Source organism: Citricoccus sp. SGAir0253 (assembly GCF_005877055.1).
In the GTDB taxonomy this organism is placed as follows: Bacteria; Actinomycetota; Actinomycetes; order Actinomycetales; family Micrococcaceae; genus Citricoccus.
In genome coordinates, this window is the sequence record NZ_CP039424.1 from 737,839 (window position 1) to 794,205 (window position 56,367).

General features: G+C 74.2%; 53 protein-coding genes and 1 pseudogene (2 of these 54 cut by a window edge). 36 read left to right on the forward strand and 18 right to left on the reverse strand.

What is annotated here, in order from left to right:
- The 6 genes from E7744_RS03315 to proC all read left to right on the forward strand — a co-directional run.
- Window positions 1-1,428, forward strand: partial view of a methyltransferase gene (locus E7744_RS03315; protein WP_137772897.1) — the 3' portion only. It extends 168 nt beyond the left edge of the window; only the last 1,428 of its 1,596 coding nucleotides appear in the window; its start codon lies off the left edge, out of view; the stop codon is at window positions 1,426-1,428.
- Window positions 1,429-1,482: 54 nt separating this feature from the next.
- Window positions 1,483-2,106 (forward strand): helix-turn-helix transcriptional regulator, encoded by a 624-nt coding sequence (locus E7744_RS03320; RefSeq protein WP_137772898.1) that lies wholly within the window; start codon window positions 1,483-1,485, stop codon window positions 2,104-2,106.
- A 111-nt stretch (window positions 2,107-2,217) separates the two neighbouring features.
- On the forward strand, window positions 2,218-4,992 hold the full coding sequence (gene topA, locus E7744_RS03325) for a type I DNA topoisomerase (protein ID WP_137772899.1): 2,775 nt from the start codon (window positions 2,218-2,220) through the stop codon (window positions 4,990-4,992).
- 2 nt (window positions 4,993-4,994) lie between these two features.
- Entirely contained in the window at window positions 4,995-6,023 is a 1,029-nt protein-coding gene (locus tag E7744_RS03330) for a Ppx/GppA family phosphatase (protein ID WP_137772900.1), read from the forward strand.
- Window positions 6,024-6,297: 274 nt separating this feature from the next.
- Window positions 6,298-7,113 (forward strand): sugar phosphate isomerase/epimerase family protein, encoded by an 816-nt coding sequence (locus E7744_RS03335; protein ID WP_371415390.1) that lies wholly within the window; start codon window positions 6,298-6,300, stop codon window positions 7,111-7,113.
- Entirely contained in the window at window positions 7,110-7,937 is an 828-nt protein-coding gene (gene proC / locus E7744_RS03340) for a pyrroline-5-carboxylate reductase (protein WP_137772901.1), read from the forward strand. Before E7744_RS03335 ends, proC begins: the two co-directional genes overlap by 4 nt.
- A gap of 63 nt (window positions 7,938-8,000) precedes the next feature.
- On the opposite strand, the gene E7744_RS03345 is transcribed toward proC, so the two are convergent.
- Together E7744_RS03345 and E7744_RS03350 are read right to left on the reverse strand one after the other, a co-directional pair.
- Window positions 8,001-8,672: a TrkA family potassium uptake protein gene (locus E7744_RS03345; protein ID WP_137772902.1), complete on the reverse strand. Its 672-nt coding sequence runs from the start codon at window positions 8,670-8,672 to the stop codon at window positions 8,001-8,003.
- Window positions 8,665-10,137, reverse strand: a complete 1,473-nt coding sequence (locus tag E7744_RS03350) for a TrkH family potassium uptake protein (protein ID WP_137772903.1) — start codon at window positions 10,135-10,137, stop codon at window positions 8,665-8,667. Before E7744_RS03350 ends, E7744_RS03345 begins: the two co-directional genes overlap by 8 nt.
- A 100-nt stretch (window positions 10,138-10,237) precedes the next feature.
- Here E7744_RS03350 and E7744_RS03355 point away from each other — a divergent pair, with 100 nt between their 5' ends.
- From E7744_RS03355 to E7744_RS03375, 5 genes are all read left to right on the forward strand, one after another.
- On the forward strand, window positions 10,238-11,452 hold the full coding sequence (locus E7744_RS03355) for an acetoin utilization protein AcuC (RefSeq protein WP_137772904.1): 1,215 nt from the start codon (window positions 10,238-10,240) through the stop codon (window positions 11,450-11,452).
- Window positions 11,453-11,626: 174 nt separating this feature from the next.
- Window positions 11,627-11,815 carry a helix-turn-helix domain-containing protein gene (locus tag E7744_RS03360; protein WP_137772905.1) on the forward strand — a complete coding sequence of 63 codons (189 nt, stop codon included), beginning with the start codon at window positions 11,627-11,629 and terminating at the stop codon, window positions 11,813-11,815.
- Between the two features lie 127 nt (window positions 11,816-11,942).
- Entirely contained in the window at window positions 11,943-12,041 is a 99-nt protein-coding gene (locus E7744_RS03365) for a 30S ribosomal protein bS22 (protein WP_005504750.1), read from the forward strand.
- Between the two features lie 82 nt (window positions 12,042-12,123).
- A complete protein-coding gene (locus E7744_RS03370; RefSeq protein WP_137772906.1) occupies window positions 12,124-12,399 on the forward strand; it encodes a glutaredoxin family protein in 276 nt (91 codons plus the stop codon).
- The gene (locus tag E7744_RS03375; protein WP_137772907.1) at window positions 12,396-13,082 is read left to right on the forward strand and encodes a redox-sensing transcriptional repressor Rex; all 687 of its coding nucleotides are present in this window, start codon (window positions 12,396-12,398) and stop codon (window positions 13,080-13,082) included. Before E7744_RS03370 ends, E7744_RS03375 begins: the two co-directional genes overlap by 4 nt.
- 43 nt (window positions 13,083-13,125) lie before the next feature.
- On the opposite strand, the gene E7744_RS03380 is transcribed toward E7744_RS03375, so the two are convergent.
- Window positions 13,126-14,025 (reverse strand): hypothetical protein, encoded by a 900-nt coding sequence (locus E7744_RS03380; protein WP_137772908.1) that lies wholly within the window; start codon window positions 14,023-14,025, stop codon window positions 13,126-13,128.
- Window positions 14,026-14,157: 132 nt separating this feature from the next.
- On the opposite strand from E7744_RS03380, the gene E7744_RS03385 reads away from it, so the two are divergent.
- The 5 genes from E7744_RS03385 to ccsB all read left to right on the forward strand — a co-directional run bounded on the left by E7744_RS03385 (window position 14,158) and on the right by ccsB (window position 19,011).
- Window positions 14,158-14,826, forward strand: a complete 669-nt coding sequence (locus E7744_RS03385) for a histidine phosphatase family protein (RefSeq protein WP_137772909.1) — start codon at window positions 14,158-14,160, stop codon at window positions 14,824-14,826.
- A gap of 95 nt (window positions 14,827-14,921) precedes the next feature.
- A complete protein-coding gene (locus tag E7744_RS03390) occupies window positions 14,922-15,551 on the forward strand; it encodes a TlpA disulfide reductase family protein (protein ID WP_137772910.1) in 630 nt (209 codons plus the stop codon).
- Window positions 15,552-15,559: 8 nt separating this feature from the next.
- Complete coding sequence (locus tag E7744_RS03395; protein WP_137772911.1) at window positions 15,560-16,330, forward strand: cytochrome c biogenesis CcdA family protein; 771 nt, start codon at window positions 15,560-15,562, stop codon at window positions 16,328-16,330.
- Window positions 16,327-17,958 carry a cytochrome c biogenesis protein ResB gene (locus E7744_RS03400; protein WP_137772912.1) on the forward strand — a complete coding sequence of 544 codons (1,632 nt, stop codon included), beginning with the start codon at window positions 16,327-16,329 and terminating at the stop codon, window positions 17,956-17,958. Before E7744_RS03395 ends, E7744_RS03400 begins: the two co-directional genes overlap by 4 nt.
- Before the next feature lie 3 nt (window positions 17,959-17,961).
- Entirely contained in the window at window positions 17,962-19,011 is a 1,050-nt protein-coding gene (gene ccsB / locus E7744_RS03405) for a c-type cytochrome biogenesis protein CcsB (protein ID WP_137772913.1), read from the forward strand.
- A gap of 3 nt (window positions 19,012-19,014) precedes the next feature.
- Here the strand turns inward: ccsB and E7744_RS03410 are convergent, their stop codons facing one another.
- From E7744_RS03410 to E7744_RS03425, 4 genes are all read right to left on the reverse strand, one after another.
- Entirely contained in the window at window positions 19,015-19,566 is a 552-nt protein-coding gene (locus E7744_RS03410) for a hypothetical protein (protein ID WP_137772914.1), read from the reverse strand.
- 147 nt (window positions 19,567-19,713) lie between these two features.
- On the reverse strand, window positions 19,714-21,684 hold the full coding sequence (locus E7744_RS03415; protein WP_137772915.1) for an alpha/beta hydrolase: 1,971 nt from the start codon (window positions 21,682-21,684) through the stop codon (window positions 19,714-19,716).
- On the reverse strand, window positions 21,681-21,992 hold the full coding sequence (locus E7744_RS03420) for a hypothetical protein (protein WP_137772916.1): 312 nt from the start codon (window positions 21,990-21,992) through the stop codon (window positions 21,681-21,683). Before E7744_RS03420 ends, E7744_RS03415 begins: the two co-directional genes overlap by 4 nt.
- A gap of 58 nt (window positions 21,993-22,050) precedes the next feature.
- On the reverse strand, window positions 22,051-22,443 hold the full coding sequence (locus E7744_RS03425) for a PLDc N-terminal domain-containing protein (RefSeq protein ID WP_137772917.1): 393 nt from the start codon (window positions 22,441-22,443) through the stop codon (window positions 22,051-22,053).
- 36 nt (window positions 22,444-22,479) lie between these two features.
- Here E7744_RS03425 and E7744_RS03430 point away from each other — a divergent pair, with 36 nt between their 5' ends.
- On the forward strand, window positions 22,480-22,773 hold the full coding sequence (locus E7744_RS03430; protein WP_137772918.1) for a DUF4229 domain-containing protein: 294 nt from the start codon (window positions 22,480-22,482) through the stop codon (window positions 22,771-22,773).
- Here E7744_RS03430 and E7744_RS03435 read toward each other — a convergent pair.
- The 4 genes from E7744_RS03435 to E7744_RS03450 all read right to left on the reverse strand — a co-directional run bounded on the left by E7744_RS03435 (window position 22,770) and on the right by E7744_RS03450 (window position 27,669).
- A complete protein-coding gene (locus E7744_RS03435) occupies window positions 22,770-23,639 on the reverse strand; it encodes a 1,4-dihydroxy-2-naphthoate polyprenyltransferase (protein WP_137772919.1) in 870 nt (289 codons plus the stop codon). The genes E7744_RS03430 and E7744_RS03435 overlap by 4 nt on opposite strands.
- Before the next feature lie 227 nt (window positions 23,640-23,866).
- Window positions 23,867-25,042 carry an AMP-binding protein gene (locus E7744_RS03440; protein WP_137772920.1) on the reverse strand — a complete coding sequence of 392 codons (1,176 nt, stop codon included), beginning with the start codon at window positions 25,040-25,042 and terminating at the stop codon, window positions 23,867-23,869.
- Complete coding sequence (locus tag E7744_RS03445) at window positions 25,042-26,004, reverse strand: 1,4-dihydroxy-2-naphthoyl-CoA synthase (protein ID WP_137772921.1); 963 nt, start codon at window positions 26,002-26,004, stop codon at window positions 25,042-25,044. Before E7744_RS03445 ends, E7744_RS03440 begins: the two co-directional genes overlap by 1 nt.
- A 111-nt stretch (window positions 26,005-26,115) precedes the next feature.
- A complete protein-coding gene (locus E7744_RS03450; RefSeq protein WP_137772922.1) occupies window positions 26,116-27,669 on the reverse strand; it encodes an MFS transporter in 1,554 nt (517 codons plus the stop codon).
- A gap of 168 nt (window positions 27,670-27,837) precedes the next feature.
- On the opposite strand from E7744_RS03450, the gene E7744_RS03455 reads away from it, so the two are divergent.
- On the forward strand, window positions 27,838-28,551 hold the full coding sequence (locus E7744_RS03455) for a tyrosine-protein phosphatase (protein ID WP_137772923.1): 714 nt from the start codon (window positions 27,838-27,840) through the stop codon (window positions 28,549-28,551).
- Window positions 28,548-29,501, forward strand: coding sequence for a DMT family transporter (locus E7744_RS03460; RefSeq protein WP_137772924.1), 954 nt, complete (start codon window positions 28,548-28,550; stop codon window positions 29,499-29,501). Before E7744_RS03455 ends, E7744_RS03460 begins: the two co-directional genes overlap by 4 nt.
- On the opposite strand, the gene E7744_RS03465 is transcribed toward E7744_RS03460, so the two are convergent.
- Together E7744_RS03465 and E7744_RS03470 are read right to left on the reverse strand one after the other, a co-directional pair.
- Entirely contained in the window at window positions 29,440-31,704 is a 2,265-nt protein-coding gene (locus E7744_RS03465) for a S9 family peptidase (protein ID WP_137772925.1), read from the reverse strand. The genes E7744_RS03460 and E7744_RS03465 overlap by 62 nt on opposite strands.
- A gap of 39 nt (window positions 31,705-31,743) precedes the next feature.
- Window positions 31,744-33,210: an NCS2 family permease gene (locus E7744_RS03470; RefSeq protein ID WP_137774818.1), complete on the reverse strand. Its 1,467-nt coding sequence runs from the start codon at window positions 33,208-33,210 to the stop codon at window positions 31,744-31,746.
- A gap of 210 nt (window positions 33,211-33,420) precedes the next feature.
- On the opposite strand from E7744_RS03470, the gene E7744_RS03475 reads away from it, so the two are divergent.
- The 8 genes from E7744_RS03475 to E7744_RS03510 all read left to right on the forward strand — a co-directional run bounded on the left by E7744_RS03475 (window position 33,421) and on the right by E7744_RS03510 (window position 42,122).
- Window positions 33,421-35,100: a CocE/NonD family hydrolase gene (locus tag E7744_RS03475; protein ID WP_168199742.1), complete on the forward strand. Its 1,680-nt coding sequence runs from the start codon at window positions 33,421-33,423 to the stop codon at window positions 35,098-35,100.
- Between the two features lie 118 nt (window positions 35,101-35,218).
- The gene (locus E7744_RS03480; protein ID WP_137772927.1) at window positions 35,219-36,001 is read left to right on the forward strand and encodes an ABC transporter ATP-binding protein; all 783 of its coding nucleotides are present in this window, start codon (window positions 35,219-35,221) and stop codon (window positions 35,999-36,001) included.
- On the forward strand, window positions 35,988-36,698 hold the full coding sequence (locus E7744_RS03485) for an ABC transporter ATP-binding protein (RefSeq protein WP_137772928.1): 711 nt from the start codon (window positions 35,988-35,990) through the stop codon (window positions 36,696-36,698). The genes E7744_RS03480 and E7744_RS03485 overlap by 14 nt, the downstream gene beginning before the upstream one ends.
- Complete coding sequence (locus E7744_RS03490) at window positions 36,698-37,582, forward strand: branched-chain amino acid ABC transporter permease (protein ID WP_246858531.1); 885 nt, start codon at window positions 36,698-36,700, stop codon at window positions 37,580-37,582. Before E7744_RS03485 ends, E7744_RS03490 begins: the two co-directional genes overlap by 1 nt.
- Before the next feature lie 29 nt (window positions 37,583-37,611).
- A complete protein-coding gene (locus E7744_RS03495; protein ID WP_246858532.1) occupies window positions 37,612-38,766 on the forward strand; it encodes a branched-chain amino acid ABC transporter permease in 1,155 nt (384 codons plus the stop codon).
- Window positions 38,763-40,025, forward strand: coding sequence for an ABC transporter substrate-binding protein (locus E7744_RS03500; protein WP_137772930.1), 1,263 nt, complete (start codon window positions 38,763-38,765; stop codon window positions 40,023-40,025). Before E7744_RS03495 ends, E7744_RS03500 begins: the two co-directional genes overlap by 4 nt.
- A 91-nt stretch (window positions 40,026-40,116) precedes the next feature.
- Window positions 40,117-40,881 carry an MBL fold metallo-hydrolase gene (locus E7744_RS03505; protein ID WP_137772931.1) on the forward strand — a complete coding sequence of 255 codons (765 nt, stop codon included), beginning with the start codon at window positions 40,117-40,119 and terminating at the stop codon, window positions 40,879-40,881.
- Window positions 40,878-42,122: an MFS transporter gene (locus tag E7744_RS03510; protein WP_137772932.1), complete on the forward strand. Its 1,245-nt coding sequence runs from the start codon at window positions 40,878-40,880 to the stop codon at window positions 42,120-42,122. The genes E7744_RS03505 and E7744_RS03510 overlap by 4 nt, the downstream gene beginning before the upstream one ends.
- 35 nt (window positions 42,123-42,157) lie before the next feature.
- On the opposite strand, the pseudogene E7744_RS03515 reads toward E7744_RS03510, so the two are convergent.
- From E7744_RS03515 to E7744_RS03525, 3 genes and pseudogenes are all read right to left on the reverse strand, one after another.
- Window positions 42,158-42,364 (reverse strand): annotated as a pseudogene (locus E7744_RS03515) (MerR family transcriptional regulator); the annotation flags it as partial.
- A gap of 89 nt (window positions 42,365-42,453) precedes the next feature.
- On the reverse strand, window positions 42,454-43,599 hold the full coding sequence (locus tag E7744_RS03520) for an ArsO family NAD(P)H-dependent flavin-containing monooxygenase (RefSeq protein WP_137772933.1): 1,146 nt from the start codon (window positions 43,597-43,599) through the stop codon (window positions 42,454-42,456).
- A 38-nt stretch (window positions 43,600-43,637) separates the two neighbouring features.
- Window positions 43,638-44,003, reverse strand: a complete 366-nt coding sequence (locus E7744_RS03525; RefSeq protein WP_137772934.1) for a helix-turn-helix transcriptional regulator — start codon at window positions 44,001-44,003, stop codon at window positions 43,638-43,640.
- Between the two features lie 81 nt (window positions 44,004-44,084).
- Between E7744_RS03525 and arsB the strand changes: the two genes are divergently transcribed.
- From arsB to E7744_RS15930, 5 genes are all read left to right on the forward strand, one after another.
- Complete coding sequence (gene arsB / locus E7744_RS03530) at window positions 44,085-45,206, forward strand: ACR3 family arsenite efflux transporter (RefSeq protein WP_137772935.1); 1,122 nt, start codon at window positions 44,085-44,087, stop codon at window positions 45,204-45,206.
- A 107-nt stretch (window positions 45,207-45,313) separates the two neighbouring features.
- The gene (locus E7744_RS03535; protein ID WP_137772936.1) at window positions 45,314-45,769 is read left to right on the forward strand and encodes an arsenate reductase ArsC; all 456 of its coding nucleotides are present in this window, start codon (window positions 45,314-45,316) and stop codon (window positions 45,767-45,769) included.
- Between the two features lie 14 nt (window positions 45,770-45,783).
- Window positions 45,784-46,794 carry a thioredoxin-disulfide reductase gene (gene trxB / locus E7744_RS03540; RefSeq protein WP_137772937.1) on the forward strand — a complete coding sequence of 337 codons (1,011 nt, stop codon included), beginning with the start codon at window positions 45,784-45,786 and terminating at the stop codon, window positions 46,792-46,794.
- Entirely contained in the window at window positions 46,787-48,271 is a 1,485-nt protein-coding gene (locus E7744_RS03545; protein WP_137772938.1) for an FAD-dependent oxidoreductase, read from the forward strand. Before trxB ends, E7744_RS03545 begins: the two co-directional genes overlap by 8 nt.
- A 39-nt stretch (window positions 48,272-48,310) precedes the next feature.
- Window positions 48,311-48,469, forward strand: a complete 159-nt coding sequence (locus tag E7744_RS15930; RefSeq protein WP_210417151.1) for a hypothetical protein — start codon at window positions 48,311-48,313, stop codon at window positions 48,467-48,469.
- A 51-nt stretch (window positions 48,470-48,520) separates the two neighbouring features.
- On the opposite strand, the gene E7744_RS03555 is transcribed toward E7744_RS15930, so the two are convergent.
- A complete protein-coding gene (locus E7744_RS03555) occupies window positions 48,521-49,444 on the reverse strand; it encodes a phosphatase PAP2 family protein (protein WP_137772939.1) in 924 nt (307 codons plus the stop codon).
- Window positions 49,445-49,556: 112 nt separating this feature from the next.
- Here E7744_RS03555 and E7744_RS03560 point away from each other — a divergent pair, with 112 nt between their 5' ends.
- From E7744_RS03560 to menD, 4 genes are all read left to right on the forward strand, one after another.
- Window positions 49,557-50,159, forward strand: a complete 603-nt coding sequence (locus E7744_RS03560) for a hypothetical protein (protein ID WP_137772940.1) — start codon at window positions 49,557-49,559, stop codon at window positions 50,157-50,159.
- Window positions 50,160-50,173: 14 nt separating this feature from the next.
- The gene (locus E7744_RS03565) at window positions 50,174-51,208 is read left to right on the forward strand and encodes an o-succinylbenzoate synthase (protein ID WP_137772941.1); all 1,035 of its coding nucleotides are present in this window, start codon (window positions 50,174-50,176) and stop codon (window positions 51,206-51,208) included.
- A 147-nt stretch (window positions 51,209-51,355) separates the two neighbouring features.
- Complete coding sequence (locus E7744_RS03570) at window positions 51,356-53,437, forward strand: PhoX family phosphatase (protein ID WP_137772942.1); 2,082 nt, start codon at window positions 51,356-51,358, stop codon at window positions 53,435-53,437.
- A 125-nt stretch (window positions 53,438-53,562) separates the two neighbouring features.
- Window positions 53,563-55,503: a 2-succinyl-5-enolpyruvyl-6-hydroxy-3-cyclohexene-1-carboxylate synthase gene (menD, locus tag E7744_RS03575; protein ID WP_137772943.1), complete on the forward strand. Its 1,941-nt coding sequence runs from the start codon at window positions 53,563-53,565 to the stop codon at window positions 55,501-55,503.
- A gap of 18 nt (window positions 55,504-55,521) precedes the next feature.
- On the opposite strand, the gene E7744_RS03580 is transcribed toward menD, so the two are convergent.
- Window positions 55,522-56,367, reverse strand: partial view of an FAD-binding oxidoreductase gene (locus E7744_RS03580; protein ID WP_210417152.1) — the 3' portion only. It continues 390 nt past the right edge of the window; 846 of the gene's 1,236 nt are visible here — the last part of the coding sequence; the start codon falls outside the window, past its right edge; the stop codon is at window positions 55,522-55,524.

The window sequence follows — 56,367 nt, forward strand, 5'->3', positions numbered from 1 at the left end:
GGGATGGTGCTGGACGACGACGGCGCCCCCGGCCCGCGGCGCGCGCTCGCCGCCGTCGTGTCCGCCTGGATGCTGGGCGACCCCGTGCCGGCGGCGCTGCTGGACGCGGCCCTGCCGCGCACCGGCGCCGCGGGCGCCGCGGCGGCCGGGCTCGGGTGGGTGCGGGACGGGGCGTTCCACCCGGCGGTCGACCTCTCGCCCTATGCCACCGACGTGCTCGGGGACCTGTGGGTCGCGAGCGACCAGACCGCCCTGCAGCGCCGGGCGGCCCTGCCGGACTGGCACGTGCTGGGCATCGGCCGGGCCTCGCTGACCCTCGCCGGCACCGTGGTGCGCCGTCCCGTGGACACCGCCCTGGACCTCGGCACCGGCTGCGGGATCCAGGCGCTGCACCTGCTGGCCCACGCCGGGCACGTCACGGCCACCGACCTGTCCGGTCGGGCGCTCGCCTTCACCGCCTTCAACCTCGTGCTCAACGCCGGGGCGCTCGGCCTGGCCGCAGACGAGGACCCCTGGGCCGAGGGCGGCCGGGTCACCCTCCGGGAGGGCGACCTGCTCGAGCCCGTGGCCGGGCGCCGCTTCGACCTGGTCGTGTCCAACCCGCCCTTCGTCATCACCCCGCGCGCCGGGGACGGGCCGGGGACGGCGGACCCCGCGGTGCTGACCTACCGCGACGGCGGGCGGCCCGGCGACGAGCTGCTGGCCGGGCTCGTCGCCGCCCTGCCCGGGCACCTCACCGCGGGCGGCACCGCCCAGCTGCTGGGCAACTGGGAGGTCCACGGCGACGACGCCTGGGACGACCGGCTGCGCGCGTGGGTCCCGGCGGGCACGGACGCGTGGATCGTCCAGCGGGACCTGCTGGACGCGGCCGGCTACGCCGAGACGTGGCTGCGGGACTCCTCCGAGCAGCACGACCCGCGCGCCTACGCGGCCGGGTACCGGCGCTACCTGGAGGACTTCGCGGCCCGGGGGGTGGCCGCCGTCGGGTTCGGCTACCTCTGGCTGCGCCGGCCCGCGACGGACCGCCCCGGGCGCGTCCGCACCGAGGAGCTCGCCGGAGACCTGCAGCAGCCGCTCGGCCCGGCCTGGGGCGAGGCGGTCGAGCGCTGGGACCTCGTGGCCGGGGGCCTCGAGGCCGTGCGCGGGCTGCACGTGCGGGTCCCGGGGGACGTCACCGAGGAGCGGCACCAGCGCTTCGGCGCCGACCACCCCGAGGTCATCCTCGCCCGGCAGGGGGGCGGGTTCCGGCGCACCGCGACCCTGGACACCGCCACGGCCGGGTTCCTGTCCGCCGCGGACGGGGAGTTCACCGCCGGGCAGCTCGCCGGCGCCGTGGCCGGGCTGCTGGGGCTGGACGAGGACGGCCAGCGGGCCCTGCTGGAGGCGGTGGGCCGGCTGCTCGAGGACGGCTTCCTCGTCCCGCGGTGAGCGGTGTGAACCAGGCCACCCGGAACGTGAAGCGACTGCCTAGAATGTCTGTCCATGACAGAGAGTGAGAGCCCGCGCCTGCCGGTGGTCATCTCCGACCCCCAGGCGATCCGGGCCCTGGCCCACGAGGCCCGGCTGGAGGCGCTCGAGGAGCTCTACGCCTCCCAGTCGACCCGCACGGCCACGGAGCTGGCCTCCCGCTGCGGGCTCTCGCCCTCGGCCATGAGCTACCACCTGCGCGCGCTGGAGAAGTACGGGTTCGTGGAGCGATCCCCGTCCGAGGGCGACGGGCGCGAGCGGCGCTGGAAGGCCGCGGGCCACTCGCTGCTGGTGGACTCGCTGGACCACACCCCCGCCTCCAAGCTGGCGTTCATCGACGTCCAGCTCACCACCTTCCGCGACCGCATCATGAAGGAGGTCGCCCGGCGCGAGGCGGAGGACCAGGCCCACCCGGTCCCCGAGGGGGACCCGGCCCCGCCCGGCCGGCGCCGGCCGCCCGTGCTGTCCACCGGGATGATCTTCCTCGACGCCGGCCAGCGCGCCGAGTTCCAGTCCCGCCTGGCGGCGCTGATCGACGAGTTCGAGCAGCTCAACCCGGCCGCCGAGCGCTCGGTGGACGCCGAGCGCGTCTACTACCTCGTGTCGGTGCTGGCGGACGCCCCGGGCGCCGGGGACTGACCCGCCCTGGCCGGGCCCCCCGGCGGGTGCCGTTACATTAGTAGGGCACCGGGCGGTCCGCCTGGCAGTCATCGGCGGACGCGACCCGCCCGGCGACCCGAAGGAGCCTGAGTGTCCGAGAAGACGTCCGAGAAGACCACGCCCCCCGGTGACGGGACCAAGCTGGTCATCGTGGAGTCCCCCGCCAAGAGCAAGTCCATCGCCAAGTACCTCGGCGAGGGATGGGTGGTGGACGCCTCGGCCGGCCACATCAGGGACCTGCCCCAGCCCCGGGACCTGCCCACGGAGATGAAGAAGGGCCCGTACGGCAAGTTCGCCGTGGACGTGGCCAACGGCTTCCAGCCCTACTACGTCGTCTACCCGGACAAGAAGAAGCGCGTCGCGGAGCTCAAGCGAGCCCTCAAGGACGCCTCCGCGCTCTACCTGGCCACCGACGCCGACCGCGAGGGCGAGGCCATCGCGTGGCACCTGTACCAGGAACTCAAGCCCAAGGTCCCCGTCTACCGGATGACCTTCACCGAGATCACCCGCGAGGGCATCCAGCGCGGGCTGGAGTCCGTCCGCGAGATCGACGCCGACCTCGTGGACGCCCAGGAGACCCGGCGCATCCTCGACCGGCTGTTCGGCTACGAGATCTCCCCGGTGCTCTGGCGCAAGGTGGCCAGCGGGCTGTCCGCGGGCCGCGTCCAGTCGGTCGCCACCCGCCTCGTCGTCGAGCGCGAGCGCGAGCGCATGGCGTTCGTGCCGGCGTCGTACTGGGACCTGGACGGGACGTTCACGGCCCAGGAGGGCCCCGGGGCGGGGGAGTCCTTCGCCGCCCGCCTGGCGACCGTGGACGGCGCCCGGGTCGCGACCGGCCGGGACTTCACGGACCGCGGCGAGCTCAAGGACTCCGCGCGCGGCAAGGTGGCCACGCTCACCGAGGCCACCGCGACCGCGCTCGCCGAGGGCCTGCAGGGCGCCGCCTTCACCGTGGACTCGGTCGAGGACAAGCCGTACACGCGCCGGCCCGCCGCCCCGTTCACCACCTCCACGCTGCAGCAGGAGGCCTCCCGCAAGCTGCGGTTCTCCTCGCGCGTGACCATGCAGGTGGCCCAGCGGCTGTACGAGAACGGCTACATCACCTACATGCGTACCGACTCGGTCATGCTCTCGGACGAGGCCATCACGGCGGCCCGCCGGCAGGCCACCGAGCTCTACGGCCCCGAGTCGATCCCGCAGGCCAAGCGCGTGTACAAGGCCAAGAACGACTCGGCGCAGGAGGCCCACGAGGCCATCCGCCCCGCCGGTGACTCCTTCCGCACCCCCGGGCAGGTCGCCGGGTCCCTGCGCGGGGACGAGTTCCGCCTCTACGAGCTGATCTGGAAGCGCACGATCGCCTCCCAGATGGCGGACGCCAAGGGGTACACGGCCACCGTGCGCCTCTCCGGCGCGGCGAGCACCGGCCAGCGGGCCGGCTTCGCGGCCTCCGGCACCGTCATCACCTTCCCCGGCTTCCTCGCCGCCTACGAGGAGGGCCGGGACGCGGACGCCGAGAAGCAGGAGGCCAAGGAGGGCCGCGAGGCCAAGGACAAGCGCCTGCCGGACCTGGCCGCGGGCCAGTCCCTGTCCGGCCGGGACATCGTGGCCTCCGGCCACGAGACCAGCCCGCCCCCGCGCTACACCGAGGCCTCGATCGTGGCCGAGCTGGAGAAGCGCGAGATCGGCCGCCCCTCCACCTACGCGCCCACGATCTCCACGATCATGGACCGCGGCTACGTCACCAAGCGCGGCAACGCCCTCGTCCCGTCCTGGACGGCCTTCAGCGTCATCCGCCTGCTGGAGGAGCACTTCGGCCGGTACGTCGACTACGACTTCACCGCCCGCATGGAGGACGACCTGGACCGCATCGCCGCCGGCGAGCTGCAGCGGGAGGCCTGGCTGCAGGCGTTCTACTTCGGCGCCCCCTCCGGGGAGGAGGGGCTCAAGGCCGTCGTGGACAACCTGGGGGACATCGACGCCCGGGCGGTCAACTCCATCCCGGTGGCGGACGGCATCACGCTGCGCGTCGGCAAGTTCGGCCCCTACCTGGAGAAGGACGTCCCGGCCGGCTCGCCGGAGGGCACCGATCCCGAGCGGGCCAACGTGCCCGAGGACCTGGCCCCGGACGAGCTGACCCCGGAGAAGGCCGAGGAGCTGTTCGCCACGGCCGGCCCGTCCGAGCGCGTCCTCGGCGTGGACCCGGAGACGGGCCGGACCATCGTGGCCAAGGACGGGCGCTACGGCCCCTACGTCACCGAGGTGATCCACGAGATGACCGAGGAGGAGCTGCAGGCGTGGCTGGAGGCCCAGCCCACCGAGTACTACAAGAACGGCAAGCCCAAGCCGAAGAAGAAGCCCGCCAAGGAGAAGCCGCGGACCGGCTCGCTGTTCAAGTCCATGTCCGTGGACACGGTCACCCTCGAGGACGCCCTGCGGCTGATGAGCCTGCCGCGCGTGCTGGGCCAGGACGCCGAGGGCACCGAGATCACCGTGCAGAACGGCCGGTTCGGGCCCTACCTGAAGAAGGGCACCGACTCCCGGTCGCTCGAGTCCGAGGAGCAGATCTTCACGATCACCCTGGAGGAGGCCCTGGCCATCTACGCCCAGCCCAAGCAGCGCGGCCGCGGCGCGGCCAAGCCGCCGCTGGCCGAGTTCGCCGAGGACCCCGTGTCCGGCAAGAGGGTCGTGGTCAAGGAGGGGCGCTTCGGCCCCTACGTCACGGACGGCCAGACCAACATCACGGTGCCCCGGTCCATGGACCCCGAGGGGCTGACCGCGGAGCAGGCGTACCAGCTGCTCGCCGAGAAGCGGGCGAAGGGTCCGGCCAAGAAGCCGGCCCGGTCGAAGACGGCGGCGAAGAGGTAACCATGCGCCTCGGCGTGCTGGACATCGGCTCGAACACCGTCCACCTGCTGCTGGTGGACGCGCACCCGGGCGCGCGCCCGTCCGCGTACGCCGACCACAAGCGCTCGCTGTCCCTGCTGCAGCACCAGGACGAGGCCGGGCGCATCCTGGCCTCGGGGCAGGACGCGCTGGTCTCCTTCATCCAGGAGGCGGTGCGCTTCGCGGTGGCCAACGGGGCCGAGGACCTGATCGCGTTCTGCACCTCGGCCATCCGGGAGTCCGCCAACGGCGCCGAGGTGCTGGACCGGGTCACGCGCGAGACCTCGGTGCACCTCACCGAGCTCTCCGGGGACCAGGAGGCGGCGATGACCTACTTCGCCGTCCGCCGCTGGCAGGGCTGGGACGTCGGCTCCATCCTCAACTTCGACATCGGCGGCGGCTCGTTCGAGATCGCCTACGGCACCGACGAGCTGCCCAGCTACGCGGCCTCGATCCCGCTCGGGGCGGGCCGCCTGACCCGTGACTGGCTGCCGGACGACCCGCCGACGCCCAAGTCCGTCAAGAAGCTGCGCAAGTACGTCCGTGCCACCATGGCCGAGGCCGCGGACGGCTTCCCCGCACTGACGGCCCCGGTGCTGGTGACCGGCACGTCCAAGACCTTCCGCTCGCTCGCCCGGATCACGGGGGCCGCGCCGCTGGCCGCCGGCCCGTTCGTCAAGAGGCACCTGCGGATCGAGGACCTCAAGCTGTGGGTCAACCGGATGGCGGCCATGACGGCGGCCGAGCGGGCGGGGCTGCCCGGGGTCTCCGAGGTCCGCGCGGCCCAGATGCTCGCGGGCGGGATCGCCGCCGAGGCCGCGATGGAGCGGTTCGGGATCGCCCAGCTGGAGATCTGCCCGTGGGCGCTGCGGGAGGGACTGATCATGCGTAGGCTGGATGCCCTGGTGCAGGAGGGCATCCTGGGCCAGGAGAACGTCCGGGGCGTCGGGAACGTCCGGCTCAACCCGGACCCGATGCTGCCGGGCTTCTCGGTGGGGGTGACCAGTGACTGACCAGGACGACGGCGAGGCCCTCGCCCACCGGGCCGAGGACGCCGCGGAGGAGGCGGCGCGGCGGTCCGGTCCCTGGGGCGGCGCGCTCGCCGAGCGCGAGTCCCGCCCCGCCCGCGTCCGGGAGGGCGCGACGGCGACCCTCGGCGGCTCCGCCCGGCCCGCCCTCGGCCCGGGCCGGCTGACGTCCGCCCTCGCCCCGGCCACGCTGCTCCCGCCGCCCGCGAGGGAGGCCGCCGGGGCCGCCGTCGGGCCCGCGGCGCCCCGGGAGGTCCCGGTGACGCTGTCCTCCTCCTCGGTGTTCCCGCTGGGCACCCAGGACGTCTTCGCCATGGCCGAGGACCTCGGCTACGACGGCGTGGAGGTCATGGTGACCCACAACTCGTGGTCCCAGGACGGCGCCCAGCTGAACCGGCTGGCGCAGCGGCACTCCATGCCGATCCACTCCATCCACGCCCCCACGCTGCTGTTCACCCAGCAGGTGTGGGGCTCGGCGTGGAACAAGCTCGCCAAGAGCGCGGACCTGGCCCGCGAGGTGGGCGCCGAGGTGGTCGTGGCCCACCCGCCGTTCCGCTGGCAGGGCAACTACGCCTCGGGCTTCGCCGAGGGCATCCAGGAGCTCATGGAGGCCACGGGCGTGCTGATCTGCGTGGAGAACATGTACCCGTGGCGCGCCGGTGGACGCGAGGCCAAGATGTACCTGCCGCACTGGGACCCCGTGTCCCAGGGCTACGAGCACGTGACGTGGGACTTCTCCCACGCGGCGATCGCCCAGGAGGACTCCCTGGACGCGTTCCGCGCGCTCGGGTCCCGGCTGCGGCACGTCCACCTGACGGACGGCACCGCCAACGGCAAGGACGAGCACATGCTCCCGGGCGAGGGCGACCAGCCCGTGGCCGAGGCGCTGCGGTTCCTGGGCGAGTCCGGCTGGGACGGCGCCGTGTGCGTCGAGGTGGGCACCCGCCGGGCCAAGTACGCCGGGGAGCGCGAGGAGATGCTCGCCTACTGCCTCGACTTCGCCCGCACCAGCCTCGCCGCCGGGGCCGCGACCGCGGCCGGCGGCACCGAACCGACCGAGAGGACCACCGCGTGAAGATCGCCCTGCTGGGACTGGGGAACATGAACGGCGCCATCCTGGCCGGGATGCTCGCCGCGGGCACGGAGCCGTCCTCCGTGTGCGCGACCGTGCACTCCGAGGACAGCGCCCGCGCCGCCGAGGAGCGCCACGGGATCGCCGTGCACTCCACGGAGCGCAACCCGGAGGCCAACCGGAACTCGGCCTCGGGGGCGGACGTGGTGGTGCTGGGCGTGAAGCCCCGGTACATCCTCACCCTGTGCCGGGAGATCGCCGGCTCGCTGTCCCCGGACGCCGTGGTGGTCTCCGTGGCGGCGGGCATCCCCCTCGGCGCGATGGCCGCGCAGCTGCCCGAGGGCCAGCCGGTGGTGCGCACCATGCCGAACACCCCGCTCACCGTGGGCCTGGGCACCGTGGGCCTGGCCGCCGGGCCGTCCGTGACCGAGGCGCAGGCGGACCGGGCCGCCGCCCTGTTCGAGGGCTCGGGGACCGTGCACCGCGTGCCCGAGGACCAGCTCGACGCCGTGGCCGCCGTCTCCGGCTCGGGCCCGGCCTACGCGTTCCTGCTGGCCGAGCTGATGGCCGCCGGGGGAGAGGAACTCGGCCTGGACGCGGGGCTGGCGCGGGAGCTGGCCCGCTCCACGGTGGCCGGCGCCGGCCGGATGCTGGCCGAGCCCGGGGTGGACCCGGCGGCCCTGCGGCGCGCGGTGACGAGCCCGAACGGGACCACCGAGGCCGCGGTGACCTCGTTCCTGGACGCGGGGCTGGCGCGGCTGCTCGCGGACGGCATGCGCGCCTCCGCCGCGCGCAGCGCCGAGATCAGCCGCGAGTTCGCCGGCTGACCCGGCGGGGGAGCCGGCGCGGTCCTGCCCCCGTGGGCCGGCACCGGGGCCGGCCCGGCCGGCTCAGGGCCGGGCCGCGAACCGCTCCAGCAGGTCGGTGTGGCCCGAGACGATGAGCGTGTCCCGCGGCCCGACCTTCGTGTCCGGCTGGGCGTAGGTGAAGTCCTCGCCCGGGGTCTTCACGCCCACGATCGTCACCCCGTACTTGGCGCGGATGTTGGACTCCGCGAGGGTGAAGCCGACCGCCTCCATGGGCGGGTACATCTTGACGATCGCGAAGTCGTCGTCGAACTCGATGAAGTCCAGCATGCGCCCGCCCACGAGGTGCGCGGCGCGCACGCCGGCGTCGTGCTCGGGGAAGATCACGTGGTGGGCGCCGATGCGCCGCAGGATCTTGCCGTGGGCCGGGGTGATCGCCTTGACCCAGATGTTGTCCACGCCGAGGTCCACGAGGTTCACGGTGATCAGCACCGAGGACTCGATCGAGGTGCCCACGCCGACCACGGCGGTGGCGAACTCCTGGGCGCCGAGCTGGCGCAGGGCCTCCATGTCCGTGGCGTCCGCCTCCACCACGTGGGTGAGCACCCCGGAGAAGCGCTGGACGAGCCCGGGGTCGCGCTCGATGGCCATGACCTCCCGGCCCTGGGCCACCAGCTGCTCGGCCACGGCGGCGCCGAAGCGGCCGAGGCCGACCACGAGCACGGGGGCGTGCGGGTCCGGACGGTTCTCAGCCAATGACGGGCCTCTCCTCGGGGTAGCGGAACAGGATCCGCCGCTGGCGCAGCGCCAGGGCGGACGCGAAGGTGATCGTACCAACACGGCCGGAGAACATCAGGGCCGAGAGCACGTACTTCCCGGACGGCGGCAGGTCCTCGCTCAGCCCCGAGGTCAGCCCGCAGGTGCCGAAGGCGGACAGCACCTCGAACAGCGGCCGCTGCAGGGACTCGTCGGCGATCGCCACGAGCGCCATGGTGCCCACCAGCACGAGGGTGGCGCCGAGCGCGAGGACGGCGATGGCCACGCGCAGCGACTCGGGGGCGATCGTGCGGCCGTGCGCGGTGACCTCCCGGTCGCCGCGGGCCTCGGCCACGATGGCCAGGAACATCACGGCGATCGTGCTGACCTTGATGCCGCCGGCCGTGGAGGCCGAGCCGCCGCCGGCGAACATCAGGGCGTCCGTGAGCAGGATGGTCTCGGGCGTCTGGTCGTTCATGTCGAACACGGAGAAGCCGCCCGAGCGCGGCATCACGGAGGTGAAGACGGCGTACTGCACGCGCCCGGCCGGCCCGAACCGGCCCAGCGTCTCGGGGTTGTTCCATTCGAACAGCCCGATCAGCACGGCCCCGGCCACGAGCAGGACCACCGTGGTGGTGACGGTGAGCTTGGCGTGCAGGTTCCAGCGCGACCAGTGCCAGCGGTGCTGCATCAGCACCATGACCACGGGGAAGCCCAGGGCGCCGGCGAAGACGCCGACCGTGATCGTCCAGATGATCCACGGGTCGCCCACGAAGGACTCGAGCCCGTCCACGTGGATCACGAAGCCGGCGTTGTTGAAGGAGGACACGGCGTAGAACACGCCGTTCCACAGTCCCTCCCACAGCGAGCCGGTGTGCGCGATGAACCGCGGCACGAGCACGAGGGCGAGGATGCCCTCGAGGGTCACCGAGGTGAGGACCACCACGCGCAGCAGCGAGCCGACCTCCCCGATCCGGCCGGTCGTCATGCCCTCCTGCGTGATGAGCTTGGAGCGCACGCCCAGCCGCTTGGACACCACCAGGGACAGCAGCGCGGCCATGGACAGGATGCCCAGGCCGCCGACCTGGATGGCCACCAGGATGATCAGCTGGCCCAGGAAGCTCCAGTGCTCGGCCGTGTTGACGGTGGTCAGCCCGGTCACCGACACCGCCGAGGTGGCCACGAACAGCGCGTCGTGCAGGGGCGTCACCCGGCCGGACTGGGAGGCCGCCGGCAGCGAGAGCAGGGCGGTGAAGAGCAGGGTCACCAGGGCGAAGGCGAGCAGGGCCGCGCGCGCGGGCGAGGCCCCGGCGACGGCGGCCACGAACTGCCGCAGGCGGGCGGCGGCGCCGCGCAGGCCGGTGGGACCCCCGGGGCCCGGACGGACCAGGGGGCCGGGGGACGGCGTCGAGGCCCGCGCCGCGGCGCGGGGCCGCGGGAAGGTCTCGGGCTTCGGCCGGGTCATGCGCACCTTCCGACGTCGGGACGCCACCATCATCCTCCATCGGGACCGCAATGTGTCATCCCGCCCCGGAACGACCCCGGGGAGCCTAGGCTGGTCGGTGATGACCACCACATCCCGCGCCGCCGTGCCGACCGCCATCGTCTGGGACGAGGCGCTGCTGCAGTACGAGTTCAGCCGGGCGCACCCGATGGCGCCCGTCCGGCTCGACCTGACCCACCGCCTGTGCCGGGACCTCGGCCTGCTCGACCGGCCCGGGGTGCGGATCCTCGCCCCCGAGGTGGCCGACGACGCCCTGCTGGCCACCGTGCACGACCCCGAGTACGTCCGGGCCGTGCGCTCGGTGAGCGGCGGGGAGGTGGCGGACCGGCGGGACCTGGGCCTCGGCAGCGAGGACAACCCCGTGTTCCCCCACCTGCACGAGGCCGCCGCCCGCATCGTCGGCGGCTCCGTGGCGGCGGCCGAGGAGGTCTGGTCCGGCCGGGTGCGGCACGCGGTGAACGTCGCCGGCGGGCTGCACCACGCCGCGCGGGGCCACGCGAGCGGGTTCTGCATCTACAACGACTGCGCCGCGGCCATCCGCCGGCTGCTGGACCTCGGCGCCGAGCGCGTGGCCTACGTGGACCTGGACGCCCACCACGGGGACGGCGTCGAGTCCATCTTCTGGGACGACCCGCGCGTGCTGACGATCTCGGTCCACGAGACGGGCATCTCGCTGTTCCCGGGCAGCGGCTTCGCCAACGACGTCGGCGGCCCGGAGGCCCTGGGTTCCGCCGTCAACGTGGCGCTGCCGCCGGGCACGGGGGACTCCGGGTTCCTGCGCGCGGTGCACGCGGTGGTGCCGCAGCTGCTGGGCGCCTTCGCGCCGGACGCCCTGGTCACCCAGCACGGCTGCGACGGCCACCGGGACGACCCGCTGACCAACCTCACCATGTCCGTGGAGGGCCAGCGCCAGCTCGCCCTGGACGCCGCCGACTGGGCGCGGGACCACGCGCACGACCGGTGGCTGGCCACGGGCGGCGGGGGCTACAGCCCCTACTCCGTGGTGCCGCGGACGTGGAGCCACCTGGTGGCCGTGGCCACGGGCCGGCCCCTGGCCCCGGAGACACCGGTGCCGGCCGAGTGGCGCCGGTACGCCGAGCAGTGCGCGGGGGAGGGCGCCCACGAGCGGATCCCTGCGCTGATGTCCGACGGGGTCGATGTCTGGTGGCGGTCCTGGGAGGTCGGGTACGACCCGTCCGACGCGATCGACCAGACCATCATGGCCACCCGGAAGTCGGTCTTCCCCTACCACGGTCTCGACCCGTGGTTCGACTGACACGCCGGGTTATATGCTGGGGACACATGCGCACCGTGACGCGCGTGCGCCGGGTGTTCGCTACGTTATCCCCCAGGCCTCCGGTCTGGCGCGGCGGACTCCGCCCGGTGCCAGGCCAATGGGAATGAGGATGTCAACGTGGGAGACGACGGTAGCCTTGCCGACACGCGTTTCATGACCGTCACCGAGGTCGCCGAGATGATGCGCGTCTCGCGCATGACGGTGTACCGGATGATCCACGCCGGGGAGGTCCCGGCCGTGCGGTTCGGGCGGTCCTACCGCGTCCCCGAGAGCGCGGTGCAGCAGATCCTGAGGGCCGGCGGCACGGAGCCGCGGGCCACCGGGACCGACGACCGGCACTGACGACGGCGTTCCCGGTTCGTCGCCCGCCCGCGCGCAGGGTAAGGTGTTAGGGAACGTTTTGACCTAGGACGACGGACCGCCAGCAGGCGTCCGTCGTCAGTTCACCAACCAAGCAAGAGGTTTCCCTATGGGTTCTGTGATCAAGAAGCGCCGTAAGCGTATGTCGAAGAAGAAGCACCGCAAGCTGCTTCGCAAGACCCGCCACCAGCGCCGCAACAAGAAGTAAGCGCAGCCGACCGCTCGCGCCGACACGGGGCCGTCCCGCCGCCAGGCGGGACGGCCCCGTGCGCTCTGCCCCGGAGGACCACATGACGACGACTCCCGATCCCGCGGCCGCGGTGCCCGACGTGGCCCTGCTCGTCAAGGACGGCTGCCACCTGTGCGCCGACGCGATCGCGGTGGTGGACGAGGTCTGCACCCGGCTCGGCGTGCCCTGGCGGGCGGTGGACGTGGCCCGGGACCCGGTGCTGGCCGAGCGCCACGCCGAGGAGATCCCGGTGCTGATGGTCGACGGCGTGCAGCGCGACTTCTGGCGCATCGACCCTCTCCGGCTGGAGCGGCTGCTCGCCGCGGGACGGCCGTGAGCGCCGGTCCGCCGCCCGGATCCGGGTTGTCCCGCCGCACGGTGGCCCGACTGCCCGTGTACCTGCGCGCCCTGGCGGCGCTGGCCGCGGACGGGATCACGCGCGTGTCCTCCACCGGGCTGGCCGAGCGCACCGGCGTCGGCCCCCCGCTGGTGCGGCGCGACCTGGCGGGCCTGGGACAGCTGGGCCGCCGCGGCGTCGGCTACCCCGTGGCCGCGCTCCAGCAGGCGATCAGCCGGGCGCTGGGGCTGGCCGAGGACCAGCCCGTCGTGCTCGTCGGCGCCGGCCACCTGGGCTCCGCGCTGGCCGGCTACGACGGCTTCGCCGGCCGGGGGCTGCGCATCTGCGCCGTGCTCGACGCCGACCGGCGGGTCATCGGGGAGCGCCGTGGCCCGATCGCGGTCCGCGCGGTCGACGACCTCGAGGACGTGGTGGCCGAGACCGGGGCGCGCCTGGCCATCCTCGCCGTCCCGGCCGCGACGGCCCAGGCCATGGCGGACCGGCTCGTGGCCGCCGGCATCCAGGGGCTGCTGAACTTCGCGCCCGTGGAGCTCGCCGTGCCCGCCCGGGTGGCCGTGCGCGCCGTGGACCTGTCCACCGAGCTGCAGATCCTCGCCTTCCACCAGGCCGAGCTGTCCTCCGACCGGCCGGGCCGGGGGCCGGCCCCGGCGGCACGTCCGTAGCCGGGCCGCAGGCGCGGGCGGCCCGGACCGGCCGCCGTCGGGCTCAGCGGCGCAGCGCCTTCTCCCAGGCCCGGCCGCGGAAGTACTCGTTCGCCCGGGGCAGGTAGGCGAACACGATGCCCGCCACCCCCAGGGCCACGTAGACGAAGCCCAGGCCGAGCACGGCCGGCAGGGACAGGGCGGCGAAGATGGTGCCGAAGATCCGCGCGACGTTCGAGCCCCGGCGGATGCCCGTCGCGACCAGCACGTACAGGCCGGCGACGACGACCGTGAAGACCACCGCCGTGACGCGCACCGACTCGAGCAGCGACGGCAGGTCCACGGCCACGCCGGCGTCGTCGAGCTGGGCCTGGAGCTGCTGGCGCATGTCCGGGGTGAGCCCCATGGACGGCGAGAGCACGTTGAGCAGCTCGATGACCAGGAACGCCACGCCGGCCGCGAGGATGAGCCAGTACGAGCGGTCGACCTCCTTCGGCCGCACCACGGGGCCCATCGACGCAGGCCCCGCGGCGGGGTACCCGGCGCCCGGCTGTCCGTAGGGCTGCTGTGCGTACGGCGCCTGGCCGTAGGGGGCCTGGCCGTACGGCTGCTGTGCGTACGGCGCCTGGCCGTAGGGGGACGACGCCGGCTGGCCGGGGACCGCGGGACCGCCCGCCTGGGGCGCGCGGCCGTAGGCCGGCGGCGGATAGGCGCCCGGCTGCTGGGACTGCTGGGGGGCCTGCGGCTGGGCCTGCTGCTGCGCCTGGTGCTCGGCCATCTGCTCGGGGGTCAGGCGCACGCCGTAGCGCGGCTGTCCCTCGGCGTCCTCGAGCGGCCGGCCCGCGCCCGGCCTGCCGGGCCGGCCCGGCTGCTCGCCCGGATGTCCGGGCTGCTGGCCTGGCTGGCCCGTGGGCTCGCCCGGCTGCTCGGCGCTCGGCTGGTCGGGGTGGTTCTGGTCCGTCATGGCAGGGGCCTTCCTGGTGGGCGGTGACGTGGGCGGGGACGCGGGCCGGGGGTGCGCGGCGCCCGGACACCACGGTATCCCCACCGGCCGCGCGATGGCGGGCGGACTCCCGGGGTCTGCGAGACTGGGACCATGCCAGTCGCCACCGTCCACCTCGTCCGCCACGGAGAAGTCCACAACCCGGACCGCGTGCTCTACGGCCGCATCCCCGGCTACGGCCTCTCCGAGCTGGGGCGGCGCATGGCCGAGGACGTGGCCGACTGGTTCGCCGCCGAGGCGGAGGCCACCGGGCGCCGTCCCGTGCTGCTGGTCGCCTCGTCGCTGCAGCGGGCCCAGGAGACGGCCGCCCCGATCGGCCGCGCGCTGGAGCTGGACGTCGGCACGGACGACCGCGTCCTGGAGGCCACCAACCGCTTCGAGGGGCTGGCGCAGGTGTCCCGCCGGCTGCGCGACCCGCGGCTGTGGCCCCTGCTGGTCAACCCCTTCCGCCCCTCGTGGGGCGAGCCCTACCGGGCGCAGGTCGCCCGCATGGCCGAGGCCGTGCAGGACCTGCGGGACCGGGCCATCGCCCTGGACGGGGAGGGCGCCGAGGCGATCGTGGTGTCCCACCAGCTGCCGATCTGGGTCACCCGGCTCTCCGTCGAGGGCCGTCCGCTGTGGCACGACCCGCGCCGCCGCGAGTGCACGCTCACCTCGGTCACCTCGCTGCACTTCGAGGCCGGACGGGCCGTGCCGCGCGTCGAGTACCGGGAGCCGAACGCGGCGCTGCTGGGGCAGGCGAGCAGCCTGCCCGGCGCCTGAGCGCACGGCCGGACCACAGGATTCCACCAGCTTCTACTACGAGCGGTAGAATCCATGGGACGCCCCCGCCCCCGATGGAAGTGCCCCGAGCCGACATGACAGCCCCCCTCTCGTCCCGATCCGACCACGGCCTCCACCGCCGGCGCGTGCTGGCGGGACTGGCCGGGATCGCGGCGCTGCCGCTCCTGGCGGCCTGCTCCGGCGACGACCCGCTGGCCGCCCAGGCCGGGAACGCCGACGGCAAGAACTACATCGCCGGGGACGGCTCGGTCCTGGAGGTCGCCGAGAGCGAGCGCGGGGAGCCCGTGCAGTTCACCTCCACCCTGTTCTCCGGCCAGGAGCTGGAGGCCGCGGACCTCGCCGGGGCGCCGGCCGTGCTGAACTTCTGGTACGCCGCGTGCGCGCCCTGCCGCATCGAGGCCCCGGACCTGCAGTCCCTGCACGAGGAGTTCGAGCCCGAGGGCGTGCGGTTCGTGGGCGTGAACGTCCGGGACACCGCCGGCACCGCCGAGGCGTTCGAGCGCAACTTCGGCATCACCTACCCCTCCCTGGAGGACCGCGGCGGCCAGGTGCTGCTGGCGATGACGGACTACGTGCCGCCGCAGGCCGTGCCGACCACGATCGTGCTGGACCGCCGGGGCCGGGTGTCCGCCCGCGTGCTGGGCGTCGCCGAGCGCTCCACGCTCAAGAGCCTCATCACCACCGTGGTCGACGAGCAGGCCTGATCCCCTCCATGCTGCAGGCCGCCCCCGCCAACAACGCCTTCGCCGAGATCGTCATGGACGGCTCGCTGCTGCTGGCCGTGCCCATCGCGCTGCTCGCCGGGCTCGTCTCCTTCCTCTCGCCCTGCGTGCTGCCCCTCGTGCCCGGGTACCTCGGCTACGTCACCGGGCTGACCGGGGCCGACCTGCAGCGCGAGCGGCGCGGCCGGATGCTCGCGGGCATCGGGCTGTTCGTGCTGGGCTTCTCGGTCGTCTTCGTCCTCGTCGGCATCGTGTTCTCGCAGGTGACCATCTGGCTCCAGGGCGACGGCGAGTGGCTGACGCGCGTGCTCGGCGTCGTCGTGATGGTCCTCGGCGTCGTGTTCATGGGCGGGCTCTCCTTCTTCCAGCGGGACCGCCGCATCCACGCCCAGCCGCGCGCCGGCCTGTGGGGCGCCCCCGTGCTGGGGATGACGTTCGGCCTGGGCTGGGCCCCGTGCATCGGGCCGACCATGGGCGCCGTGCTGGCCATGTCCACCGCCGGGTCCACCACCCCGGGCAAGGGCGCGTTCCTCGCGTTCGTGTACTGCCTCGGCCTGGGCGTGCCGTTCCTGCTCATCGCGCTCGGGATGCGCCGCGGGATGGGCGCGCTCGCGTTCTTCCGCACGCACCGCCTGGCCGTCATGCGCTTCGGGGGCGGGCTGCTGCTCGTGCTCGGCGCCCTGATGGTGAGCGGGCTGTGGAACCACTGGGTCGTGCAGCTGCAGACCTGGTTCGCCAACGACGTGAGGCTGCCGATTTGAGCCAGGACGTACACCTCCCCGCCCTCGGTCTCGTGGGCACGCTGCGGTTCGCCTGGACCCAGCTGACCTCCATGCGCACGGCGCTGATGCTGCTGCTGCTGCTCGCCGTGGCCGCCGTGCCCGGCTCCCTGTTCCCGCAGCGCCCGGCCGGCCCAGAGATCGTCAACCAGTACCTCGAGGACAACCCCCGGCTGGGTCCGTGGCTCGACCGGCTGCAGCTGTTCGACGTGTACTCCTCCGTCTGGTTCTCGGCCATCTACCTGCTGCTGTTCATCTCCCTCATCGGCTGCGTGCTGCCGCGCGCGGTCAAGCACGCCAAGGCCCTGCGCTCGGCACCGCCGCGTACCCCGCGCCGGCTGTCCCGGCTGCCGGAGTACGGCTCCGTGCTGCTCGAGCCCTCCGGCCCCGCCCCGGCCGAGGCCGTGGAGCAGGCGGCCCGGTACCTCAAGCGGCGCGGGTACCGCACGGAGGTCCGCCCCGAGGGCGACGGCGGCGCCTCCGTGGGCGCCGAGCGCGGCTACGTGCGGGAGATCGGCAACATCGTCTTCCACCTGTCCCTGATCGGCGTGCTCGTCTTCATGGCCGTCGGCTCCCTGCTGAGCTACCGCGGGCAGAAGATCCTCGTGGAGGGGGAGGGCTTCGCCAACACCCTCGTGGCCTACGACTCCTTCACCCCCGGCAGCGCCTTCTCGGAGGAGCGGCTCGCGCCGTTCTCCATGTCCCTGGAGAGCTTCGAGGCGGTCTTCGACCGGGAGTCCCAGACGCACTACGGCCAGCCGCTGGACTTCACCGCCGTCCTGGAGGTCCAGGAGGGCACCGGGGGACAGCCCCGCGAGGAGGTCCTCAAGGTCAACCACCCGCTGGACCTGCAGGGCAACCGCGTCTACCTGGTGGGCAACGGCTACGCCCCGGAGGTCACGGTGCGGGACGGCAACGGGGACATCGCCTTCCAGGGGCCCGTGGTGGCGCAGGTGCAGGACAACGTCTACACCTCGCTGCTGGTGATCAAGGCCCCGGACGCCCAGCCGGACCAGCTCGGCTTCGTCGGGTTCTTCCTGCCCACCGCCTACACGGGCGAGGACGGCGTGGCCGTCTCGGTCGACCCCGAGCTGTTCCGGCCCGAGCTGAACCTGAACTCCTACTACGGCGACCTGGGCCTCGACGACGGCGAGCCGCAGAACGTCTACGTGCTGGAGACCGAGGGACTCACCGAGCTGAACTCCCGCAGCCAGGACGCCGGCGGCATCACCCTGACCCCCGGGCAGTCCTACGAGCTGCCCGAGGGCAAGGGCTCGATCAGCTTCGACGGCGTCAAGCGCTACGTGGGCCTGGACATCCACTACGACCCCGGCAAGTGGGGCGTGGGCGTCTTCGCCGTCACGGCCCTCGTGGCCCTCGGCGTGAGCCTGTTCGTGCGCCGCCGCCGCGTGTGGGTCCGTGGCGCCACCGGGCCGGACGGGGCGACCATGGTGGAGTACGGACTGCTGGCCCGCGGCGAGGACTTCGGCCTGCGCGAGGAGAACCTCGCGCTGCGCCGGCAGTTCGAGCGGATGTGGCCCGTCGTCGCCCCCGAGGAGCCCGCCGCCGTCCCGGCGCCCGCCTCATCCATCCCGAACCGACCGGAGTAATCCATGCAGCCCATCAACCTGCAGCTGGCCAGCTACAGCGACCTGTTCATGCTGATCGCCGCCCTGGTCTATGCCGCCGCCTTCATCCTCTTCGCGCTGGACATGGCCAACTCCTCGCGCACCATCCGCGCCCTCGAGGCCGAGCTGGCCCGGGAGGAGGCCCGCGAGGACCGGCTGGTGGGGGCCGGCGTCGCCGGTGCCGGCACGGGCCCGACGGCGGCGCCCGCGACCCCCGCGGCGGCCGGCCCCGAACTGGTGGACGAGGACATGGAGTACCTCGGCGCCGCGCGGCGGCCGGTGGCCAACGTGGCCGTGGCGCTCATGGTGATCGGCGTGCTGCTGCACGCCTTCGCGGTGGTCGCCCGCGGCCTCGCCGCCCACCGCGTGCCGTGGGGCAACATGTACGAGTTCTGCACCACGGGCGCCCTGCTCGTGGCGGCCGTGTACCTGCTGTTCCTCATCCGCAAGGACATCCGGTTCCTGGGCACCTTCGTGGCCGGGCTCGTGGTCATCATGATGTGCGCCGCCACGATCGGCTTCCCCACGCCGCTGGCGCACCTGCAGCCGGCCCTGCAGTCGCCGTGGATCGTCATCCACGTGTCCATCGCCGTGCTCGCCTCCGCACTGTTCACCCTGACCTTCTCCATGAGCGTGCTGCAGCTGCTGCAGTCCCGCCGCGAGGCGCGCCTGCGCGCCGGCGGCCCGGGCCGGCCGGACTTCCTGCGCCTCGTGCCGTCCGCGCGCAGCCTGGAGAACTGGTCCTACCGGATCAACGCCGTGGCCTTCGTGATGTGGACCTTCACGGTGATCGCCGGCGCCATCTGGGCCGAGCAGGCCTGGGGCCGGTACTGGGGCTGGGACACCAAGGAGGTCTGGAGCTTCGTCATCTGGGTCGTCTACGCCGGCTACCTGCACGCCCGCGCCACGCGCGGCTGGACCGGGGAGCGCGCCGCGTGGCTGTCGATCATCGGCTTCGCGTGCGTCGTGTTCAACTTCACGATCGTCAACACGTACTTCCCGGGCCTGCACTCCTACGCCGGCATCCCCGAGTAGGCATCACTCCGACGGCGACGGCGACGGCAGGGGCCTGGGCGTCCCGTTGGTGAACCTCGAGCGGTCGTCATGGGGGTACCTCGGATCCGAGGAACCGTACATGGGGTCCAGTTCGGAACGGGTCATGGTGTGGCCCGCCGGCATCTGCAGGCAGGGGGAGTCCAGGGCCAGGGTCAGTTCGGAGGCACCGGCCCCCGTCCGATAGGTCAGGGCCAGGGTGAGATCGCCTTTGGACGCCCCATACAGTCGGTCCCCGTGGGCGCCGGCCCCGTCCTTCGAGGTCCAGCCGGATTCCTCGGCGGCGCGGCGCACCTGCTCGGCCACGTGGCCGGCCTCGTCCTCGGAGACCCCGGTGGCCCCGGAACTCGCCGTCCACCGGGTCTCGCGCGAGGCTTCCTCGGGGTCGGCGATCCCCAGGCAACTGGTCTCCGTCAGGGTGCCGATCGAGTCCCAGCCGGCGGCCCGCACGAGCGCCGGCATCTCGGCCTCCATGAGCTGGCCAGAGGTGCGCGATTGGGTCTCGGCGTCGGGTTGGCTGGTGGTCTGCGGGTTCATGCACCCTCCCAGGGTGGCCACCGCGGCCAGGGCCACGGCGGCGGTTCGGCGGATGGTTCGTCGTCTCACTGTGTGCCTATCCCGTTCCTCGTGCTGTGCGTTCCATCCTCGCGGACCAGTGTGGCACGGCCCTGCGGGGTGACGACGTCATCGGGTCTCCTCGACGGGCACGGAGGGAATGCCCTCCTCGCGGTAGTGGTCGGCGTCGGCTTCCAAGGGGTACTCGATGTACGGGTAGGGGGAACCGATGATCGTGTGGATCTCCGGTTGCAGATAGGGCCGGACCTCCGTGCCGTAGACCACACCCTCGATGTTCCGCGCCGACGTGGATCGGGGATCGAAGTAGTCGGAGTGCCCGCCCATCACGGTCTCGCCGTTGCCCATGAACCCGGACTCCAGCCGGACCGCCCCCATCTGGCGCACGGGGTCGGACCCCTCCCAGAAGGAGCCGCCGTGCGCGCCACCACCGAGCAACTGGGCGGCCGAGATCGGATCGTCGTTGGTCTGGATGAGGTACCGGTGGGCAGAGGGGTTCTGGGTGTCGTCCGGGGACGACAACTCGTGGCCGGTGCCGGCGGGGGCGACGTAGACGATGTTCGTGGAGTCCAGTCCCTCGCGTTCGGCGGTGCCCAGCAGCGACCCGCCCGCACTGTGGGCCACATAGGTCGTGGCCACGTCCCGGACCCTGGTGGAGGACATCTCCAAGTCGGCCGCGTGGTCGAAGGCGGCCAGGCTGGGCGCGCCCTGTTCGTTGAAGTGGGGGGTGGCGTTGTCCCGGATGAGTTCCTGGGGCAGGTCGGTGCCCTGCCAGTAGATCGAGACGGTGCCCCCGGGGTCGTGCCCGTCCATGGCGTCGAGGGCGTCGTTGTGCCGGTCCACACTGGCGATGGTCGAGGTGGTGCCCGGCACGAAGGTGACCGCCCGCTCGGTGGCCGCGGAGGGCTCGCCGCGCATGGTGACGATCTGCCCGAGCCCCTCGGCGGAGACGAACAGCGTGGTGTATCCCGGTGTCCTCTGGTCCTCGGGGAACGGCGGGCGTCCGTAGGCGTCCCACGCCTGGGTCAGGCCGTCCAGGACCGTCTCGAGCCGTGCTTCCTCGTCCTCCCACTGGCTCCGCTCGTAGGCATTCCCCGGAGCATGCGGCGGCCTGTGCGCCCGGTGCTCCGCCAGCCGCTCGGCGGTCTGCTCCCGTAGCCCCGCCACCGTGACCTGGTTGGCGGCGCCCCGGGTGGCCAGGGGCACTCCGTCGAGGGTGCCGATCACTCCGGGGAAGAGCAGCATCAGCCGCTCGCGCTCATGCTCCTGCAGGCCCAGCCAGGCCTCGCGGATCCCGGTGATGCCGTCCCTCGTCAGGGGGGCATCACCGGCCATCGCCCGGGCCATGACGTCCTCGGCGGAGCCGGGGACCGGGTGCCGGGGGAAGGCGTTCTCCGCCAGTGCCCGGGCGGCCTCCGGGTTGGCCTCGAGCCAGTCCCGCAGCTCCTCCCCGGACAGGCCCCGCAGGTCCCTCCAGAGGGTCCGCGGATCGAGCGCCCCGAACGTCGTGTCCAGTCCACTCGTCATCGCGGCCCAGTCCAGTGCCCCGGTCTCCACCCGGGGCGCACCGACGACCGCCAGGCCCTCGGTGGTGCCGCCGCTGATGGACCGGACGGCCGCGACGAAGGTGTCCTGGGCGGAGCCCCAGGCCCTCGCCAGGTCCGCGATCCGGTCGTTGAACGCGATGATGTCCCCACGGACCCGGGCGATCTCGCTCTCGTCGCCCGAGGCGAGGGCGCTGGAGCAGTCCGCGGCGAGGCGGGGCCGGGCGTCCTCCAGCGTCTCGCGCCGTCGTTGCAGGGGCTCGCCGGTGGTCACGAAGTCATCGATCGCGTCCTGGGCGGAGGACAGCGCGCCGGCCCAGTCCTCGGCGGGTCGCTCGAGGAGGTCCAGGCCGGCCCAGACACGCTCGGAGGTCCCGTCGTGCCGGTACCCGGTGCGCAGTCCGGCCCAGGACCCCTTCGCGTCCTGCAGCGCGTCCCAGGCCTTCCCGGACCCGGTCCTCAGGTCTGCGGCGGAGTCCGCGAGCGTGTCCCAGTCGGCCCGGACGTCGGGGACGGGGCCGAGGGCGGGCAGGCTCACCGCAGGGATCCCAGCGCCGAGCGGGCATCCGCGGTCATCACGCCGTCGGAGTCGATGAACGCGTCCGCGGCCTCGGCCACGCAGGAGGCCTGGTGCAGCACGAGCGCGGAGATCCGCTCGCCCGTGCCGGAACGGGTGGACCAGAAGCCGGCGAAGGCCGCCGCCGCCTCCGCCGCGGTGCCGAAGGCCCCCACCAGGGCGTCCCCGGCCGACCGGGCGGCGCGGGCCGCCGTGTCCAGGGCCTGGCCGTCCCCGGCGACCCGGACCAGCGTCGAATGGACCGTCTCCGGACTGATCTGGTGCGTCACGTGGCCAGCGTGCCACGGGCTCCGGAGCGGACGCCATGGGGAGGACTCCCCATGCTGCCTAGGAGGCGGGGCCCTCCTCGGGCGTGTCCGACGTCTCTCCGGCATGCCGCTCGCGGTCCCTCAGCTCTGCCTCCCGGCGGTCCAGCTCGGCCTGGCGGGCCTGCTGCTGGCGCTGGACGTTGAGCTGGCGTAGGAAGGCCGCGTCGTCGTCGGGCGAGGACGGCCGGGGCCCGGCGGCCGGACGGCCGCCCGGGCCGCCCCCGCGGGACCGGGCCCGGCCGAGGAAGAGCCACAGCAGCGCCCCGACGAGCGGCAGCAGGACGATGAGCAGGATCCAGGCGGCCTTGGGGAACGCCCGCACCTGGTGCCGGGGGGTCATCAGGCACTCGATGAACGCGTAGATGACGACGCCGACGGCGACGATGCCGAGGGGGATCAGGTAGCGGGGCATGTGAACCATTCTACGGACCCCCGGTAGACTGTGCAGGTGCGTCTAGTGAAGTATGCGTTGGTCCGCCTGGCCGTCTTCTTCGTGGTCTGGGGTGCCTGCATGCTGCTGGGCCTCGGCTGGGTCTTCTCCACGATCGCCGCGGCCGTCATCGCCCTCGCCGCCGGCTACCTGTTCTTCAACGACCTGCGCACCGGCGCCGCCCGGGACGTCGCGGACAAGTGGGAGGGCCGCCAGCGCGCCGCCCAGCGCGGCCGGACCGAGCAGGCGGACATGGACGCCGAGGACGCCTACACCGAGGGCCGCTACCCGGAGCCCGGGCAGGACCGCTAGGCCACGAGCCCCACGGTGAACAGCACCGCGTAGGCCAGCCCGAGGACGCCGGTGAGCCTGAGCACCGGGATCAGGTCCCGGCGCTCGGTCGAGGCGAGCATGGTGCGGGCCGGCCGCACGGCCACGGCCCCGGCGAGCAGCACGAGCCACAGCCACGGGTGCTCCCCGGTGAACGCGAGCGGCAGCACGAGGGCCACGGCGACCATCGCCACGTAGGACCAGCGCGCGGCCGTGTCGCCCAGCCGCACGGCCAGGGTGCGCTTGCCGGCCTCGCGGTCCGTGGGGATGTCCCGGACGTTGTTGGCCATCAGCAGCGCCGTGGAGAGCAGCCCGCAGCCCACGGCGCCGGCCCAGGCCGGTCCGGAGACGGCGAGGGCCTGCGTGTACGTGGTGCCGAGCACGGCGACCAGGCCGAAGAACACGAACACGAACACCTCGCCGAGCCCGAGGTAGCCGTAGGGGCGCCGCCCGCCCGTGTAGTACCACGCGGCGGCCACGGCGAGGACCCCGACGGCGATGAGCCACCACGTGCCCGCCCACGCCACGAGGGCCAGGCCGGCCAGGCACGCCAGCCCGAAGCACGCGAAGGCGGCCGCCTTCACCTGCCCCGCGGGGGCGGCCCCCGAGCCGGTGAGCCGCAGGGGCCCGACCCTCACGTCGTCGGTGCCGCGGATGCCGTCCGAGTAGTCGTTGGCGTAGTTCACCCCGACCTGCAGGGCCAGGGCCACCACGAGCGCCAGCACCGCCCGGCCGGCGTGGAAGCCCCCGAGCTCCCACGCGGCGGCGGAGCCCACCAGGACCGGCGCCACCGCCATCGGCAGGGTGCGCAGCCGGGCACCGGCGATCCACTGGGCGGCTGTGGCCATGGCGGGGTCCTCCATCGGGAATCCATCGGGCACGGGCGAGCGTGCGGGTCAGCCTCCCATTCTTCCACCGGCGGGCGCCCGTCCCGGCCCCGCCCCGCTCCCGGGTCACGAACCGTGGATGCGGCGGCCGCGCACCCGTGGTCCGCGACCCGGGAACCGGGTCGGAACCGCGGGGGGGGGGCGGGTCAGGGGTGGCGGGTCAGGGGCGGCGGGCCAGGGGCGGCGGGTCAGGGGCGGCGCGCGGCCAGGCGCCCGAGCAGGGCCCGGCGGTCCGCCTTGCCGTTAGGCAGCAGCGGCAGCGCCTCGAGCGTCAGCCACGCCTTGGGCACCGCGGCGGGGCCGAGGGCCTCGCGGACGGCCCGGCGCGCGGCGGCCTCGTCCCAGTCCGGCGCCGCACCCGGGCCGAGCGCCACGGCGGCGCCCACGCGCTGGCCCCACTCGTCGTCGGGGATCCCGCCGACGAAGGCCGCCCGCACGCCGGGCAACGCCTCGAGGACGGACTGCACGCGCGCCGCGGAGACCTTCACGCCGCCGGTGATGAGCACGTCGTCCACGCGGCCGGTGACGGTGACCCGCTGGTCCCCGGGGGGGCCCGCGACGGTGCCGGTGTCCTCGGTGAGGTACCAGCGCGCACCGGGGCCGGCGCCGAAGTGGGCGGCCGTGCGCCACGGGTCGTCGAGGTAGCCGGCGGCCACCACCGGGCCGGACAGCCGCAGCCGGGGGACGTCGCCGGGCGTCAGGGCCGCGACCACGCCCTCGAGCGGGACGCCGTCGTAGACGCAGCCGCCGCAGGTCTCGCTCATGCCGTAGGTCAGGTGCAGGGCGATGCCCGCGTCGGCGGCCGCCGCCCGCACCGCGTCGGGCACGCGGGCCCCGCCGACCAGCACCGCGTCGAAGGTGCGCAGCGCGTCGAGCCCCGGGCCGGCGTCGGGCGCCAGCAGGCGGGCCAGCTGGGTGGGGACGAGGGAGACGGCGCGGAAGCCGGTGCCGCGCTCCAGCCGGTCGGTGGCCTCGGCGAAGGCGCGCGCGGTGAACGGGCCGGGTTCCACCGCCACGGGCGCCGTGCTCGCCGCGATCGAGCGGGACAGCACCGCCAGGCCGGCCACGAACTGCGGGCCGACCGCGAGCAGCCACTGCCCCTCGCCGCCGATCCGCGCGGCCGTCGCCCGCGCGGAGGCGGCCAGGGCCTCGCGGGTGAGCAGGGTCTGCTTGGGGGTGCCGGTGGACCCGGAGGTGCGCACGACCGCGACGACGCCGGCCGACCCGCCGCGCGCGGGGTCGAGGGCCTCGGGGCGGGGCAGGACGCGGCCGTCGGCGGTGAGCTCGACGGGCGGGCCGGAGCCGTCCAGGGCGGCGGCCAGGGCCCCGCGCGCACGGTCCAGGGACTCCGGGGCCAGGGGCATCAGAAGTGGTACGGGAAGGCCGACCAGTCCGGGTCCCGCTTCTGCAGGAACGCGTCCCGGCCCTCCACGGCCTCGTCCGTCATGTAGGCCAGCCGGGTCGCCTCGCCGGCGAAGACCTGCTGCCCGGCCAGGCCGTCGTCGGCCAGGTTGAAGGCGAACTTCAGCATCCGGATGGCCTGCGGGGACTGCCGGTTGATGTCCGCGGCGTACTCCAGGGCGACCTCCTCGAGCCGGGCGTGCTCCACGGCCTCGTTGACGGCGCCCATCGCCACCATGTCCTCGGCGGAGTACTCGCGGGCCAGGAAGAAGATGGCCCGGGCGTTCTTCTGGCCGACCTGGCGGGCCAGCAGGGCCGAGCCGTAGCCGGCGTCGAAGGAGCCCACGGTGGCGTCCGTCTGCTTGAACCGCCCGTGCTCGCGGGAGGCGATCGTCAGGTCCGCGACCACGTGCAGCGAGTGCCCGCCGCCGGCCGCCCAGCCGTTGACCACGGCGATGACCGGCTTGGGGGTGGTGCGGATCAGCCGCTGGACTTCGAGGATGTGCAGGCGGCCGGCGCGCGCGGGGTCGATCGTCTCCGCCGAGGTGCCCTCGGCGTAGCGGTAGCCGTCGCGGCCGCGGATGCGCTGGTCGCCGCCGGAGCAGAAGGAGTGCCCGCCGTCCTTGGGGGAGGGGCCGTTGCCGGTGAGCAGGATGCAGCCCACGTCCGGGGTCATCCGGGCGTGGTCGAGGGCGCGGTAGAGCTCGTCCACGGTGCCCGGGCGGAAGGCGTTGCGCACCTCGGGCCGGTCGAAGGCGATCCGCACGGTGCCCAGGTCCCGCACCACCGCGCCGGACGCGTCGCGCTCGACCTGCCGGTGGTAGGTGATGTCCTCGAAGTCGAAGCCCTCGACCACGCGCCAGCGCGTGGGGTCGAAGACGTCGGAGACGCGGGCGGGCAGGTCGGGGTGCTGTGCGGTGCTCACCCGGTCGAGTCTAGCCAGCCGGCCCCGGACGGGACCGGCCCGGCGGATCCCGTGACGGGACCCGCCGGGCCGGCGTGTGTGCGTGGGTGTGCCGGGGAGGCGGCGGGCGGCTCAGCCCACCGGGGCGCGGTCCCCGTCCTCGTGCCCGGCCACGCCGTCGCGGCCGGTGCGGGCGGCCTCGCGGGCGTCCGCGGCCACGGCGAGCATCTCCTCCTCGGCCATGGCGCGCTGCTCGGGCTGGCGCCCCTGCTCGAGCGCGGTCTCGGCCGGGGACCCGGGGACCACGGCGGAGCCCACGGCACCGGGCACCTCGGAGCCGCGCAGGGACGCCCCCGCGGTCTCGCGCATGAACCACACGCTGACCAGGCCCAGGGCGCAGGCGGCCATCATGTAGTAGGCCGGGAACCGCACGTCCCCGGTGGCGCCGATGGCCCACTCGTTGACGAGCGCGGCGGTGCCGCCGAACAGCGAGGTGGCGATGTTGTAGGTGATCGCGAAGCCGGAGAACCGGGCCTGGGTGGGGAACATCGCCGGGAAGGTGGCGGTGATGGTGGACAGCTGCGGGATGTACAGCAGCCCCAGGACCGCGAAGCCCAGGATGGCCAGGCCGAAGGACATGCCCATGAGCATGAACATGGGGATGGCCAGCAGGATGATGCCGCCGAGGGAGAGGTACCAGGACGGCTTGCGGCCGAAGCGGTCGGACAGCGCGCCGGACCACGGCATGAGCGTCATCATGGCCACCTCGCCGATGAGGATGACCGCGAGCCCCGCGGAGGACGGCAGCCCGATCTGCTGCTCCAGGTAGGTGGGCATGTAGGACAGCAGCGTGTAGTTCACCACGTTGAGCGAGATGACCAGGCCGGTCATGACGAGCATGGGCTTCCAGTGCTCGCGGAACAGGGCCGGCAGGGAGGGGGCCTGCGCCGCCTCCGCCCCGGCGTCCTCGCCGTTCATCTCCTCGTAGACCGGGGTGTCGTCCAGCCTCGAGCGCAGGTAGAACCCGATCAGGCCCATGGGCGCGGCGAGCAGGAACGGCAGCCGCCAGCCCCACGAGGACATCTGCTCGGGGGAGAGCAGGACCTCCAGCAGCAGCATGGCCGCGGTGCCGAGGGCGAAGCCGCCGAGCGTGCCGAACTCCAGGAAGGAGCCGAAGAACCCGCGGCGGCGGTCCGGGGCGTACTCGGACATGTAGGTGGCCGCGCCGCCGTACTCGCCGCCCGTGGAGAAGCCCTGCACCATGCGCAGCACGATCAGCAGCACGGGGGCCAGCACGCCGACCTGCTCGACGGTGGGCAGCACGCCGATGAGGAACGTGGCCCCGGACATCAGCAGGATGGTCAGCGCCAGGACGCCCTTGCGGCCCATCCGGTCGCCGAGCGGGCCCCACACGAGCCCGCCGAGGGGCCGGACGAGGAAGGAGACGGCGAACGTGGCCAGGGTCAGCAGCATGCCGCCCTCGCCGGGGAAGAAGTGCTGGGTGATGTACGCGGTGGCCACGGCGTACACGCCGTAGTCGTACCACTCGGTCGCGTTGCCGAGGGCGGAGGCGGCGGTGGCCTTGCGGACGGCCGCGTCGGGGGTCCGCGTCCGGGGCGGCCGGCTCGGCCGGGAGAAGCGGTTGCGGCGGGAGGGATGGTCGGTGCGGTGAGGAGTGGCAGACACGGAGGTCTCTTCCTGTGCGGTTCACCCCGTCAGGGGTGTTCCGGGGCGGTTCCCACGGTGGGCCCGGCGCAGGGGCACCGGGGGCGGGGGACCCGGTCCCGGGTCGACAAGGCCCTGACGGTAGCGAACCTCGCCCCGTCCGGCCAAATCCGGTGGCACAGTGGTGACATGGACTGGGACGGCGCGGTGAACGCGCACCACGTGCTCGGCGGGCTCTACCGGATGGGCCGGCAGGAGTGGCTGACGGAGGCCGGCTGGCGGCACCTGCGCGAGGACGGTATCACCACCGTCATCGACCTGCGGGACGCCTCCGAGCGCACCCGCCGGCCCACCGACCCCGTGGTCGGCGAGGCCGCCCGGGCGGGGATCGAGGTGCTCCACCGCCCGGTCGAGGACCAGGACGTGGCGGAGTACATGGCCCCCGCGCTCGCCGCCGGCGCGCCCTACCCCAACCACCCGCGGTACTACCCGGCGGCCCTGCGCCACTTCCCGGACCGGCTGGCCCGGGTCTTCGCGGCGGTCGCCGCCGCGTCCGGCGGCGTGGTGCTGCACTGCTCGGCCGGCCGCGACCGCACCGGCCTGGTGGTCACCCTCGCCCTGCTGCTGGCGGACCGGCGGGACCTCGTGCTGCCGCAGTACGACGCCGGGGCGCGCGGCATCAACGACTGGCACCGCACCAGCCCCGTGCCGCACCCCTACGAGCGGCACCTGGCGGGCGCGGAGCTCGAGGAGTTCCTGGCCGGCCGGCTGCAGGCCCTGCGGGAGTTCGCCGACTCCCTGCCGGACGCGGACGCCGTGGCGGCCCTGCTGCTCGGGCACGGGCTCTCCGCCGCCGAGCTGGAGGCGGTGCGCGCCAAGCTGCGCGGCACCACGGCCCGGTGAGCCCCTCGACCAACCCGCTGCCCGTCGTCGTCCCCGGGGCGCCCGCCCACCCGGGCGGCCCGGCGCCGCGGGACCTGGCGGCGGGGGTGGGGCTCGTCGTCGGGGCGTGCGTGTCCCTGCAGTTCGGGGCCGCGGTGGCCATCGCGCTCTTCCCGGCCCTGGGCAGCTGGGGCGTCACCACGCTGCGCCTCGGGCTGGCCGCGGTGGTCCTGCTCGCCGTCGCCCGGCCGCGCGTGCGGGGCTGGAGCCGGCGGCAGTGGACCGCGGTGGCGCTCTTCGGCACCTCCATGGGCGCGATGAACGGGGTCTTCTACGCCGCGATCGACCGCATCCCGCTCGGGGTGGCGGTGTCCATCGAGTTCCTCGGCCCGCTCGTGCTCGCCGCCGCCATGGCCCGCCGGCTGCTGGACGGGCTGTGGGTGGCGGTGGCCCTGGCCGGCATGGCCCTGCTCGCGGTGGACAGCGCCACCGGGGCGCGGGCGCTGGACCCGGTGGGCGTGGTGCTCGCGCTCGTGGCCGGCGCGTTCTGGATGGGCTACATCCTCGCGAGCAAGCGGGTGGGCGCGCTCGTGCCCGGCACCGGGGGACTGGCCGTCGCGCTCGTGGTGGGCACCGCCGTCGTGCTCCCCCTCGGCGCCCCCGGTGCGGCCGGCGTCCTCGCGGACCCGGCGCTGCTGGGGATGGCGGTGGCGGTGGCCGTGCTGTCCTCGCTCGTGCCGTACACCTTCGAGCTCAACGCCCTGCGCCGGCTGCCGGCCCCGGTGTTCAGCATCCTGCTCAGCCTCGAGCCGGCGTTCGCCGCGCTGTTCGGCTGGCTGCTGCTGGGCCAGGAGTCCGGGCCGCTGCGCTCGGCGGCGATCGCGCTGGTGATCGCCGCCAGCGCCGGGGTCACGCTGACGGTGCGGCGGGCTGCGCCCCGGGCACGGGCACGGTGGCGCCGAAGGCGGTGAGCAGGAAGGCGTAGTCCCACGCGCGGTCCTCCCACGCCCGGTAGCGCCCGGAGGCCCCGCCGTGGCCGCCGTCCATCTCCGTCTTCAGCACGATCGGCGCCCCGCCCGCGGCCAGCGGCGTGGACTGGTCCGAGGTGACCGTGCGGCGCAGCTGCTGCACCCACTTGGCCGGCTCCACGTAGAGCACCCGCGTGTCGTTGAGGGAGGTGACCGCGGCGATCGCCGGGTAGTCCGCGGCGCGCACGTTCTCGTAGGGGGAGTAGCCGGCCATGTACCGGTAGACCTCCGGGTCGGTGATCGGGTTGCCCCACTCCTCCCACTCCAGCGCGGACAGCGGCAGGTCCGGGTCCAGGATGGAGGTGAGCGCGTCCACGAACGGCACCTGCGCCAGGCACGCGCGGTACAGCTCCGGGGCCAGGTTCAGCACCGCGCCCATGAGCAGCCCGCCCGCCGAGCCGCCCATGCACGCGATCCGGTCCGGGTCCACCCAGCCGGACTGCGCCACGAACCGGGTGGCGTCCACGAAGTCCGTGAACGTGTTCGCCTTGTGCAGCTTCTTGCCGTGCTCGTACCAGCCGCGGCCCAGCTCGCCGCCGCCGCGCACGTGCGCCACCACGTAGACCACCCCGCGGTCCAGCAGGGACAGCCGCGCCACGGACAGCCCCGGGTCCATCGAGGCCTCGTAGCTGCCGTAGCCGTAGACCACGCACGGGTTGGACCCGTCCCAGGGCGTGTCCCGGCGGCGGATCACGGTCAGCGGGATGCCCACGCGGCGGTCCGTGCTCTCCGCGGGGGCCCACCACCGCTCCACGAGGTACTGCCCCGGGTCGTGGCCGGGGACCTCCACCTGGCGGCGCACGTGCAGCGCGCCGGCGTCCGCGCCCGCCCCGGCCTCCCAGTCCAGCACCTGCGCGGGCGTCACCCACGAGGTGTAGGACAGCCGCAGGAACGGCGACTCGTACGGGGCGCCGGCGAGTTCGCACGAGTACAGCTCCTCGCCGAAGGCCGGCTCCACGGGGGCGGCCTGCTCCGCGGTGCCGAGGCCCTCGAGCGGCAGCACCACGGTGCGCGGGGTCGTCTCCCGGCGCACGGCCAGGGCCAGGTGGGTGGCCGTGACGGCGGCGCCGTCCACCTTGGTGGTCTCGGAGTGCCCGACGACGGTGCGCCAGGAGTCCGGGTCCGTCACCGTGGCGCGGGGGGCCAGGGAGACCATGTTGTTCGGGGCGTCCCGGTCGTGGACGATCACGTAGTGGCGCTCGCCGTGCAGGGTCACGGGGTCCACGCCGTGCAGCAGGCCCAGGGCGCGGTCCACGAGCACGCGGGGCTCGCCGAGCGGCTCCGCGGCGGACTCCGGCAGGTCCAGGGCGCGCGTCTCGGCCACCTCCGAGTTGCCGATCGAGATGACGAGCTCGGTGCGGTCCGCCGAGAGGCCGATGCCGGACCACATCCCCGGGTCGTCCTCCTGGAACAGCAGCCGGTCCTGGTCCACCGGGGTGCCCAGGGCGTGGGCGAGGACCCGGTACGGGCGCCAGGACTCGTCCGGCACGGTGTAGAGCACGCGCGTGCCGGTGCGGTCGAACAGGACGCCGTAGGCCACGTCCGGGACCTCGTCCGCGAGGTCCTCGCCCGTGCGCAGGTCCCGCACGCGCAGGGTGAAGCGCTCGTCCCCGGAGTGGTCCACGGCGTAGGCCATCAGGTTCCCGTCCGGGGAGACGGCCATGCCGCCGAGGGAGAAGAACGGCTGCCCCTCCGCCTCGGCGTTGCCGTCCAGGATGACCTGCTCGCCGGCCACGGGCACGCCCGGGGTGACGACCGGCGGCGTCCAGTCCGCGTGCGGGTCACCGGTGTCCCGCGCCGGCACCCGGCAGTGGACGGCGTACTGCCGGCCCTCCTCGGTGCGCACGAAGTACCACCAGTCGTCCTTGCGGGACGGCACGGACAGGTCCGTCTCCACGGTGTGCGCCTTGATCTCGGCGAAGATGGCGCGGCGCAGCGGCTCCTGGTCCGCCGTCACGGCCGCGGTGTACGCGTTCTCCGCCTCGAGGTGGGCGATCACCTCGGGGGACTCCTTGTCCCGCAGCCACTCGTAGTCGTCCGTGAACACCTCGCCGTGGTGCTCGCGGACCACGGGGCGCCGCTCGGCGACCGGGGGCCGGAGGGCGACCGGCGTGGTGGTGTCCGTGTTCGTCTGGGGGGAGGTCATGGACTCCATTGAACCCCAGGGCCGGCCCCCGGGCGGACCTCAGAGGCCGAGCAGCCCCCGGAACACGCCCATCCCGAAGTACAGGACGAAGGCGGCCGCGACGACCCACAGCAGCGGGTGCACCTCGCGGGCCCGGCCCTGGGCGGTGCGGACCACCGCGTAGGCGATCATGCCGGCGCCGATGCCGTTGGCGATCGAGTAGGTGAACGGCATCAGGACGATCGTCAGGAAGGCCGGCAGCGCGGCGCCCCAGTCGGTCCAGTCGATCTGCACCACCTGGGTGGCCATCATGAAGCCGACGACCACGAGGGCCGGGGCCACCGCCTCGAAGGGCACGAGGTGGATCAGCGGGGTGAGGAACATGGCCAGCAGGAACAGCACGCCGGTGACCACGGAGGCGAGGCCGGTGCGCGCCCCCTCGCCGATGCCCGTGCCGGACTCCACGAAGATCTGGTTGGCCGAGCCGGAGGCGCCGCCGCCGGCGGAGACGGCGAGCGCGTCCACCATCAGCACGCGGTTCAGGTCCGGGATCTGCCCGTCCGCCGTCACGTTGCCGGCCTCGCGGGCCAGACCCACGGAGGTGCCCATCGCGTCGAAGAACACGGACAGCAGGATGGCGAACACGAGCAGCAGGGCCATCAGCGGGCCCACCTGGGAGAAGGCGCCCAGGAGGTCCACGCTGCCGACGAGCGAGAGGTCCGGGGCGCTCCACTCGGGCACGGAGGGGGCGACGAGGGACCAGCCGGTGGGGTTGACGGTGCCGTCGGCGGCCACGGACGGGCCGATCCGGAACACCGCCTCGAGGACGTTGGCCAGCACGGTGGCCACCACGATGCCGATGAGGATGGCCCCCCGGGTGCGCCGGACGACCAGCACGGCGGTGACCAGCAGGCCCACGATGAACACGAGCACCGGCCAGCCCTCGAGCTCGCCGCCGGTGCCCAGGCCGACCGGCACCGTGGTGCCCGCCGCATCCGGCACGCGGCGGATGAACCCCGCGTTGACGAGGCCGATGAGCGCGATGAACAGGCCGATGCCGACCACGATGCCCGTCTTCAGGGCGTCCGGGACCGCGTTGAACACCGCCTGCCGGAACCCCGTGGCCACGAGCAGGACCATGACGAGGCCGGCGATCACCACCAGGCCCATCATGGCCGGCCACGTCAGGCCCTGGGTGGTGGCGACGGTGATGGCCACGAGGGCGTTGACCCCCAGGCCGGCCGCCAGCGCGAACGGGTGGCGGGCCCACACGCCCATCGCGATCGTGGCCACGCCGGCCACCAGGGCGGTGACGGCGGCCACGCGGCCGATCCCCAGCGTGTCGCCGTTCGCGTCCACGCCCGAGAGCACGAGCGGGTTGAGCACGATGATGTAGCTCATCGCCAGGAACGTGGCCAGCCCGCCCCGGACCTCCTGGCCCACGGTGGAGCCGCGGTGGGAGACGAGGAAGAAGCGGTCGAGGCCGTTGCGCGGGCGGGCGGACTCGACCGCGTTGAGGGTGGTCAGCGGCGAGGCGCCCGCGGGGGCGGCGGTGGCCGTCGCCGGGGTCGTCTCGGGGCGGTCGGGGGGAAGGGCTCGGACGAGGACATGGGTGCCATGGTAGCGACGGCGGCCCGGCCGGTTCCGCGCGAGGGCGGTGCTGCTACACTCGCGCGTGATCCGGGTCACGGCCCGGGCCGCGATCCGGGTCGCCACCCGGGCCACAGGGGGCACGCCATGCCGGACGGACCGCCGTTCCACCTGCGCTTCCGCGCGCCGCGGGCCCACCCCCGCGAGCGCGGCGGGGAGCCGCCGCGGCCGCGGACGGTGGAGGTCCCGGAGGTCGCCGGCGGGATGCGGGTCCACGTGGACCTCGCCATCCCCGTCCGCTCCGGCGGCGTGGCCCGCGCGGACCTCTACGCGCGGCCGGACGGGGTGCCCTGCCCGGTGATCGTCAGCTGGTCGCCCTACGGCAAGCACGTGCGCGAGGACCTCGGCGTCGTCCGGCCCACGTCCGGCATCCCGCCCGGCTCCACGAGCGCGTGGACCACCTTCGAGGCCCCGGACCCGGCCCGCTGGGTCCCGGCCGGCTACGCCCTGCTGGTCGTCGACGCCCCGGGCACCTGGTACTCCGGGCGGCGGGCCACCTACTGCTCGCCGGAGGAGGCGTGGGACTTCCACGACGTGATCGAGTGGGCCGCGGCCCAGCCCTGGTGCGACGGCGCCGTGGGGCTCAGCGGTGTCTCGTACCTGACGGTGTCCCAGTGGCGCGTCGCGGAGCTGGCCCCGCCGCACCTGCGGGCGATCAACCCGTGGGAGGGGTGGACGGACACGTACCGGGAGGTCGCCCGGCACGGCGGGATCCCGGAGACGTGGTTCTGGCCGTACATCTGGGACCGGTGGGGCTTCGGCGCCGGGGAGATGGAGGACCTCGAGGCGGAGGACCGGGAGCACCCCTGGTGGGACGCGTTCTGGGCCTCCAAGGCGGCCACGCCGGAGCGCGTGGCCGTGCCGGCCCTCGTCGTCGCCGGCTGGGCGGACCAGGGGCTGCACGCGCGGGGCACCCTGGAGGGCTTCCGCAGGCTCGGCTCGGAGGACAAGTGGCTGGTGGTCCACGGGCTCAAGAAGTGGGCCGAGTACTACCGGCCGGAGAACGTGGAGCTGCAGCTGCGGTTCTTCGACCGCTTCCTGAAGGGGGTGGACAACGGCTTCGAGGACCGGCCGCGCGTGCAGCTCCAGGTCCGCGAGGCCGGGCCGGCCCACCGGACCCGGTCCGCCGCGAGCTGGCCCGTGGAGGGCGGGCGCCGCACGGCCCTGCACCTGGACGCGGCGCGGGGGCTGATGTCCACCGCGGCCCCTGCCGCCGCCGCGACCGTGGACTACGACGCCCTGGGCAGCTACCCGGGGCCGTCACGGGTGGAGTTCCGGCACCGCTTCGAGGAGGACGCCGACGTGATCGGCTCCGCGACGGCCGTGCTGTACATGGACAGCCCCGGCCACGAGGACCTGGACGTGTTCGTCGCGCTGGCCAAGGAGGACCGCCGGGGGCGGACGGTCGGCTTCCCCTTCTACGGCATCCTCGACGACGGCCCGGTGGCCCTGGGCTGGCTGCGCGCCTCGCACCGCCGGCTCGCGGAGGCGGGCGACGCGCCCTTCCCGGTCCACGCCCACGACGGCCCGGAGCCGCTGGGGACCGTGCGCCCCGTCCGGCTCGACGTGGAGATCTGGCCCTCGGCCACGCACTTCGCGGCCGGGGAGACGCTCGTGCTCGTGGTGCAGGGCACCGACGTCAAGAAGTACCCCAAGCCCCTGCTGGTCGCCCGGCACGAGGACTCGGTCAACGCCGGCCGGCACGTGCTGCACACCGGTCCGGCGGCACCCTCCCGGCTCGAGCTGGACCTGCACGATCCCGCCTGAGGGACCGCCGGCAGACCCGTCCCGGGATTGTTCGCGGGATTGTTGCCAATCCGGGGGAGGGGTCCTAGGCTCGACCCCAGGTGATGCGCGTCACACGGCACCGGCGGGAGGAGGTCCCTTGGCTGCTCGACTCACGCTCGAGGGCGTCAGCCTCCACTTCGGGGGCGTGCAGGTGCTGCAGGACGTGGGCTTCGACGTGGACCCCGGCACGGTGCTGGGCCTCGTCGGGCCGAACGGCGCGGGCAAGACCTCCCTGTTCAACTGCATCTCCGGGCACTACGTCCCCAGTTCCGGCTCGATCCGGATCGACGGGGCGGAGATCAGCCGGACGCCGCCGGCCGGGATGTCCCGGCACGGCCTGGCCCGGACGTTCCAGCACCCGGCCCTGCAGCTCGAGGCGAGCGTGCTGGACAACGTGCTCCTGGGCGGGCACGCGCGCCTGCCCGGCGGACCGGGGCCGTGGGCCCTGCGCCTGCCGCCGATGGTCCGCAGCGAGCGCTCCCTGCGCGTGGAGGCCCTGCGGCTACTGGAGGAGCTCGGGCTCGGCTGGGCCGCGTGGCTGCCGGCGGACGAGCTCTCCCACGGGCTGCACAAGGGGATCGAGCTGTGCCGGGCCCTGCTCTCGCGGCCGCAGGTCCTGCTGCTCGACGAGCCCGCCGCGGGCCTGTCCGCCGGGGAGGTCGACGCGTTCATCGCGACCGTGCGGTCCCTGCGCGCCGCGGGCGAGGTGACCGTGGTGATCGTGGAGCACCACATGGGCGTCATCTCCGCGCTGACCGACCACGTGGTGGTGCTGGACCACGGGCGCAAGCTCATGGAGGGCACCGCCGCCGAGGCGCAGTCCGACCCGCGGGTGATCGAGGCCTACCTCGGGAAGGACGCCGCGGATGACGCTGCTTGAGATCACCGACCTGACCGCCTCCTACGGGCCCGTGCAGGTGCTCGGCGGGGTGTCCCTCAGCGTGCCCGAGCAGGGCGCCGTGGGCATCCTCGGGGCCAACGGGGCGGGCAAGACCACCACGCTGCGCGCCATCAGCGGCATGGTCCGCACCGGTGGCAGCATCCGCTTCGAGGGCCGGGACATCCGCGGCCGGCGCCCGGACGAGGTGGCGGCCCTGGGGATCGCCCACGTGCCGGAGGGCCGGGGCACCCTGGGCAACCTCACCGTGCGGGAGAACCTGCAGGTGGGCGCCTACCTCCGCAAGGACCGCAAGGGGATCCGGGAGGACATGGAGCACCTCCTGGAGCTGTTCCCGAACCTGAGGGAACGCTACGGGTCCAACGCCTCGGCGCTGTCCGGCGGCGAGCAGCAGATGCTCGCCGTGGGCCGGGCCTACATGGCCCGCCCGAAGCTGCTGCTGCTGGACGAGGCCTCGCTCGGCCTGGCCCCGAGCACGGCGCGCACGGTGTACGACGCCATCCGGGTGCTGCGCGAGCAGACCGGGGTGGCCATGCTCCTCGTGGAGCAGAACGCCAACCTCGCCTTCACGATCGTGGACACCGCCACCGTCCTCGAGACCGGCCGCAGCATCCTGACGGGCACGTCCCAGGAGCTGCGCGGCCGGGACGAGATCCGCAAGGCCTACCTGGGAGGCTGATGATGGGGACCTTCATCCAGCTCGTCGTCGACGGGCTCGCCCTCGGCTCGGTCTACGGCGCCATCGCCCTGGCGATCGTGCTGGTCCACCAGTCCACCGGCATGATCAACTTCGCGCAGGGCGGCATGGCGGTGCTCTCGGCCTACCTGTCCTTCACGTTCCTCGGGCTGGGCGTGCCGCTGCTGCTGGCGATCGTGCTCTCCGTGGCCGCCTCCTTCGTCCTCGGGGCGCTGGTCGAGCGGTTCCTGATGCGCCGGTTCATGCGCGGCGAGGCCGACACCCAGGTGGTGGTCACGGTCGGCCTGCTCACCCTGGTCACCGGGATCTGCGGCTGGCTGTGGTCCTACAACAACCTCCAGTTCCCGTCCCTGTTCCCGTCCGCGGGGTTCTCGCTGCTCGGCGCCGCGATCAGCTGGCGATCGCTGGGCACCTTCGTGGTCATCGCCGGCATCATGGTCCTGCTCCAGCTGCTGTTCCAGGGCACCCGGCTGGGCCTGGCCCTGCGGGCGGTCGCGGACAACCGGCAGTCGGCGGCGTTCTCCGGGCTGCCGGTCGGGAGGCTGCTCATGGTGGGCTGGGGCCTGGCCGCCGCCCTCGGCGCGGTGGCCGGCTCGCTCGTGGCCCCGCGGCTGTCCCTGACCCCCGGGATGCTGGACACCGTGCTGGTGTACGCCCTGGCCGCCGTCATCCTGGGCGGGGCCACGAGCCCCGTGGGCGTGGTCGTGGCCGCCTGGCTGATCGGCGTGCTGGAGAACCTCGCCGCCGTGTACCTGCCGTTCATCGGCCACGACCTGAAGATCGCCGTGCCGTTCATCCTGCTGTTCGTGGTGCTGCTGCTGCGGCCCCAGGGCCTGTTCGGGCGCAAGAGCGTGGTGCGCGTGTGATGGCCACGACGAGAGGACCGGGAGCGCCCGTGGACCAGGCCACCACCCCCGCCGCCGCCCCGCGCCGCCCTGCCCGGAGGGCGGGACCGCTGCAGGACCGCCGGGTCCGGCTCGCGCTGGGGATCCTCGCCGTCCTGGCGCTCGTCGTCGCCCCGCTGCTGCTGCCCATCCCGGTGAACCAGACCCTCGCCCGCATCGGCGTCTACGCCGTCGCCGTGCTCGGGCTCAACGTCATCATGGGGTACACCGGGCAGGTCTCCCTCGGCCAGATCTTCTTCCTCGGCCTCGGGGCGTACGTCACGGCGTACGGGGTCAACCAGGACTGGAACATCGTGCTGGTGTTCGCCGCGGCCGTGCTGGCGTGCGCCGTGGCGGGCGTGCTCGTGGCCCTGGCCGCCGCGCGGCTCGGCGGGCTGGCGATCGCCATGGTGACCATCGCCCTGCCCATCCTGGGCGTGCCGCTGGCCAAGCGCCTGGGCGAGTTCACCGGCGGCTCCCAGGGCACCTCGGCCCGCTTCTCCGCCGCCCCGGACTGGTCCGGGCTGGCCGACGACCAGTGGCAGTACTACCTCGTGCTGCTCATCGGCGGGGCCGTCTTCCTCATGGTGCACAACCTGGTGCGCGGCAAGTACGGGCGGGCGTTCCGGATCGTCAAGGAGAACGAGGCCGTGGCCGGGGCGATGGGCATCTCGCCCTACCGGTACAAGGTCCTGGCGTTCACCATCGCCGCCATGGTCGGCGGGGTCAGCGGGTTCCTCTACATGGTGGTCGTGCAGTACACCTCCCCGGAGACCCTGGCCTTCCACCACTCCATCAGCCTGCTCGCCTCGATGGTCGTCGGCGGCGCCGGCAGCATCATCGGCTCCCTGCTCGGCGGGGTCTACTACGTCCTCGTGCCGAACGTCATCAACGACGTGGCGCCCACCCTGACCGCGCTCATCCAGGGCATCGTCCTGCTGGCCGTGCTCTTCGTCCTGCCCGGCGGGCTCGCCAGCCTGCCGCGCGTGGCGCGCCGCCTCACCCGTCGCCGCTCCCCGGGCGCCCCCGCACGGGAGGCCGGTTCCTCCGGCCCCGACACCTCCGACCGCCCCGACGGTTCCCACCGCCCCGACGGTCCGGACAGCCCCCACCAGCCCGACCAGCCCGAGAGGCCCGGGACGACAGAGAAGGAAGAGACCCCATGACCATCCAGAGCACGGTCCTGCGTGTCGCCGCCGTGGGCGCGGCCGCCGCCCTCGTCCTGTCCGGCTGCGGACGTTCCGACGGCGGGGGCGGCGGTGGCGGCGAGGACGGCGGCACCGCGGCCAGCCCCGGCATCACGGACGAGGCCGTCACCCTCGGCGTCACCACCCCGCTCAGCGGCGCCACCGCCGGCCCCGGCACGTGCACGGTGGCCGGGCTCGCGGCGTACTTCGGGGCCGCGAACGCCGACGGCGGCGTGGAGTTCGGGGACGGGAAGACCCGCGAGGTGCGGATCCAGGCGTTCGACGACACCTACGACCCGCAGAAGGCACTGTCCAACTTCCAGCAGAACCAGGGCAAGGTCTTCGCCTTCACCTCCGGCCTGGGCACGCCCACCAACCGCGCCTACCGAGAGGCGGCCATCGACAACGAGGTGCCGCAGGTGCTCATCCAGACCGGCGACCCGATCTTCAGCGACCAGCAGGAGAGCCCGTGGCAGCTCGGGTTCGTGCCGACCTACCTCAACGAGGGCGAGGCCTTCGGCAAGCTGCTGGCCGAGTCCGGCGAGGACCTGACCGTGGCGATCCTGTCCCAGAACGACGACTACGGCGAGGGCTACGTGGACGGCTTCAAGCAGGCGGTCGAGGGCGCCGGCAACATCGAGATCGTCAAGGAGCTCACCTACGAGGCCACGGACACCTCCGTGGACGCCCAGCTGACCGAGCTGGCCGGGACGGACGCGGACGTGTTCTTCAACGCCATGTCGATCACCCCCCTCGTGATCTCCGCGATCGAGAAGACGCGGGAGCTGGACTGGCACCCGAGCTGGTTCCTGCCCTCCAACACCTCCAGCCCCGTGGCCATCCTGGACCCGGCCGGGGCCGACGAGGAGGACGGGTTCTACTCGGTGTCCTTCGCCAAGGCGCCCCAGTCCCCGGCCTTCGCCGAGGACGAGGACGTCACGACGTTCCTCTCCGACCTCGAGCAGTACGCGACCGACTACACGACCACCCCGGACTTCCCGCACTGCATGTGGAGCTACATGATCGGCGCGACCCTCGAGGAGGCCTTCAAGGAGACGACGGAGCCGACCCGGGAGAACTTCATGCAGGCGCTGCGCGGCATCCAGGACTTCCAGGCCCCGCTCATGCTCGAGGGCACCGCGGTGGACACCACGACCGACGGCCAGCCGGCCGTCTCCACCGTGGTGGTGCAGCGGTACAACGGCAAGGGCTACGCCAACGCCGAGTCGTTCGAGTAGGACCGCGACCCCGGCCGGTGGCCCACCGGCCGGGGTCTGCCGAGGCCATGGCCCCCGCCCGCCGGGAGGGCCCCGGCGGTAGTCTGGCCGGATGGCACAGGAGGGGTGGACCCGGCTCACGGAGCACGTCCACACCCTGGCGCTTCCGGGCTGGCAGGCCAACATGGGGCTCGTCGTCGGCCGCCGGGCCGCCCTGCTCGTGGACACCGGCGCCGGCCCGCGGCAGGCGGCCAGGCTCCTGGCCGGCGTGCGGGAGCTGACCGCGCTGCCCCTCGTGGCCGTCAACACGCACGCGCATTTCGACCACGTGTTCGGCAACGCTTACCTGGCGGACCCGGGTACCGCCGGCGTCGTCGAGATCTGGGGGCACGAGCGCGCCGCGGCCGCGCTGCGCGAGCACGGGGAGGACCAGCGCGGCGCGGTGGCCGGGCCCGAGCCGGACTTCGCCGCGCGGCGGGGTGCCCACGCGGCGATCCTCCCGCCCACCCGCACGGTGGCGCAGGCGCCCCACGCCCTGGACCTCGGCGGCGTCACCGCGACCCTGCTGCCCGTGGGCCGGGGCCACACGGACGGGGACCTCATGGTCGGCGCCGAGGGCGTGCTGTTCGCCGGCGACCTCGTCGAGGAGGGGGCGGACCCGGCGTTCGAGGACGCCTTCCCCCGGGACTGGGTGGCGGCCCTCGAGGAGATCCTCGCGCTGACGCGGCGGTATCCGGTCGTCGTCCCCGGCCACGGCGCCGTGGTGGGCGCGGACCACGTGCGGTCCCAGCGCGAGGCCATGGCGCTCGCGGTGGACGGGCGGGCCGCCCCCTACGGTCCGGAGCAGTCCCGCCACCTGGCCAGCCGGCTGTCATGACGGCCGGCCGCCCGCTGGCCGCGGCCCTGCAGGTCTACGCCCCCTCGGCCGTCTACTCGGTGGGCGTCGGGGCGATCACCCCGGCCATGGCCCCCGCCGCGACCGCCTTCGGCGCCTCGGTGGCCGTGGCGGCGGCGTCGGTGACCCTCGTGGGCGTCGGCTCGCTCGTCGCCAACGCCCCCGCCGCGCACCTGGCCGCCCGGGCGGGGGAGCGGCGCACCATCATCGCCTCCGCGTGGACGGGCGCGCTGGGCGCGCTGCTGGCGTGGGCCGCCGTCGCCGGCTGGCTGTCCGTGCCGCCGGCGGCGGGGCTCGCGGTGTTCTTCCTGGGCCTGTTCGTCGTGGGGATGGCCGGGGCCGGGTTCAACCTGGCCCGGCAGTCGTACCTGGCGGTCGCGGTCCCGGCCAGCCACCGGGCCCGCGCCATGTCCACCCTGGGCGGCACCATCCGCCTGGGCCTGTTCGCCGGGCCCTTCCTGGGGGCGGGACTGCAGTCCCTCTCCGGGCTGCCGGGCGCCTTCGCGGCCGGTACCCTCGCGATGGCCCTGGCCGCCGGGGGCAGCCTCGCCATCCGGGAGCTGCCGGTGCCGGGCCCTGCGGCCGGCACCCCGCCGGGCCCCGCACCGGACGCGACGCCGGCCCTGCCCACCCTGCGCTCCCTGGCCCGGGAGCACCGCCGCGTGCTGGCCACCGTGGGCGTCGCGGTGGTGTGCCTGTCCGCCGCCCGCGCCACCCGCTCGGCCGTGATCCCGCTGTGGGCCACGCAGCTCGGACTCTCGCCCGCCGCGGCCTCCGCCGTCTACGGGCTCACCGGGCTGGCGGACCTGCTGATGTCCTATCCCTCCGGGCTGCTCATGGACCGCCGGGGCCGCCGCGTCGTGGCGGTGTCCTGCCTGGCCGGGCTCGGGCTCGGGCTGGCCCTGGTCCCGCTGTCCGGTGAGCTGGGGTGGTTCACCGCGGCGGCGCTCGCGGTGGGGCTGGGCAACGGCTTCGGCTCGGGGATCGTCATGACGCTCGGCGCCGACTACTCCCCGCCGCGCGCCCGGCCCCAGTTCCTGGCCCTGTGGCGCCTGCAGTCGGATGCCGGCATCCTGGCCGGTCCGGCCCTGCTCTCGGCCGTCACGGCGCTGGCGGGACTGGCCACGGCGATCTGGGTGGTCGCCGGGGTCGCGGGCCTCGGGGCCGTCGTCTTCGCCCGCGCGCTGCCCGGGGGGCCGGGCAGCGCGGCCCGCTCCGGGTGACCGGGCCGAATACCGGTGGCCCCGATGTCCTCCAGGCGCAGGCCCAGGCGCTGGCAGCCGCGGATGAAGCGCAGCCGGTCCACCGCCTCGGGGCCGTAGGCGCGGTAGCCGCCCGGGGTGCATGAGGGCGGGGGCAGGAGGTCGGCCCGCTCGTAGTACCGGATCGTCTCGGTGCCCAGTCCGGTGGCCGCCCCGAGTTCGCCGATCCGCATCCCGTCCCGAACCGCCGTCTGTGGTGTCATGCACAGACGGTGAACCTTGGAGCCCACGTCAAGGTCAAGGAGGCCGCGCCACTTTTCCCGGCGTCCTCCTGGGCGGTGTTCCCGGGCGGTTAGCCGGGGCGCCCGGACGGTGCTCGGACCTGGGATGTCCTGGTGAGGTGTTCGATCGCGGCGGCGACGGTGGTCCGGGCCGGGGCGCCGACCCCGACCAGGGTGGCCGAGGCCGGGCTGGCCCAGTCCCCGTGGCCGAGGAAGAACAGCCCGCCCCGGCCCCGCGCCCGGGTGGGCAGCTCGCGGTCCGTGGCCGGGGTGGTGTCGTCCATGGCCAGGCCCAGGGGCCGCAGGTGGCCCAGGGCAGGGCGGAAGCCGGTGCACCAGAGCACCACGTCGACCTCCACGGTGCGGCCGTCGTCCCAGCGGATGCCGGTGGGGGTGAACGTCGAGAACATCGGCTGGGCCTGCAGGTGGCCGGCGTCCCTGGCCTCGCGCACCGGCGGCACGGCGACGATGTCCCCGAGGGAACCGACCCCGCCGGGACTGGGCTCGCCCCGGCGCACGGCCCGGACATGGCTGGTGGCCAGGGCGAACAGGGCCCGGCCGTCGACGTCGTCGGGCAGGTAGCGCGGGGGTCGGCGGGTCACCCAGGTCAGCTGGGCGGCGGCCGGGAGCAGGTCGGCGGCGACCTGCGCCCCGGAGTTGCCGCCCCCGACCACCACGATCCGCTGCCCGGTGAACGCCGCCCGGCCGCGGTAGCCGGTGGTGTGCAGCTGGGATCCGGTGAACTCCTGCGCTCCGGTCATCCTCGGGACGAAGGGCCGGCGCCAGGACCCGGTGGCGTTGATGACGACCGTGCTTTCCCAGGTGCCCCGGTCGGTGTGGGTGAGGTAGCCGCCGTCGGGGTGGTCCTGGACGGCGTGGACGGTGACGGGCCGGTGCACCGGCAGGCCGTACCGTTGCTCGTAGGTGCGCAGGTAGGCCACCACATGGGCGGCCGAGGGGTTGCCCGCCCCGGTCCAGGGTGGCATCTGGTAGCCGGGCAGCGAGCTGTAGGCGGCCGGGGAGAACAACTCCAGGGTGTCCCAGTAGTACTGCCAGGCCCCACCGGGGCTCTCGTGGGCGTCCAGGATCGCGTAGCTGGGCGCTGGTCCGCCGCGGCCCCGGGCGGCGTCCCGGGCTATCCGGTGCAGGTAGAAGCCGGCGGCCAGTCCGGCCTGCCCGCCGCCGATCACCAGGACGTCGACCGCACCGGCCGTCACGGACGCTGCCGGCAGGCCGGCCGGCGGGGCGGGCGGGTTCAGCCCAACTCCAGCATTCGGCGCAGCTCCGCGAACGCCTCGGGGACCACGGTGTAGTGGGCCCACTTCCCGCGTTGCTCCCGGGTGAGCAGCCCGGCTTCGACGAGCCTCTTCATGTGGTGGCTCACGGTGGGCTGGCTGATGCCCAACTCCTCCGTGAGATCACAGGAGCACACGGCCTCGCACCCCTGCGCCGCCACGTGCGAGAGCAGGCGCAGCCGCATCGGGTCGGCCAGGGCCTTGAGCATCCCGGCCGCGTGCTGGGCCTGCTCGGCATCGATCGGCCCCTCCGAGAGGGAGCAGCACGCCACTGGACCCGGCGCGTCGGCGGCCTCGGGGGCGGGAAGAGCGGTAGTCGCGACCATCACCCCATCTTACATTGACGAACGCCGATATGTCCCGGTATCGTCCGTATCGATACCGGTCAATACGAGAGATGGGCTTTCATGAGCGCACCCACCACCGCACCCCCGGCCGCCCAGCATGGCGTGATGAAGGAGATGTCCTTCCTGGACCGCTGGCTGCCGGCCTGGATCGGGCTGGCCATGGTCGCCGGCCTGGCCCTGGGCCGGCTCATCCCCGGACTCGACACCGCCCTGGAGGCGGTGAAGATCGGGGAGGTCTCCCTGCCGATCGCGATCGGCCTGCTGGTGATGATGTATCCGGTGCTGGCCAAGGTCCGCTACGACGAAACCCACCGCGTGGCCGGGGACAGGCGGCTGATGGCCACCTCGCTCGTGCTGAACTGGCTCGTGGGCCCCGCGCTCATGTTCGCGCTGGCCTGGATGTTCCTGCCCGACCTGCCGGAGTACCGCACCGGCCTGGTCATCGTGGGGCTGGCCCGGTGCATCGCCATGGTCCTCATCTGGAACGACCTGGCCTGCGGCGACCGCGAGGCGGCCGCCGTGCTGGTGGCCGTCAACTCCGTCTTCCAGGTCATCGCCTTCGGCGCGCTGGGCTGGTTCTACCTCCAGGTGCTGCCGTCCTGGCTGGGCCTGCCCACCACGTCCGCAGACTTCTCGGTGTGGGCGATCGTGCTCAGCGTCCTGGTGTTCCTCGGCATCCCGCTGCTGGCCGGGTTCCTCACCCGCACCCTGGGCGAGAAGACCAAGGGACGCCAGTGGTACGAGGAGAGGTTCCTACCCCGGGTCGGGCCCTGGGCCCTGTACGGGCTGCTGTTCACCATCGTGCTGCTGTTCGCCCTGCAGGGCGAGGCCATCACCACCAACCCCTGGGACGTGGCCCGGATCGCGCTGCCGCTGCTGGCCTACTTCGTGCTGATGTTCGGCATCGCCCTGGTCGCCTCCAAGGCGGTGGGGCTGGACTACGCCAAGTCCACCACCGTGGCCTTCACCGCGGCCGGCAACAACTTCGAGCTGGCCATCGCCGTGGCCATCGGCACCTTCGGGGTCACCTCCGGCCAGGCGCTGGCCGGCGTCGTGGGCCCGTTGATCGAGGTGCCGGTCCTGGTGGTACTCGTCTACGTCTCGCTGTGGGCCGGACGCAGGCTCTTCCCGAACGACCCCACCGTCCCCGCCCAGCCCGAGACCGCTACCCTCACCCGCTGATCCACTGAGCTCCCTCCCTGCTGCCAGAGAACGGATCCCCATGAGCACCGACACCCCCACCGATTCCCGAACTCCGCAGACACGCCCGACCGAGAAGAGATGAACCGATGACCGCAGAAACCACCCCGGACACCACCGCCACCCAGACCGCCAAGCCCTCGGTGCTGTTCGTGTGCGTGCACAACGCCGGCCGCTCCCAGATGGCCGCCGCCTACCTGGCGCACCTGGCCGGGGACCGCATCGAGGTCCGCTCCGCCGGGTCCGCCCCGGCCGACACCGTCAACCCGGCCGCGGTGCAGGCGATGGCCGAGGAGGGCATCGACATCAGCGCCAACCAGCCCAAGGTCCTCACCGACGAGGCCGTGCAGGACTCCGACGTGGTCATCACCATGGGCTGCGGGGACGCCTGCCCGTTCTTCCCGGGCAAGCGCTACGAGGACTGGAAGCTCGAGGACCCCGCCGGCCAGGGCATCGAGGGCGTCCGGCCCATCCGGGACGAGATCAAGACCCGCATCGAGCAGCTCATCACCGAGCTGCTCCCGACCGTCACTCCCGCGAACTGACGGCGGGGCGCCCCATGGACACCACGACCGAGAACACCACCAGCACTGGGGCCACGGACCAGGTCATCATCATCGGCTCGGGCCCGGCCGGCTACACCGCCGCGATCTACGCCGCCCGTGCCGGGCTCACCCCCCGGGTGATCGCCGGCTCCGTCACCCACGGCGGGGCGCTGATGAACACCACCGAGGTGGAGAACTTCCCCGGTTTCCCGGGTGGCATCCAGGGCCCGGAGCTGATGGCCGGGCTGGCCGAGCAGGCCACCCGGTTCGGGGCGGCCGTCGAGTACGACGACGCCGCCACCGTGCAGCTCGCCGGGCGCCTCAAGGAGGTCACCACCCTGGCCGGGAAGAGCTACCGGGCCCCGGCGGTCATCGTGGCCACCGGCTCCGCCTACAAGGAGCTCGGCCTGCCCGAGGAGAAGCGCCTCAGTGGGCACGGGGTGTCCTGGTGCGCCACCTGCGACGGGTTCTTCTTCCGTGACCAGGACATCATCGTGGTCGGCGGCGGGGACTCGGCCATGGAGGAGGCCCTGTTCCTGACCCGCTTCGCCCGCACCGTCACCGTGGTGGTGCGCCGCGATGCCCTGCGGGCCTCGAGGATCATGGCCGCCCGGGCGAAGGACAACGGGAAGATCACCTTCGCCTACAACAGCGAGGTGACCGCCATCCACGGTGAGGACAAGGTCACCGGGGTCACCCTGGCCGACACCATCACCGGGGACACCCGCGAACTGCCCGCCACGGGGGTGTTCGTGGCCATCGGCCACCTGCCCCGCACCGAGCTGGTCGCCGACCAGCTGGAGCTGGACGCCGAGGGATACATCATGGTGGAGGCCCGCACCACCCACACCAACCTGCCAGGGGTCTTCGCCTGCGGGGACGTCGTGGACCACCGCTACCGCCAGGCCATCACCGCCGCCGGCAGCGGCTGTGCCGCCGCGCTGGACGCCGAACGCTACGTGGCCGCCCTGGACGACGCCGAGTCCATCGCCACCGCCCTCCTCGAGGAGCCCACCCATGGCTGACACCACCCCCACCCTGACCACCACGGACCGCAACACGGAGACCACCGGCCTGCCGGTCGTGGTCATCGGGGCCGGGCCGGTGGGCCTGGCCGCGGCCGCCCACCTGGCCGAGCGCGGCCTGGACCCCCTGGTGCTGGAGGCCGGCCCCGCGGTCGGGGCGGCGATCCGGGCCTGGGGCCACACCCGGCTGTTCTCGCCCTGGCGGTACGACGTCGACGCCGCCGCGGCCCGGCTGCTGGAGCCCACCGGTTGGGTCGCCCCGGACCCGGAGGCCCTGCCCACCGGCACCGAGCTCGTGGAGCAGTACCTTCAGCCGCTGGCCGCCACCGAGCCCCTGGCGTCCCGGATCCGCACCAACACCCGGGTGATCGCCGTGTCACGGGCCGGGATGGACAAGACCCGCACCGCCGGCCGGGAGCACACCGCGTTCCTGGTCCGGGTCCAGCATGCTGACGGCACCGTGGAAGACCTCCACGCCCGCGCAGTGATCGATGCCTCCGGCACCTGGACCACCCCGAATCCGCTCGGCCGGGCCGGGCTGGAGGCCCCCGGGGAAACCGCTGCCCGCGCGGCAGGGCGGATCACCACCGCGCTTCCGGACGTCCTCGGCGCCGACCGGGCCCGGTTCGCCGGCCGACACGTGCTGGTCGTCGGATCGGGCCACTCCGCGGCCAACACCCTGCTCGAGCTCGGCACCCTGGCCGAGGACGCCCCGGACACCCGGATCTCCTGGGCGGTCCGGTCGGCCGACGTCACCCGCGTCTATGGCGGGGAGGACCGCGACGAGCTGGCCGCCCGCGGCGCCCTGGGCACCCGGCTGCGCCGGCTGGTCGAGTCCGGTGCCATTCAGGTCCACCCCTCCTTCACCATCACCGCCTTCACCGAGACGGGCCAGGGCCTCACGGTGCACGCGTCCACTCCCGCCGGGGACCGGGAGCTGGCCGTGGACGTGCTGGTGCCGGCCACCGGCTTCCGCCCCGAGCTGGGCATGCTCGCCGAGCTGCGCCTGGACCTGGACCCGGCCGTGGACGCCCCCCGGCAGCTGGGCCCGCTGATCGACCCGGAGTTCCACTCCTGCGGCTCCGTGGCCCCGCACGGGGAGCGGATGCTGGCCCACCCCGAACCGGGCTTCTACATCACCGGGATGAAGAGCTACGGGCGGGCCCCGACCTTCCTGATGGCCACCGGGTACGAACAGGTCCGCTCCATCGCCGCCGCCCTGGCCGGGGACCGGGCCGCCGCCGACCACGTCGAGCTGCACCTGCCCGAGACCGGGGTGTGCTCCACCGACCTCGGCGGGTCCTGTGACGCCCCGACCCCCGCCGCCAACACCGCCGACCAGGGCTGCTGCGCCCCCGCCGCCAACACCGCCGACCAGGGCTGCTGCGCCCCCGCCGCCGACGCCGTCGAGGTCCCGTCCACCCCCGTGTCCGGGCTGCCGGTGCTGTTGCCGGTCCGGACGTCCACCTGCTGCTGATCCGCCCGCTGGCCCGCCCGTCGGCCTCCAGGAGCCGTCATGTCCGAGCCGACCACCCTGGACACCCACGTCCTGCAGCGCGCCGCCCAGCACCTGGCCGAGCGCGGCATCGACCTGTCCGGGGCATACCCGAAACCGCTCACCGACGACGTGGTCCGCGCCGCCGCCCGCAGCACCCTCGTCCTGGACGACACCTGAACCCCGACCGCCGTCAGGCACCGAGAGGCCACCGCCACCCAACGGTGGGAGTCACGAGCGCCGGCCGGACTGCCAGCGGAAGAACCCGGCCAGGACGGCGAAGACGAGCAGCCCCGGGCCGACCGTGAACAGCAGCCCCGCCACGAAGTGCCCCCCGGAGGCCGCGGCCGGGTCGGCGGAGGGCCCGGCCGCCCCGCCGGCGGCGGCGAACGCCGCGCCGGCGCCGAGCAGCGCCGCCGTCCCGCCGGTCCACAGGGCCACCTCCCAGCCGGGGTGGCCCCCCGGGTGCGGGTGCCGCGCGGTGGCCCGGCCACGCGTGTTCCAGTCCGCCCCGGTGCGCAGCACCACGAACCCGGCCGCGAACCCCCAGAAGGCCGCTACGAGGTAGGCCGCGGCCATGTCCGCCGGCCGGTGCCACGCCTCCACGAACGTGCCGGCGCCCACCGCGGTGGCGAACACCGCCCCGAGCGCCGCGGTGAGCGGGCGCCAGCGCGGGGCCACCAGGAGGAACACGGCCACGGCGGCCGCGGCCGCGAACGTGGTGTGCCCGGACGGCATGGAGTTGCCCGTGTAGTACGGCACCCCGTTGTCCAGGTCCGGGCGCACGAGCACCACGGACTTCAGCAGCTGCGTGGTGAGGTTGGCGGCCGCGAACCCGGCCGCCGCCACCGCCGAGGCGAGCCACCGCCGCCGCCACACGGCGAGGGCGAGGAACGCGACCGCTCCCAGCACGCCCACGATCTCCGGCAGCCGGTCCAGCACGGCCAGCACGGGTCCGCGCATCCCCTCCAGCCGGTGCGTGGCCGACTCCAGGGCCAGGTACTCGGTCAGCTGCCCGGTGGAGGTGGTGACGAAGACGCGGAAGAGCCCCAGCAGCAGGGCCGCGCTGCCGGCCATCGCCAGCAGCCAGGCCGCCGGGTGCCGGGCGGGGGAGCGGGCGGGTGACCGGGGGCCGGGGCGGACGGCGGAGGACATGGAGGCCATTGTCCCGCGCCCGGCTGGGAGGTCCCGCCACGTCACCTGCCGGTCACCGAGCCTTCGCCGGATCGTCATGCCGTCGTCGGCCGGCAGGGCCTACGGTGGCCTCATGGCCAACACCGCGGGGACCACTCCCGAGCACGCCGCAGCACGCCAGGCACTCGCCGTCTTCGGCCCCGTCAGCCGGCAGGAGCCGATCGAGTGGGCCGGGGACACGCCCCTGGCCCCCCAGCTGGCCCGCTTCTACCGCGAGGTGGGGCCCGAGTGGATCGAGATCGATACCGCGGGACTGCCCTTCCTGTTCTTCCCGCTCGAGCGGTTGTGGGACGAACAGGCCGGCTACCGCTGGAACCGGCGCACCGCGGCCCAGCTGGTGGACTGGGACGAGGAGTGGACGGTGGTGGCCAAGCAGGGTGCGGACCCGTTCATCCTGGACGCCACCACGGGCCGCGTCCTCACCGCCCCCGGGGACGACGGCTGGGAGGACCGGCTCGCCGACCCGGAGCCGACCTTCGACTCCCTCGAGCAGATGGCCCTGGCCCTGGCCGCCACCGGCAGCGCGTGGGCGCGCTGGGACGACCCGTTCGACGAGGACTGGTCCCTGCGCCCCGAGACCACCGCCTCCGTGGTCGGTGCCCTCGAGGCGGTGCTGGGGGACCACGCCCGCGCCGTGGCCGTGGCCCGGAAGTTCGGGTACCACCAGGCGCGCTGACTACGCTGGGGGACATGATCCCGCCCCTGCTCGACGGACTGTCCCTGCCCGGGCCCGAGGAGCTCCTCGAGCACGCCGTGGTGGTGGCCCTGCCGATGCGCACCCGGTTCCGGGGCACCACCGTGCGCGAGGCCATGCTGCTGCGGGGACCGGCCGGGTGGGCCGAGTTCTCCCCGTTCCCCGAGTACGGAGCGGACGAGGCCGCCCGCTGGCTCGCCGCCGCCGTCGAGGCCGGCTGGCACGGCTGGCCCGCGCCCGTGCGCGGCGAGGTGCCCGTCAACGCGACCGTCCCCGCCGTCCCGGCGGCCGGGGTGGGCCGCGTCCTGGAGGCCTTCGGCCCCGTGGCCGCCGTCAAGGTCAAGGTCGCCGAGCCCGGCCAGGGGCTGGAGGAGGACGTCGCCCGGGTGGCGGAGGTACGCCGGCTCGCCCCGGACGTGGCGCTGCGGGTGGACGCCAACGCGGCCTGGGACCACGGGACGGCGCTGGCCGCGCTCGGCCGGCTGTCCGCCTACGGGCTCGAGTACGCCGAGCAGCCCGTGGCCGGCATCGAGGGGATGGCGCGGCTGCGCGAGGCCCTGCACCGGGCGGGCCCGGCCGTGCCGCTGGCCGCGGACGAGTCGGTGCGCCGCGAGACCGACCCCGTGGCCGTCGCCCGCGCCGGGGCCGCCGACCTCGTGGTCGTCAAGGTCCAGCCCCTCGGCGGGGTGCGCCGCGCCCTGGGGATCGTCGAGGCCGCCGGCCTGGACGCCGTCGTCTCCTCCGCGCTGGACACCTCCGTGGGGATCGCCGCCGGGGTGGCGCTCGCCGCGGCCCTGCCGCGGCTGCCGCACGCGTGCGGCCTGGGCACCGTGGCGCTGTTCACCCGGGACGCCGTGGACCCGCCGTGGGTTCCCGACGCCGGCCGGCTGCGTCCCGCGGCCGGGCCCGGGGACCGCCCGGCCCCGGACGCCGCGGCGCTCGGGGCGCTGCGGGCGGACGAGGAACGGCAGCGGTGGTGGCGGTCGCGGCTGCGGGCCGCCCACGCGGTGCTCGCCGCCGCGCGCGTGTGACGCAATGCGTCCGGCGGGCGTGACCGAATTGACGCTCACGGAGTGTTAACCCGCCGGTCACCCGGGCGAACCCCTCCGGTCCCACGGGCGGGCCAGAGTCGGCTGTTGGCATTCACACCGTCTTGCACCGCCCTGGAGGTCCATCCCATGCTCAAGCGTCACCTGCCCATGCTCGGCCACACCCGTGGCAACCGCTCCGCCGTCACGTGCGCGCTCAAGTGCGGCAACGCGTGCGCCCACCCGGACCCGAACACCTCGGGCAACGCCCACTTCCGGGACATCGCCTCCACCGCCATCTCCCGCCGCGCCGCCCTGGGCCTCGGCGGCGGACTGGCCGCCGCCGTCGTGGTGGGCGCCAACGCCGTCTCCACCGCCCCGGCCGCCGTCGCGGCCCCCGGCGGCCACCCCACCGGCGGCGGCAAGCTGGCCTTCACGCCGCTGGACGGCGTGCCGAAGACCGTGGACGACGTCACGGTGCCGGCCGGCTACGACTGGCAGGCCATCATCCGCTGGGGCGACCCGCTCTTCGCCGACTCCCCGGAGTTCGACATCACGCAGCAGACCGGCGAGACCCAGGCGCAGCAGTTCGGCTACAACTGCGACTACCTGGACGTCATCACCGACGGGCGCAACGACCGCCGCGGCTACCTGGTCTCCAACCACGAGTACACCAACGAGAACATCATGTTCTCCCCGGAGTACCGCGCCTCCCACCCGGAGGACGTGGTCAACGCCGCCATCGCCGCGCACGGCATGTCCGTGGTGGAGCTCAAGCGCGCGGGCCGCGGCCAGCCGTGGGAGTACGTCCGCGGCGGTCGCCGCAACCGGCGCATCACCGGCTTCACGCCCTTCTCCGTGGACGGCCCCGCGGCCGGCGCCGAGCTGCTGAAGACCGTGGAGGACCCGACCGGCAAGCGCGTGCTGGGCACCCTGAACAACTGCGCCGGCGGCACCACCCCGTGGGGCACCGTGCTCTCCGGCGAGGAGAACTTCGACCAGTACTTCGTGGGCACCGGCTCGGCCGAGGAGGCCCGCTACGGCCTGGGCCCCGGGGCCACCGAGCGCAAGTGGGAGACCGTGCACCCGCGGTTCGACCTCAACAACGCCGGCTACCGCAACGAGGCCAACCGCTTCGGCTGGATCATCGAGATGGACCCGGAGGACCCCACCTCCACCCCGGTCAAGCACACCGCCCTGGGCCGGTTCAAGCACGAGGCCGGCACCGCCGTGCTCTCGCGCGACGGCCACGCCGTGGTCTACTCCGGCGACGACCAGAAGAACGACTACCTCTACAAGTTCGTCTCCGCCAAGGCCTACCGCGAGGGCGACAAGGCCCACAACATGACCCTGCTGTCCGAGGGCACGCTGTACGTCGCGCAGTTCACGGGCGACTCCCCGGCCGCCGAGATCGACGGCTCGGGCGACCTGCCCTCGGACGGTGCCTTCGACGGCACCGGCCGCTGGATCCCGCTGGTCAAGGGCAACCGCTCGCTCGTGCCGGGCATGACCGTGGAGCAGGTCCTGGTGTACACGCGCCTGGCCGCGGACAAGGTCGGCGCCACGAAGATGGACCGCCCGGAGGACGTGGAGACCAACCCGGTCACCGGCAAGGTCTACATGGCCCTGACGAACAACGACAAGCGCACGGTCGCCACCGTGGACGAGGCCAACCCGGTCGCCTACACGGACGGCAAGCTGGGCAACCGCGACGGCCACGTCATCGAGATGACCGAGCGCCGCGGCGACCACACCGCCGAGCGCTTCGGCTGGAACATCCTGCTGCTCGCCGGTGACCCCGCGAAGTCCGAGTCGGCGTACTTCTCCGGCTACCCCCTGGACAAGGTCTCCCCGATCTCCTGCCCGGACAACCTGGCGTTCGACTCCGAGGGCAACCTGTGGATCTCCACGGACGGCGCCCCGGGCAAGATCGGCTACGGCGACGCCCTGCACAAGGTGACCCTCGAGGGCGCCGAGCGCGGCCGCGTGCAGCAGTTCCTCTCCGTGCCGGTGGGCGCCGAGACCTGCGGCCCGGTCATCCACGACCGGGACAACTCGGTGTTCGTCAACGTGCAGCACCCGGGCGAGGACGGCGAGTGGGGCGCGCAGGAGTCCTTCTTCCCGGACTTCCTCCCGGCCTCCGGCCCGGTGCAGGTCGGGGACAGGGTCGCCGTGCCGCGTCCGTCCGTGGTCCAGGTCTTCTCGACCACCGGCAACAACGCCCGGAAGTGATCCCCGCCGGGCCCGGTGCGGCCGGGCCCCGTCCCTGACCGGGACACCCGCGAGCGGTGCACGGAGTGGTCCGTGCACCGCTCGTCGTTAACCTCCCGCCCAGCCGTGCTCGGTAGGGTGACCCCATGGAGCACACCCGGCGCGAACTCCCGCAACCCCCGTCCCTGGCCCTGGACTCCCGGCAGGTCGCCCTCACGGTGACCGACGCCCTCGTCGAGGGCGGCCTGCGCGAGGCCGTGATCGCCCCCGGATCGCGCTCGGCCCCCCTCGTGTACGCCCTCGCCGAGGCCGAGCGGGCCGGCCGCCTCCGGCTGCACGTGCGCGTGGACGAGCGCGCGGCCGCGTTCACCGCGCTGGGCCTGTCCCTGGCCTCGGGCCGGCCGGTCGGCGTCGTGACGACGTCCGGCACGGCGGTGGGCAACCTGCTGCCCGCGATCATGGAGGCCGACCACGCCGGCGTGCAGCTCATCGCGCTGACCGCCGACCGCCCGGCCGAGCTGCAGGGCACCGGCGCCAACCAGACCACCGCCCAGGACGGCATCTTCCCGCTGCACCTGCGCTTCGGCCAGACCCTCTCCGGGGACGTGCCCGTGGACCTCAACGCCGAGGAGGTCCCCGCCTGGCTCGCGGAGGAGGCAGCCCAGGTCTCCGGGCCGGGGGCCGACCCCCGGGCGGCGGCGCTCGAGCGGCACCGGCGGAGCCTGGCGAACACCGTCTCCCGGGCGCTGCTGGCCGCCAACGGCTTCGCCACGGAGGACGTGGAGGGCTTCGGCGGGGTGCCCGGCGTGGCCATCCGCGAGTCCGCCCCCGGTCCTGTGCACCTGAACCTGCGCTTCCGCGCGCCGCTGGTGCCGGAGGAGTCCGCGGTCCCGCAGGGGGACGTGGCCCCGGCGGCCGAGCCGGTCGCGCCGCCGGCGCCGGCCGAGGTGCGCCCTGCGGAGCTCTCCGAGCAGCTGGACCTGGAGGCCACCGGGCTGCACGAGGCGCGCACGGTCGTGGTGGCCGGCCACGGCGCGGGTCCGCTGGCCGCGGCGTTCGCCTCCGCGCTCGGCCTGCCCCTGCTGGCCGAGCCGAGCTCCAACGCCCGGTTCGGGCCCAACGCGATCGGCGCCTACCCGCTGCTGCTCGGCTCCGCCGGCGGCCTGGGGGAGGACTCGCACCCGCTGGCGGCGCAGGTCGAGCAGGTCATCCTCTTCGGCCGCCCCACGCTGACGCGCCAGGTCACCGCCCTGCTGGGGCGGGAGGACCTGCACACCGCCTTCCACCAGCCCGAGCCCGTGGCCTGGTTCGTCCCCGGGACCCGGCGCGAGCGCCCCGTCGAGGACCTCGAGGAGCTCGCGGTGGTGGCCGGCCGGGGGCCGGCCGGCTGGCTCGCGGCCTGGCAGCGGGCCGGCAACCGGGCCCAGTCCGCGCTGGACGCGGCGCTGGCCACCCGGCACGACGACGTCGGCCACCCCGGCGCCCTGCGCACCGGCCAGCTCGTGGCCAGCACCGTCCGCGGGCCGCTCGTGCTCGGCTCGTCCTCCGTGATCCGGGACGTGGACCTGTCCTGGCGGCCGCCCACGGCCCCCGCCTCGGTGGTGTACGCCAACCGGGGGCTGTCCGGGATCGACGGCACGGTCTCCACCGCCACCGGCATCGCCCTGGCCACCGACCGGCGCACCGTGCTGCTGTGCGGGGACCTGACCCTGCTGCACGACGCGAGCGGGCTGCTCATCGGCCCCGGCGAGCGGGAGCCGGACCTGGACATCGTGGTGGTCAACGACGGCGGCGGGGCGATCTTCGCCGGGCTCGAGCACGGCGCGGTGGCCCGCCGCCCGGGCATGGCGCCGGTCGTGGAGCGGTTCTTCGGCACCCCGCAGCACGCGGACGTCCGCTCCCTGTGCGCCGCCTACGGCGTCGAGTGGGCGCCCGTGGACAGCGAGGACGCCCTCATCGCGGCCCTGGGCCTCGGCTCGCCCGTGCGTGGCCGGCGCGTGCTGGAGCTGCGTTCGGACCGCGCCGCGCGCCCCGAGGTGCGCCGGCTGGTGGAGGAGGCCGTCCGGGCCACCTTCGCGGCGGAGTGAGCGCGTCCGCCGGCCCGGTCAGCGCAGCGGGTCGAACGGGGCCAGCACCGGGTCCGTGCGGCCCGTGACGATCCGCTCGGCCAGCAGCTTGCCGGTGGCCGGGCCCAGCACGAAGCCCCACATGCCGTGGCCGCCGGCCACGAACACGCCGGGGGCGCGGGTGGCCCCCACGAGCGGCAGCCCGTCCGGGGTCACCGGCCGGGAGCCGACCCACTCGTCCCGGCGGTCCTCCAGGTCCACGCCGGCCAGCAGGTCCCGCGCCTGGCGCACGATCGCCTCGATCCGCCGCGGCTGCAGCGGCTCGTCCGGGCCGCGGAACTCCATGGTGCCGGCGATCCGGAACCGCCCGGCGTACGGGGTGCAGGCGATGCGCTGGTGCGGCAGGTACACGGGGTGCAGCGCCGGCTGTTCCGTGGCCACCGTGAAGGAGTAGCCGCGGCCGGCCTGGACGCGCACCCGCACGCCCGCGTCCCGCACCAGCCGGGGCAGCCAGGCGCCGGTGGCCACGACCACGGCGTCCCCGCCGAGCGACTCCCCGGTGGAGAGCACCACGCCGGGCCGGACGCCGCCGGTGGTCAGCGAGGTGACCTCGGCGCCGGTGCGCAGGGTCCCGCCGCGGGCCACCACGGCGTCGGCGAGGGCCTGGACGAAGGGCCCGGGCTCGAGGAACCGCTGGCCGTCCAGGCGGTAGACCACCTCCACCGCCTCGGAGAGCTGCGGGGCCAGCGCGCGGGGGTCCTCGACCCGCTCCAGCGGCGCCTCCTGGCCGTGGCGGACCACGCCGGCCACCTCCCGCAGGAAGCCGGTGGCGTGACGCTGCTCGGTGAAGCCGACCACGAACGGCCCCTCCCGCGTCCACGAGTC

Excerpts from the sequence above, each read along its gene's own strand:
- E7744_RS03320 (WP_137772898.1), top strand. The coding sequence starts at position 1,483 with ATGACAGAGAGTGAGAGCCCGCGCCTGCCGGTGGTCATCTCCGACCCC.
- E7744_RS03330 (WP_137772900.1), top strand. The coding sequence starts at position 4,995 with ATGCGCCTCGGCGTGCTGGACATCGGCTCGAACACCGTCCACCTGCTG.
- E7744_RS03350 (WP_137772903.1), bottom strand. The coding sequence starts at position 10,137 with ATGACCCGGCCGAAGCCCGAGACCTTCCCGCGGCCCCGCGCCGCGGCG.
- E7744_RS03355 (WP_137772904.1), top strand. The coding sequence starts at position 10,238 with ATGACCACCACATCCCGCGCCGCCGTGCCGACCGCCATCGTCTGGGAC.
- E7744_RS03360 (WP_137772905.1), top strand. The coding sequence starts at position 11,627 with ATGACCGTCACCGAGGTCGCCGAGATGATGCGCGTCTCGCGCATGACG.
- E7744_RS03365 (WP_005504750.1), top strand. The coding sequence starts at position 11,943 with ATGGGTTCTGTGATCAAGAAGCGCCGTAAGCGTATGTCGAAGAAGAAG.
- E7744_RS03370 (WP_137772906.1), top strand. The coding sequence starts at position 12,124 with ATGACGACGACTCCCGATCCCGCGGCCGCGGTGCCCGACGTGGCCCTG.
- E7744_RS03380 (WP_137772908.1), bottom strand. The coding sequence starts at position 14,025 with ATGACGGACCAGAACCACCCCGACCAGCCGAGCGCCGAGCAGCCGGGC.
- E7744_RS03385 (WP_137772909.1), top strand. The coding sequence starts at position 14,158 with ATGCCAGTCGCCACCGTCCACCTCGTCCGCCACGGAGAAGTCCACAAC.
- E7744_RS03390 (WP_137772910.1), top strand. The coding sequence starts at position 14,922 with ATGACAGCCCCCCTCTCGTCCCGATCCGACCACGGCCTCCACCGCCGG.
- E7744_RS03395 (WP_137772911.1), top strand. The coding sequence starts at position 15,560 with ATGCTGCAGGCCGCCCCCGCCAACAACGCCTTCGCCGAGATCGTCATG.
- ccsB (WP_137772913.1), top strand. The coding sequence starts at position 17,962 with ATGCAGCCCATCAACCTGCAGCTGGCCAGCTACAGCGACCTGTTCATG.
- E7744_RS03410 (WP_137772914.1), bottom strand. The coding sequence starts at position 19,566 with ATGAACCCGCAGACCACCAGCCAACCCGACGCCGAGACCCAATCGCGC.
- E7744_RS03425 (WP_137772917.1), bottom strand. The coding sequence starts at position 22,443 with ATGCCCCGCTACCTGATCCCCCTCGGCATCGTCGCCGTCGGCGTCGTC.
- E7744_RS03435 (WP_137772919.1), bottom strand. The coding sequence starts at position 23,639 with ATGGCCACAGCCGCCCAGTGGATCGCCGGTGCCCGGCTGCGCACCCTG.
- E7744_RS03440 (WP_137772920.1), bottom strand. The coding sequence starts at position 25,042 with ATGCCCCTGGCCCCGGAGTCCCTGGACCGTGCGCGCGGGGCCCTGGCC.
- E7744_RS03455 (WP_137772923.1), top strand. The coding sequence starts at position 27,838 with ATGGACTGGGACGGCGCGGTGAACGCGCACCACGTGCTCGGCGGGCTC.
- E7744_RS03465 (WP_137772925.1), bottom strand. The coding sequence starts at position 31,704 with ATGACCTCCCCCCAGACGAACACGGACACCACCACGCCGGTCGCCCTC.
- E7744_RS03475 (WP_168199742.1), top strand. The coding sequence starts at position 33,421 with ATGCCGGACGGACCGCCGTTCCACCTGCGCTTCCGCGCGCCGCGGGCC.
- E7744_RS03485 (WP_137772928.1), top strand. The coding sequence starts at position 35,988 with ATGACGCTGCTTGAGATCACCGACCTGACCGCCTCCTACGGGCCCGTG.
- E7744_RS03490 (WP_246858531.1), top strand. The coding sequence starts at position 36,698 with ATGATGGGGACCTTCATCCAGCTCGTCGTCGACGGGCTCGCCCTCGGC.
- E7744_RS03500 (WP_137772930.1), top strand. The coding sequence starts at position 38,763 with ATGACCATCCAGAGCACGGTCCTGCGTGTCGCCGCCGTGGGCGCGGCC.
- E7744_RS03505 (WP_137772931.1), top strand. The coding sequence starts at position 40,117 with ATGGCACAGGAGGGGTGGACCCGGCTCACGGAGCACGTCCACACCCTG.
- E7744_RS03510 (WP_137772932.1), top strand. The coding sequence starts at position 40,878 with ATGACGGCCGGCCGCCCGCTGGCCGCGGCCCTGCAGGTCTACGCCCCC.
- E7744_RS03525 (WP_137772934.1), bottom strand. The coding sequence starts at position 44,003 with ATGGTCGCGACTACCGCTCTTCCCGCCCCCGAGGCCGCCGACGCGCCG.
- arsB (WP_137772935.1), top strand. The coding sequence starts at position 44,085 with ATGAGCGCACCCACCACCGCACCCCCGGCCGCCCAGCATGGCGTGATG.
- E7744_RS03535 (WP_137772936.1), top strand. The coding sequence starts at position 45,314 with ATGACCGCAGAAACCACCCCGGACACCACCGCCACCCAGACCGCCAAG.
- trxB (WP_137772937.1), top strand. The coding sequence starts at position 45,784 with ATGGACACCACGACCGAGAACACCACCAGCACTGGGGCCACGGACCAG.
- E7744_RS03545 (WP_137772938.1), top strand. The coding sequence starts at position 46,787 with ATGGCTGACACCACCCCCACCCTGACCACCACGGACCGCAACACGGAG.
- E7744_RS15930 (WP_210417151.1), top strand. The coding sequence starts at position 48,311 with ATGTCCGAGCCGACCACCCTGGACACCCACGTCCTGCAGCGCGCCGCC.
- E7744_RS03555 (WP_137772939.1), bottom strand. The coding sequence starts at position 49,444 with ATGTCCTCCGCCGTCCGCCCCGGCCCCCGGTCACCCGCCCGCTCCCCC.
- E7744_RS03560 (WP_137772940.1), top strand. The coding sequence starts at position 49,557 with ATGGCCAACACCGCGGGGACCACTCCCGAGCACGCCGCAGCACGCCAG.
- E7744_RS03565 (WP_137772941.1), top strand. The coding sequence starts at position 50,174 with ATGATCCCGCCCCTGCTCGACGGACTGTCCCTGCCCGGGCCCGAGGAG.
- E7744_RS03570 (WP_137772942.1), top strand. The coding sequence starts at position 51,356 with ATGCTCAAGCGTCACCTGCCCATGCTCGGCCACACCCGTGGCAACCGC.
- menD (WP_137772943.1), top strand. The coding sequence starts at position 53,563 with ATGGAGCACACCCGGCGCGAACTCCCGCAACCCCCGTCCCTGGCCCTG.